General features: G+C 70.2%; 45 protein-coding genes and 1 pseudogene (1 of these 46 running past the window's edge). 22 read left to right on the forward strand and 24 right to left on the reverse strand.

Features of this window, described 5'->3' with window-relative positions:
- Positions 1 to 752 precede the first annotated feature (752 nt).
- Positions 753 to 1,625 carry a DUF429 domain-containing protein gene (locus BCD48_RS40655; protein WP_241842372.1) on the forward strand — a complete coding sequence of 291 codons (873 nt, stop codon included), beginning with the start codon at positions 753 to 755 and terminating at the stop codon, positions 1,623 to 1,625.
- Positions 1,626 to 1,832: 207 nt separating this feature from the next.
- Positions 1,833 to 2,282, forward strand: a complete 450-nt coding sequence (locus BCD48_RS40660) for a YcxB family protein (RefSeq protein WP_131804214.1) — start codon at positions 1,833 to 1,835, stop codon at positions 2,280 to 2,282.
- Here the strand turns inward: BCD48_RS40660 and BCD48_RS40665 are convergent.
- The 4 genes from BCD48_RS40665 to BCD48_RS40680 form a co-directional block, all read right to left on the reverse strand.
- Positions 2,274 to 3,413 carry a GDSL-type esterase/lipase family protein gene (locus tag BCD48_RS40665; protein WP_071053738.1) on the reverse strand — a complete coding sequence of 380 codons (1,140 nt, stop codon included), beginning with the start codon at positions 3,411 to 3,413 and terminating at the stop codon, positions 2,274 to 2,276. The genes BCD48_RS40660 and BCD48_RS40665 overlap by 9 nt on opposite strands.
- Positions 3,414 to 3,664: 251 nt before the next feature.
- Positions 3,665 to 4,135 carry a DUF456 domain-containing protein gene (locus BCD48_RS40670; protein WP_083419965.1) on the reverse strand — a complete coding sequence of 157 codons (471 nt, stop codon included), beginning with the start codon at positions 4,133 to 4,135 and terminating at the stop codon, positions 3,665 to 3,667.
- 526 nt (positions 4,136 to 4,661) lie between these two features.
- Positions 4,662 to 5,906, reverse strand: coding sequence for an ammonium transporter (locus BCD48_RS40675; protein WP_071053739.1), 1,245 nt, complete (start codon positions 5,904 to 5,906; stop codon positions 4,662 to 4,664).
- Positions 5,907 to 6,335: 429 nt separating this feature from the next.
- Positions 6,336 to 7,688 carry an ABC transporter substrate-binding protein gene (locus BCD48_RS40680; protein ID WP_241842373.1) on the reverse strand — a complete coding sequence of 451 codons (1,353 nt, stop codon included), beginning with the start codon at positions 7,686 to 7,688 and terminating at the stop codon, positions 6,336 to 6,338.
- A gap of 494 nt (positions 7,689 to 8,182) precedes the next feature.
- Between BCD48_RS40680 and dnaN the strand changes: the two genes are divergently transcribed.
- Positions 8,183 to 9,373 carry a DNA polymerase III subunit beta gene (gene dnaN / locus BCD48_RS40685; RefSeq protein WP_071053740.1) on the forward strand — a complete coding sequence of 397 codons (1,191 nt, stop codon included), beginning with the start codon at positions 8,183 to 8,185 and terminating at the stop codon, positions 9,371 to 9,373.
- On the opposite strand, the gene BCD48_RS40690 is transcribed toward dnaN, so the two are convergent.
- Complete coding sequence (locus BCD48_RS40690; protein ID WP_198543593.1) at positions 9,322 to 10,347, reverse strand: LysR family transcriptional regulator; 1,026 nt, start codon at positions 10,345 to 10,347, stop codon at positions 9,322 to 9,324. The genes dnaN and BCD48_RS40690 overlap by 52 nt on opposite strands.
- A gap of 86 nt (positions 10,348 to 10,433) precedes the next feature.
- Here BCD48_RS40690 and BCD48_RS40695 point away from each other — a divergent pair, with 86 nt between their 5' ends.
- From BCD48_RS40695 to BCD48_RS40710, 4 genes are all read left to right on the forward strand, one after another.
- The gene (locus BCD48_RS40695) at positions 10,434 to 11,105 is read left to right on the forward strand and encodes a succinate dehydrogenase cytochrome b subunit (RefSeq protein WP_274536632.1); all 672 of its coding nucleotides are present in this window, start codon (positions 10,434 to 10,436) and stop codon (positions 11,103 to 11,105) included.
- Positions 11,106 to 11,107: 2 nt separating this feature from the next.
- Positions 11,108 to 13,054 (forward strand): fumarate reductase/succinate dehydrogenase flavoprotein subunit, encoded by a 1,947-nt coding sequence (locus tag BCD48_RS40700; RefSeq protein ID WP_071053743.1) that lies wholly within the window; start codon positions 11,108 to 11,110, stop codon positions 13,052 to 13,054.
- Positions 13,051 to 13,800 (forward strand): succinate dehydrogenase/fumarate reductase iron-sulfur subunit, encoded by a 750-nt coding sequence (locus tag BCD48_RS40705; protein WP_071053744.1) that lies wholly within the window; start codon positions 13,051 to 13,053, stop codon positions 13,798 to 13,800. The genes BCD48_RS40700 and BCD48_RS40705 overlap by 4 nt, the downstream gene beginning before the upstream one ends.
- Before the next feature lie 579 nt (positions 13,801 to 14,379).
- Entirely contained in the window at positions 14,380 to 16,305 is a 1,926-nt protein-coding gene (locus BCD48_RS40710) for an LCP family protein (RefSeq protein ID WP_071053745.1), read from the forward strand.
- A 274-nt stretch (positions 16,306 to 16,579) separates the two neighbouring features.
- On the opposite strand, the gene BCD48_RS40715 is transcribed toward BCD48_RS40710, so the two are convergent.
- From BCD48_RS40715 to BCD48_RS40730, 4 genes are all read right to left on the reverse strand, one after another.
- A complete protein-coding gene (locus BCD48_RS40715; protein ID WP_131804215.1) occupies positions 16,580 to 17,029 on the reverse strand; it encodes a hypothetical protein in 450 nt (149 codons plus the stop codon).
- A gap of 614 nt (positions 17,030 to 17,643) precedes the next feature.
- On the reverse strand, positions 17,644 to 18,093 hold the full coding sequence (locus BCD48_RS40720) for a nuclear transport factor 2 family protein (protein WP_071053747.1): 450 nt from the start codon (positions 18,091 to 18,093) through the stop codon (positions 17,644 to 17,646).
- On the reverse strand, positions 18,090 to 19,721 hold the full coding sequence (locus BCD48_RS40725; RefSeq protein WP_071053748.1) for an AMP-binding protein: 1,632 nt from the start codon (positions 19,719 to 19,721) through the stop codon (positions 18,090 to 18,092). The genes BCD48_RS40720 and BCD48_RS40725 overlap by 4 nt, the downstream gene beginning before the upstream one ends.
- A 67-nt stretch (positions 19,722 to 19,788) precedes the next feature.
- Positions 19,789 to 20,064, reverse strand: a complete 276-nt coding sequence (locus BCD48_RS40730; protein ID WP_071053749.1) for an acyl carrier protein — start codon at positions 20,062 to 20,064, stop codon at positions 19,789 to 19,791.
- 953 nt (positions 20,065 to 21,017) lie between these two features.
- On the opposite strand from BCD48_RS40730, the gene BCD48_RS40735 reads away from it, so the two are divergent.
- The 3 genes from BCD48_RS40735 to BCD48_RS40745 all read left to right on the forward strand — a co-directional run bounded on the left by BCD48_RS40735 (position 21,018) and on the right by BCD48_RS40745 (position 23,114).
- Positions 21,018 to 21,896 (forward strand): GNAT family N-acetyltransferase, encoded by an 879-nt coding sequence (locus tag BCD48_RS40735; RefSeq protein WP_071053750.1) that lies wholly within the window; start codon positions 21,018 to 21,020, stop codon positions 21,894 to 21,896.
- 235 nt (positions 21,897 to 22,131) lie between these two features.
- The gene (locus BCD48_RS40740) at positions 22,132 to 22,572 is read left to right on the forward strand and encodes a hypothetical protein (RefSeq protein ID WP_131804216.1); all 441 of its coding nucleotides are present in this window, start codon (positions 22,132 to 22,134) and stop codon (positions 22,570 to 22,572) included.
- Between the two features lie 95 nt (positions 22,573 to 22,667).
- On the forward strand, positions 22,668 to 23,114 hold the full coding sequence (locus BCD48_RS40745; RefSeq protein WP_071053752.1) for a hypothetical protein: 447 nt from the start codon (positions 22,668 to 22,670) through the stop codon (positions 23,112 to 23,114).
- Between the two features lie 1,294 nt (positions 23,115 to 24,408).
- Here BCD48_RS40745 and BCD48_RS50215 read toward each other — a convergent pair.
- Positions 24,409 to 24,635: pseudogene (locus BCD48_RS50215) on the reverse strand (IS1380 family transposase); the annotation flags it as partial.
- A gap of 151 nt (positions 24,636 to 24,786) precedes the next feature.
- Here BCD48_RS50215 and BCD48_RS40750 point away from each other — a divergent pair.
- The 5 genes from BCD48_RS40750 (at position 24,787) to BCD48_RS40770 (ending at position 31,296) form a co-directional block, all read left to right on the forward strand.
- On the forward strand, positions 24,787 to 26,346 hold the full coding sequence (locus tag BCD48_RS40750; RefSeq protein ID WP_071053807.1) for an LCP family protein: 1,560 nt from the start codon (positions 24,787 to 24,789) through the stop codon (positions 26,344 to 26,346).
- 287 nt (positions 26,347 to 26,633) lie between these two features.
- Complete coding sequence (locus BCD48_RS40755; protein WP_071053808.1) at positions 26,634 to 26,954, forward strand: 4a-hydroxytetrahydrobiopterin dehydratase; 321 nt, start codon at positions 26,634 to 26,636, stop codon at positions 26,952 to 26,954.
- A gap of 461 nt (positions 26,955 to 27,415) precedes the next feature.
- Positions 27,416 to 29,200: an acyltransferase family protein gene (locus BCD48_RS40760; RefSeq protein ID WP_071053753.1), complete on the forward strand. Its 1,785-nt coding sequence runs from the start codon at positions 27,416 to 27,418 to the stop codon at positions 29,198 to 29,200.
- 92 nt (positions 29,201 to 29,292) lie between these two features.
- A complete protein-coding gene (locus tag BCD48_RS40765; protein ID WP_071053754.1) occupies positions 29,293 to 30,201 on the forward strand; it encodes an AEC family transporter in 909 nt (302 codons plus the stop codon).
- A gap of 225 nt (positions 30,202 to 30,426) precedes the next feature.
- Entirely contained in the window at positions 30,427 to 31,296 is an 870-nt protein-coding gene (locus tag BCD48_RS40770; RefSeq protein ID WP_083419969.1) for a 5'/3'-nucleotidase SurE, read from the forward strand.
- Positions 31,297 to 31,301: 5 nt separating this feature from the next.
- Here BCD48_RS40770 and BCD48_RS40775 read toward each other — a convergent pair whose 3' ends face one another.
- On the reverse strand, positions 31,302 to 32,258 hold the full coding sequence (locus BCD48_RS40775) for an alpha/beta hydrolase (protein ID WP_071053755.1): 957 nt from the start codon (positions 32,256 to 32,258) through the stop codon (positions 31,302 to 31,304).
- A gap of 253 nt (positions 32,259 to 32,511) precedes the next feature.
- Here BCD48_RS40775 and BCD48_RS40780 point away from each other — a divergent pair, with 253 nt between their 5' ends.
- From BCD48_RS40780 to BCD48_RS40790, 3 genes are all read left to right on the forward strand, one after another.
- Positions 32,512 to 32,958 carry a winged helix-turn-helix transcriptional regulator gene (locus BCD48_RS40780; RefSeq protein WP_071053756.1) on the forward strand — a complete coding sequence of 149 codons (447 nt, stop codon included), beginning with the start codon at positions 32,512 to 32,514 and terminating at the stop codon, positions 32,956 to 32,958.
- A gap of 259 nt (positions 32,959 to 33,217) precedes the next feature.
- A complete protein-coding gene (locus BCD48_RS40785; RefSeq protein ID WP_241842379.1) occupies positions 33,218 to 34,039 on the forward strand; it encodes a 3-hydroxybutyryl-CoA dehydrogenase in 822 nt (273 codons plus the stop codon).
- 102 nt (positions 34,040 to 34,141) lie between these two features.
- Positions 34,142 to 35,305, forward strand: a complete 1,164-nt coding sequence (locus tag BCD48_RS40790) for an acyl-CoA dehydrogenase family protein (RefSeq protein WP_071053757.1) — start codon at positions 34,142 to 34,144, stop codon at positions 35,303 to 35,305.
- Positions 35,306 to 35,790: 485 nt separating this feature from the next.
- On the opposite strand, the gene BCD48_RS40795 is transcribed toward BCD48_RS40790, so the two are convergent.
- The 4 genes from BCD48_RS40795 to BCD48_RS40810 form a co-directional block, all read right to left on the reverse strand.
- Positions 35,791 to 36,750 carry a hypothetical protein gene (locus BCD48_RS40795; RefSeq protein ID WP_071053758.1) on the reverse strand — a complete coding sequence of 320 codons (960 nt, stop codon included), beginning with the start codon at positions 36,748 to 36,750 and terminating at the stop codon, positions 35,791 to 35,793.
- A complete protein-coding gene (locus BCD48_RS40800; protein ID WP_071053759.1) occupies positions 36,747 to 39,377 on the reverse strand; it encodes a hypothetical protein in 2,631 nt (876 codons plus the stop codon). Before BCD48_RS40800 ends, BCD48_RS40795 begins: the two co-directional genes overlap by 4 nt.
- Positions 39,374 to 40,387 (reverse strand): hypothetical protein, encoded by a 1,014-nt coding sequence (locus BCD48_RS40805; protein WP_131804217.1) that lies wholly within the window; start codon positions 40,385 to 40,387, stop codon positions 39,374 to 39,376. Before BCD48_RS40805 ends, BCD48_RS40800 begins: the two co-directional genes overlap by 4 nt.
- A gap of 303 nt (positions 40,388 to 40,690) precedes the next feature.
- Positions 40,691 to 41,527 carry a Crp/Fnr family transcriptional regulator gene (locus BCD48_RS40810; RefSeq protein ID WP_083419970.1) on the reverse strand — a complete coding sequence of 279 codons (837 nt, stop codon included), beginning with the start codon at positions 41,525 to 41,527 and terminating at the stop codon, positions 40,691 to 40,693.
- A 449-nt stretch (positions 41,528 to 41,976) separates the two neighbouring features.
- Between BCD48_RS40810 and BCD48_RS40815 the strand changes: the two genes are divergently transcribed.
- Both BCD48_RS40815 and BCD48_RS40820 read left to right on the forward strand, forming a co-directional pair.
- Positions 41,977 to 43,008 carry a helix-turn-helix domain-containing protein gene (locus tag BCD48_RS40815; protein WP_071053762.1) on the forward strand — a complete coding sequence of 344 codons (1,032 nt, stop codon included), beginning with the start codon at positions 41,977 to 41,979 and terminating at the stop codon, positions 43,006 to 43,008.
- The gene (locus BCD48_RS40820; RefSeq protein ID WP_198543594.1) at positions 42,998 to 43,753 is read left to right on the forward strand and encodes a nucleotidyl transferase AbiEii/AbiGii toxin family protein; all 756 of its coding nucleotides are present in this window, start codon (positions 42,998 to 43,000) and stop codon (positions 43,751 to 43,753) included. Before BCD48_RS40815 ends, BCD48_RS40820 begins: the two co-directional genes overlap by 11 nt.
- A 348-nt stretch (positions 43,754 to 44,101) precedes the next feature.
- On the opposite strand, the gene BCD48_RS40825 is transcribed toward BCD48_RS40820, so the two are convergent.
- The 7 genes from BCD48_RS40825 to BCD48_RS40855 all read right to left on the reverse strand — a co-directional run bounded on the left by BCD48_RS40825 (position 44,102) and on the right by BCD48_RS40855 (position 54,960).
- The gene (locus BCD48_RS40825; RefSeq protein ID WP_083419971.1) at positions 44,102 to 44,764 is read right to left on the reverse strand and encodes a restriction endonuclease; all 663 of its coding nucleotides are present in this window, start codon (positions 44,762 to 44,764) and stop codon (positions 44,102 to 44,104) included.
- A gap of 510 nt (positions 44,765 to 45,274) precedes the next feature.
- Positions 45,275 to 46,648 carry a TIGR02679 family protein gene (locus tag BCD48_RS40830; RefSeq protein ID WP_083419972.1) on the reverse strand — a complete coding sequence of 458 codons (1,374 nt, stop codon included), beginning with the start codon at positions 46,646 to 46,648 and terminating at the stop codon, positions 45,275 to 45,277.
- The gene (locus BCD48_RS40835) at positions 46,648 to 50,322 is read right to left on the reverse strand and encodes a TIGR02680 family protein (RefSeq protein ID WP_241842374.1); all 3,675 of its coding nucleotides are present in this window, start codon (positions 50,320 to 50,322) and stop codon (positions 46,648 to 46,650) included. Before BCD48_RS40835 ends, BCD48_RS40830 begins: the two co-directional genes overlap by 1 nt.
- 513 nt (positions 50,323 to 50,835) lie before the next feature.
- Positions 50,836 to 52,110: a TIGR02678 family protein gene (locus BCD48_RS40840; protein ID WP_071053764.1), complete on the reverse strand. Its 1,275-nt coding sequence runs from the start codon at positions 52,108 to 52,110 to the stop codon at positions 50,836 to 50,838.
- On the reverse strand, positions 52,101 to 53,810 hold the full coding sequence (locus BCD48_RS40845) for a TIGR02677 family protein (RefSeq protein ID WP_241842375.1): 1,710 nt from the start codon (positions 53,808 to 53,810) through the stop codon (positions 52,101 to 52,103). Before BCD48_RS40845 ends, BCD48_RS40840 begins: the two co-directional genes overlap by 10 nt.
- Positions 53,811 to 54,310: 500 nt before the next feature.
- Positions 54,311 to 54,718 (reverse strand): type II toxin-antitoxin system VapC family toxin, encoded by a 408-nt coding sequence (locus tag BCD48_RS40850; RefSeq protein WP_071053765.1) that lies wholly within the window; start codon positions 54,716 to 54,718, stop codon positions 54,311 to 54,313.
- A complete protein-coding gene (locus BCD48_RS40855) occupies positions 54,715 to 54,960 on the reverse strand; it encodes an AbrB/MazE/SpoVT family DNA-binding domain-containing protein (RefSeq protein ID WP_071053766.1) in 246 nt (81 codons plus the stop codon). Before BCD48_RS40855 ends, BCD48_RS40850 begins: the two co-directional genes overlap by 4 nt.
- Positions 54,961 to 55,181: 221 nt before the next feature.
- Between BCD48_RS40855 and BCD48_RS40860 the strand changes: the two genes are divergently transcribed.
- Positions 55,182 to 55,907, forward strand: coding sequence for a site-specific integrase (locus BCD48_RS40860; RefSeq protein ID WP_071053767.1), 726 nt, complete (start codon positions 55,182 to 55,184; stop codon positions 55,905 to 55,907).
- 181 nt (positions 55,908 to 56,088) lie between these two features.
- On the forward strand, positions 56,089 to 56,556 hold the full coding sequence (locus BCD48_RS40865) for a hypothetical protein (RefSeq protein ID WP_071053768.1): 468 nt from the start codon (positions 56,089 to 56,091) through the stop codon (positions 56,554 to 56,556).
- A 235-nt stretch (positions 56,557 to 56,791) separates the two neighbouring features.
- On the opposite strand, the gene BCD48_RS40870 is transcribed toward BCD48_RS40865, so the two are convergent.
- On the reverse strand, positions 56,792 to 57,373 hold the full coding sequence (locus BCD48_RS40870) for a dihydrofolate reductase family protein (protein WP_071053769.1): 582 nt from the start codon (positions 57,371 to 57,373) through the stop codon (positions 56,792 to 56,794).
- 65 nt (positions 57,374 to 57,438) lie between these two features.
- Positions 57,439 to 57,671: the final stretch of a helix-turn-helix domain-containing protein gene (locus BCD48_RS40875; protein ID WP_071053812.1), read on the reverse strand. 589 nt of this gene lie beyond the right edge of the window; the window shows 233 of its 822 coding nt (coding positions 590-822); the start codon falls outside the window, past its right edge; it ends in the stop codon at positions 57,439 to 57,441.

Here is a 57,671-nt window from a genome sequence, read left to right on the forward strand (position 1 = left end):
GCGGCCGTTGTCCCCAGGATCACTAGAGGGCCAAAGGGTGTGCGAAAATGATCTTCCTTCGCACGCCCGGCGGCCGTTGTCCCCAGGATCACTGACGGCGGGGTTCGATCCCGCGGCGCGCTTCCAACGCGGGACCGGGCCAGCGCAGCGCCCGGCGAGCCCGGCACCTCCGGCGGGCGGCTGTCGCACCCGGGATACGCCCGCCGGGGACCTTGATGCCAACCGTTATAACGACAGGGCCGTTATAACGACGGGGCCTCGCCGCCGACGGCCCGAAGGTGAAGCGGTTCGTCGTCCGCCGCGACAGCGGCGTCATGCCGCGCCCTGGCGACAGGAATACCGTCGGATTCCACCCGGGCGTGAGCGCGTCTTCGACGGGCCGTCGGAAATCGGACCCGTCGGCGGTGGCCGATGTTACCCCCGCTCCCGACCGGGATTTCCCGGATCCTGGTCGGGAGCGGGGCGTCAGAAATACCAGGTCGGCGCGGGTGCCGCCGTCCGGCACGCCCAGTGTAGGAGGTCAGATCGGCGTGCAGAGCCGTCTGCTCGCCCGCGGCGCCATGGCGCTCGCGGATATGGCGTTTCGCCCGTATTGAGGACCGCTGCTCCACGCCGACGAGCGCCACCAGCTCGGCCGAGCCGGCGGCCTGACGAGCCGGCCGGGACCTGGCGCCGGTCGTCTGGCCCGGTGCCCGGGCCGGCTGGCGGATTTCGGCCCACCCGAGGAGCGGTTGTCTGGCAGGGTGAACGGCATGTCGTCGGCAGCGGGCGAGCGGATGCGGGCGGGCCGGCCGGCCGGTCCGGTCAGGGTGCTCGGCGTGGACGCGTGCCCCGGCGGGTGGGTGGCCGTCGAGCTGGCCGGCGGCGCGTTCAGCGGCGCTCGCTTCGCCGGCGAGCTGCGCGCGCTCGTCGACACGACGACGGTCGCGGTGATCGGCGTCGACATGCCCCTCGGCCTGCTCGATGAGGGCTGGCGGGCCGCCGACCACGCCGCCCGAGCGGTGCTCGGGCCGCGCCGGGCGAGCGTTTTCCTGGTCCCGCCGCGCCCGGTGTGGGGGTACGCCGACTTCGGCGCCGCGAACGCGCGCTGCCGGGCGCTGACCGGCGCCGGCCTCACGCAGCAGACCTGGGGCCTACGGCACAAGCTCCTCGAGGCCGACGTGCTGCGCGAACGGATGCCCGGCCGGCTTTACGAGGTGCATCCGGAGGTGGCGTTCGCCGCGATGGCCGCCCGCCCGCGTACCGATCCCGCCGAGGCCTGGATGGCGATGGTCGCGGCGGGCCGGGAGACCGGCGACCTGATCCCCGGCGACATCCTGGGCAGTGACGTGCGCGCGGTCGTCGCTCGCGGCGGGGTTCCGGCCATGCCCGCGCACGCCCCGCTCGCCCACGCCAAGACGACCTGGGCGGGCGCGGCGCGGCGGCGGGCTCTGCTGCGCGCCGCCGGCGTCGTGCTGCCCGACGACCTCGGCGGCGCGAACCTCGTCCCGCCGGTCGACGTCCTCGACGCCGCGGCCGTCGCCTGGAGCGCGCACCGGATCGCCACCGGCCAGGCCGGCCGGCTTCCCGCCACCGAGCCCGCCCAACTCGACGACCGCGCGGAGCCGATCGTCATCTGGTACTGACCTCGTCACCTGTTGGCCGGGGCCGGATGGCCGGCGAGGCATGTGAGTACCGCCTGGACGGGTCCTATACTTTGCTCGATGTCCGATATAAGTGATATCAGAGCGGCGCTCGGATTTATTCGTTTAATGTTCGTCCTGAGTCCCGACGACATCGCGGCCGCGGCGGCGGCCCGGATCCGTGGACCGGTCGCCCGGCAACGGATCGTGATGACAGTGGTGATCGTCTTCTCGCTGCTGGTCGTGTATGCCAGTGAGGGCGGGCCGACCGTGTTTGCCGTCGTGTTCACGGTGATCCTGCTGGTGCCGCTGTGCCTCCTGCTGTTTGCGTGGCTTTCGCCGCGGCGGCTGGCCAGCTCGGCCGTGGGCAACCAGGTGCGCGACAACCCGTGGCTCGCGAGCCCCATTACCGTCGAACTCTGGCCGACGGGGGTGCGCACCCAGACGGTGACGGCGACCGCGTCGATGAGCTGGCAGCAGTACCCCTTCCGGATCGAGACCGACAGGTTCGTGCTGCTGCTCACCGGACCCGGCCGTTACGCCCAGGTGCAGATCCTTCCGCTCAAAGCGGTGGATGAGGCCGGCAGGCCCGCCCTCATGGCGCTGCTTGCCCAGCACACCCAGCTCATTCCTGATGGCCGTGCGGGGCGGTCACTGTAATGCGCCGATGGTGAAGGTGGTGGCGGGGCCGGGGGCTCCGGGCATGCGGCCCTTCATCGGGACGATGCGGTAGGCCACGGTGATGCCGGCGAGCAAAGGGTCGCTGGTCCAGCTGTAGCCGGTGACCGGCGCCGGCGCTCGGATGAAGTCCGGCTCGTGCCAGGAGACGACCTGGCGCTCGACGACGTACTCGGTTGCGCCTGGTGTGGCGGCCCAGGAGACGGTGGCGCGGCTCTCGCCGGGCCTGGTCAGGACCACGGTGGGTTTGCGGCCAGTCCCCGGCCACGGGATGTGGCCGGGGAGCGGGCCGTAGGGCGCGCCGATGCCCAGACCCGCGAGAGCGTCGGCGAAGCCGCGGGCGATGATCACCTCTCCGTCCGGAGTCGGGTGCGAGCCGTCCCAGGCGTCGCGCAGCGGATCCCAGTCGATGTCCGTGCGGGCGACGACCACCTTGGACGTCGGCGTCGACCAGCCGGGCGCCTGCGCGTCGAGGATCGCGTTGAACGGCGGCGCGCCCGGCAGGTTCATGCTGTTGTCGCGGAAGTCGGCCCTGGTGAGCACATGACCGACGACGAAGTTCATATTCGGGTTCACCCGGCGCGCGTTGTCGATGAGCTGCTTCATCAGCACGGCGGTGTCGGGTGGCTGAGTCCAGTAGGTCAGGTCGTTGGCGCCGATCGCGATAAGCATGACGTCGGCAGGGTGTGCGCGGACCGCGGCCTCGATCTGCGGCACCTCACTGCGCAGCGAGGTCCCCCAGCGGGCGTGGTGCTCGCTGTCGAAGGCGGGGTCGGCGTAGTCGTGCGAGCCGCCCTTGTCGGCGACATTGTCCCAGATGTCGTCGCGGTCGCCGACGAAGTCCACCCGCCCGGTCGCCGTACGGGTCAGGTGCTCGGCGAGCCGGTAGCGCCAGGTGTAGTCGCCGGCGGACTCGTGGGTGATCGAGTCCCCGACGATCATGACGCGCAGCTGGGGCGGGGGAGAAGTGGCCGTCGCGCGGCCTCCGGCCGCCGCGTCGCCGGAACAGCCGGCGACCAGCACGGCGGCGACGAGCGCGATGAGCGCGGCGAGCTGGACGCGGCGCGCGGCGCGGTGGCGCGTGGGGCGGCACCGCCCGGCTGTCCTGCGCAAGCACGTCTCCTCATGCCGACGTCGATATCCGCCTGAATCGGATGGATCGGACGATCGGTCGGCGCTGGCGCCGGAGGTCGCATGACGGCCGAAGGCCACATGACAATGGCGAAGCCAGCGCGGCCGAACGTCCGCCAACAGTCTCAGACCGGGCGACGACCGGCCCGGCAGGCTCATTCTGCCGTCTGACCGCCGCGGCGCCAGCGAGGGTGGCCAACCGCGTGCCGAGAGTGACCGGGGTCTCAGGCGCCCTAGAGGACGAGGGCGGCGATGAGCCAGGTGAGGGCCGCGAGGACGCCGGCGGCCAGCTCGAGGACGAGGCCGATGCCGATCGCGACAAGGGCGGCCCAGGTCGAGCCGAGGGCCGCCCGCCAGTCCTTGAGCCGGACCGCCTCCGCCAGGTAGATGCCGAGCAGACCGCCGATCAGCAGGCCGAGCACCGGGATCGCGAAGAAACCGATGATGGCGCCGACGACACCGAGAAGCAGCGTCGTCGGCGGCGCGCCCCGGCCCGCGGTGGCCTTGGCCGGCAGCACGTACTTGGCCCCCGTGCCAAGGGCGGCCAGCACCACCATCACCGCGAAGACCGCCCAGCGCGCTCCGCCGCCGTCGGCGATGGTCCACCACAGCCCAGCACCGAGGATGATCAGCAGTCCGGGCAGCACCGGCAGGACGACCCCGATCAGGCCGACGGCCATGAGCACGCCGACGACCACCTGCATGCCGACACTCAACGTGCGACCTCCGGGGCCAGGGACAGCCAGCGCATCGTCGGGCCGTCGTCCGCGGAACCTACCCATCCCAGCACGGATATCCCAGAACGGGTGGCGGCACTCAGACCGACGGGTAACCAGCCAAACTCCGCCCACCGCCGCCGTGCGGCCCACGATCCGTAACCGACGTGGGCGCGAGTTCGTCCTGGCGAGCTGTTCGCCCAACCCGGCCACCCGGTCTCATCTTTGTTCGCCCAACCCGGCCACCCGGTCTCAATTGTCCATGAGCCGACGTGGGCCGACATCATCCTGGCGAGTCACCCGCCCAACTCCGCCACACTGGGTGACGGCGCTTTGGCGCAGCGCCAAAGCAACCACGTCCCTGGGCTGGATCCAGACCGGCCACCGCCATATGCCTCGGCCCCGAACCACGTGGGGAGCAGGGTTCCTGCCGGATCGACGGAGCTTGCGGAGTCGATCTGGGAGGTTAGGCTCAGCGCCCGAAACGAGGCGAGCGCGTTCAGCGCCTCGCTCGCTAGAAGTCGTAGGCCCGCTCGCCGTGCAGGGCGATGTCCATGCCCTCGCGCTCCTCGTCGACGGACAGCCGTATCCGGACGAACATGCGGATCACATAGCCGATGATGAGGGTGGCGACGAACGAGTAGCTGACGACCGCGGCGACCGCGAGCCCCTGCTTTCCGAGCAGGTCGAACCCGCCTCCGTAGAAGGCGCCGTCTTCGCCGCCGGTGTCGGACGAGCCCCAGAAGCCGATCAGCAGCGCGCCGAGGCTGCCGCCGACGAGGTGGACCGCGCCGACGTCGAGTGCGTCGTCGATACCGACCTTGCCCTTGATCCCGGTGACCGACGCGCACACGATGCCGGCGATGAAGCCGATGAAGATCGAGCCGACAGGCGTCACGTAGCCGGCCGCCGGCGTGATCGCGACCAGGCCGGCGACCGCGCCGGAGGCGGCGCCCAGGGTGGTCGCGCGTCCGTCACGCAGCTTCTCGGTGAGGATCCAGCCGAGCAGCGCGCAGGCGGTGGCGGTGTTGGTGTTCATGAACGCGAAGCCGGCGAGGGTGTTCGCCTTCAGCGCGGAACCGGCGTTGAAGCCGAACCAGCCGAACCACAGCAGACCTGCGCCGAGCAGGACGAACGGCACGTTGTGCGGCCGGAAGTTGCCGTCCGGCCAGCCGCGCCGTTTGCCGATCACGATGGCGATGGCGATGGCCGCGGCGCCGGCGTTGGCGTGCACCACCGTCCCACCGGCGAAGTCCTCGGCACCGTGCTCGAACAGCCAGCCGGTCGGGGAGAAGACCCAGTGCGCGACCGGCGCGTACACCAGGGCGGACCACAGGACGATGAAGGTCGCGAACGGGCCGAAGCGGAACCGGTCCGCCGGTCCGCCGGTGATCAGCGCCGGGGTGACGATGGCGAACATCAGCTGGAACGCGGCGAAGACGATCGGCGGGATGCTCTGTGCGAGCGGGCCCGCGTACCCGGGTACCTGCTCGTTCATGTGCTGCAGCCCGGCGAAGTGCAGCCCGCCGAAGTAGGCGTTCTGGCCGCCGAAGGCGATGCTGTAGGTACAGGTCACCCACAGCAGGCTGACGATCCCCATACAGAAGAAGTTCTGCATCAGCATGCCGAGGACGTTCTCCACGCGGACCATTCCGCCGTAGAAGAACGCCAGACCGGGCGTCATCACGAGTACGAGCGCGGAGCTGGCCAGCAGCCACGCGGTATCTCCGGTGTCGAGCGCGCCGACGTCGAACGGCATGTCCCGCCTGTCCTGAGGCTTGAGGGGATTCGGTGGCGACCGGCCTCCTGGACGGCGCGGTACCGGATCATCACACCGGCAGGAGACCCAAGGGGGCAGGTTGCGCACCAGCCGTTCCGATGTGGTGTCGTATCTATTTCCGTGGTGTTACGACAGAGATTTGGGCTGGGTTTGTCTTGACCGTCGGTGGGTGGTGTGCATTGCGGGTGGCGTGGTTGCTCGTCCGGCCGTCTGGCGGTGAGGGGCGGTCACTGTCTGTGGTGCGTCGGGTGGGTGACCCACGTCACCGGGTGGGCGCCGCGGACGGCCCGTGGCTGGCTGGCGGCGCCGGTCGTGCCGGGCCGCGCACCCGCCACGCAGTGTCAGTGACGTACATATCGACGTACATATCACTGAGTATGTCTCAAGGGTGCCGTCGTTCCGGCCGGGTCAGCGCGCGACCGGCTGACCACAGCGCGGGAGCGGGTCGACCGGGGTGAACTGCGTCCCGTCCGGGTTGACCTGGACGAAGGCGAGGCAACGAGTGAGCTTGCCGAAATCGGCCCGGAAGTCGATCGGCTGCGTGAGCAGCCCGTCGGCGGTGTAGCCGCGTACCGCCCGCAGCGCAGCGATGAAGCCGGCACGAGTCGGGCAGTCGCCTGACACCTGCAGGCCGCGCAGCATGATGTCGGCCGAGATCCAACCGGACAGGGCCGCCTGCTGGGTGGCCGGCTGCGTCTCAGGGGCATAGCGCGACATCGCCTCCAGGAACTCGCGGTGTGCCGGACGGGCCGCCTCGAACGGCAGGAAGTCGGCGACGAAGTACGCCCCCGCGATGGTCGCCTTGAACACGTTGAGCATTCGCTGGTCGTAGCCCGCCGGCGAGAGGATCACCTGGAGGTTCGCCTGGGCGCCGCGGGCGGCCAGCACCGACTGCCCGAAAGATGTGCCGGTGACCGTGCCGACGAGGACGTCCGCGCCACTGTCCTTGATCTTGCGGCCGAGGCCCTCGAAGTTGATCGGCGCGGTCGCGTCCACCGTCGCGACCACCTCGATACCGGCCGCCTTCAGGCTGGCGGTGAGTTCCGCGGCGACGTCCAGCGATGTCTCGGTGTACTGGGAGACGACCATGACCGCGCTGTGCCCGCCATGGGCGGCGACGAAGTCGCCATAGGTGGACACCGATCCCGATTCCGACAGCAGGTTCGAGTAGCTGAACATGTTGTCGTAGATCGTCCAGGGCTCTTCCAGCGACGTCCCCGTCACCGGTATGCCCTTGCTGTGTAGGAACTCGGCAGATCCGCTGGAGGCCGAGGTGGACTCGAGGATGGCGAAGGCTCCTCGGTCGACCAGCGCCGTCGCGCCGGCGAGGTTTGTCCTCGGGTCGGACGCGTCATCCTCCCAGTCGTAGATCACCTGACGGCCGTGGACGCCGCCGGCGGCGTTGGCGACGCCCAGCCGGGCGTCCACCCCGGCGCGGAACGACCCGAACAGCGACTGGGCGCTGCCGGAATCCGGGAAGAGCAGGCCGAGCCGAACATTGCCGGCGGTGACGCCGGGTGACCCGCACGCGCCGCCGACCTGCGCGGAGCCGGTCTCGCCGGACGTCCCGCAGCCGACGAGGGCGCCCGCGGCGGCGAGAAGCAGGGCGGCGAGCGCGCAAGCCCGGAGCCGGCGGGTGGGCCGGCGGGCCGCGGCTGGGCGGCCCGGATGTCGATGGTCGGGAGGTCGACGGCCCGTGGGCTGGCGGTTCGAGGGCTGGCGGGTCAGGGATCGGGACGGGTGGTCCAGGCTCGTCCTCACATCCCTCACAATGGCCCGAATCGTGCCGCCGTGGTGCGGATCTGTAGGGATCGTGATGTCAGAGCGCCGTCAAGTGTGCCTCTGGTGGTAGTCCTTTGGCTTCTGTCAGCTTTCACGCTGTGGTTGAGGAGTGGAACTGGTCGACTAGGGGAGCCGCGATCGGAGCTTTCGATGGCGACCGTTCGCGGTCGCCGGCCCGCGGCCGTCGCGCCGCACTTGCCCGCCTTCGGCCGGCGAGCGGCGGCGGTCGCCGTGAGCGCCGCCCGCGCTCGTGCGGCCGCCATGGGTGGACCGGGCGCGTATGGTGGCGCAGCGTGGTCACGGGATGCTGCCGGCGACACGGGCGATATACCGGGAAATCGGCTCGTGACACGGCAGGATCCCAGCATGACAGTCGGCTTGGCGAAGGCCGCCCCGAGGATCGCTCCGTGAGGACAGCCCGGTGAGGATGGCATCGTGAGGACGGCACCATACGGCGCCATGAGGACGGGGTCGTGAGGGTAACGGTGCCGCGCGCGGAGTTCGCGGAGGCCGCCGGATGGGTGGCGCGCCACCTGCCGGCGCGGACGGTGCCAGGGCCGGCGGTGGGCGGCGGAGTGCTGATGGACGCCGCGGACAGGTTGACGCTGTCCGCGTTCGACTACCAGGCGGCCGTGACCGCGACCGTGGACGTGACGGCGACGGTGCCCGGCAGGGCGCTGCTGCCCGGTCGGCTGGTCGCCGAGATCATGCGTAGCCTGCCCGACGAGTCCGTGCGGTTCAGCGTCGACGAGGGCTGGCTGCTGGTGCGTGCCGCCGGCGCCCACTACCGGGTGCCGACCCTGCCGCTGGACGACTACCCGGCGCTGCCCGCGTTCCCGCCGCCGGTCGGCCAGGTGGACACGCTCGGCTTCGCCGCGGCCGTCAGCCAGGTCGTCCCGGCGGCGGCCAAGGACGAGACGTTTCCGGTGCTCACGGCGCTACGGCTCGAGTTCACCGGCCGCGGCCTCACACTGGTCGCCACCGACCGCTACCGCCTCGCGGTGCGCACGATCCCGTGGCAGCCCTCGGTGCGGGCACCGGAGGCGGTGGCGCACGTGCCAGCCCGCATGCTTTCGGATCTCGCCCGGATCCCGACCGCCGCCTCCCGGCTCGCGCTCGGCCTCGGCGCGGACGACGACGGCGGCCCGCGGTTCGGGTTGTCGACCGGGTCGCGCCGGGTGGTGGTCCGGCTTGTCGACGGGACGTTCCCGCACTACCGGCGGCTGTTTCCCGAATCGGTGCCGCTGTTCGCGAGCGCCCAGGTCGCTCCGCTCGCGGCGGCGATCCGACGGGTGTCGGTGGTCGCGCCGCGCACAGGCCCTGTCGTGCGGGTCACGCTCGCGGCGGGCACCCTGACCGCGGACGTCGGCCCGGACACGGGCACCACGGCCGCGAGCGAGTCCGACCCGCTGGGTATCGCCTCGGCCACCGACTCGGTGCCGATCGACTACAACGGGCCCGACCTGGTCGCCTGGTACAACCCCAACTACCTGCTGGACGGGCTGGGCGCGGTCGACGGCGACGAGGTGACGATCGGCTTCGCCTCGACAGACCCGGACGAGGCCGCCAGCTCACCGGCCATCCTCACCGGCAAGGACGACCACGGCTACCGCTACGTCCTCATGCCGGTCGTGCGATCGGGTGGTTCCGCGGGACCGGAGTAGATGTTGGGGGCGGGGTGGACGCCAGGGGGGAGCATGTCGGCCGCCGCCGCGTTGGCGACGAAGTCGACGAGGGTGGCGCGCAGCTCGCGGGCCGCCCTAGGCGGCTCGACGTCGCGCCGGTGGGCCAGGCCGATCGTTCGGTGCAAGCCGGGAGGGGCGAACGGCGTCGTCCGCAGCGGCTGCCGGAAGGCCACCATGCTCGGGATCACGGCGATCCCGAGGCCCGCCATCACGAAGCCGCAGACGGCGTCCATCTCGCCGCCCTCGACGGCGAACGTCGGATCGAACCCGGCGGCCCGGCACGCGCCCACCGTGAACTCGCGCAGGTCGTAGCCCCGGCGGAACATCACCAGCGGGCGGTCGCGCAGGTCGCTCACCGCCATGCGGGTGGCGCGCACCGGCGGCGGGCCGTCGGGGGAGGAGATGACAACGAGGTCCTCGCGCAGTAGCGGCGTGGTGGCCAGCGCCGGGTCGCTGCCCTGCAGCGGCAGGATGATCAGCGCCAGGTCGAGCGCGCCGACGGCGAGCTCGCCGACGAGGTCGCGCGAGCCGCCCTCCTCGACGAGCAGCCGGATGCCCGGGTAGCGCTGGCGGAACAGCCGCAGCACCTCGGGCAGCATCCCGGTGCACAGGCTCGGGGTGGCGCCGACACGGACCTTCCCGCGGCGCAGGTCCGTCAGCTCCTGGACCTCGCGGCGGGCGGTGTCGGTGTCCGCGAGGATCCGCCTGGCCAGCGGCAACAGCGCCTCACCGGCCGCGGTGAGTGTGATATTCCCCCTAGCCCGGTTGAACAGCGGGCTACCGAGCTCGGTCTCCAGCGCCCGGATCTGCGCGGACAGTGACGGCTGGGCTACGTGAACGCGTGTAGCGGCCCTGGTGAAGTGCTTTGTCTCGGCCACAGCGACGAAGTAGGCCAGCTGATGCAACTGCACACCCAGACGATAGTCCTGGGCTATTGACACGAGCACTTTCATGTCTTGGACCGGGGGCTTGACGGTCCGTACGTTGCTCACTCGTGGCAGTAGCGACCCCGGCGACCCGGGTAGGGCGCACCTCGGCCGTGGCGACCCTATGGCGATCGAACATCGGCAAGAAGGCAGTGATGGCCGTCACAGGCATCCTCATGCTGCTCTTCCTCATCCTCCATATGGCGGGCAATCTCAAGATTTTCTTTGGCAGGGATGACTTCGACTCGTATGCCCACTGGCTGCGCACGATCGGCAGCCCGGTTCTGCACAACGCCTGGTTCCTCTGGATCCAGCGGTTCGTGCTCCTGGTCGCCATCGCGCTGCACGCCGTCAGCGCCTACCAGCTGAGCAGGCGGGACCTGAAGGCACGCCCGGAGAAGTACGCCCACCGGCTGCGCCCGACCGCGAGCTACGCCACCAACACGATGCGCTTCGGCGGCATCATCATCGGCCTGTTCGTGATCTACCACATCCTTGACCTGACCGCGCTGGTCGCGAACCCGAACGGGGTCGAGGGCGCCGCCTACGACAACGTCGTCGCGGACTTCTCGCACTGGTACATCGCGCTCGCCTACATCGTCGCGATGCTCGCGCTGTGCCTGCACATCGCGCACGGCTTCTGGAGCGCGGCGCGCACCCTCGGGGCCGTCACCAGCGCCACCCGCGCGACCGCGTACAAGGCGACCGCCGGCGTGCTCGCCGCCGTGATCACGCTCGGCTTCCTGGCTGTCCCGATCGCCGTCATGGCCGGTTTGGTGGATTGAGCATGTCTGACACGTTTGGATACACGGTAGGCACGGACCTCGCCGACAAGGCCGCCCCGGACGGCCCGATCGAGACCCGCTGGAGCCGGCGCAAGTTCGAGGCGAAGCTGGTCAACCCGGCCAACCGCCGCAAGCACCGCGTCATCGTCGTCGGCACCGGCCTCGCCGGCGGCTCCGCCGGCGCGACGCTGGCCGAGCAGGGCTACCACGTCATCCAGTTCTGCTTCCAGGACTCGCCGCGCCGGGCCCACTCGATCGCGGCGCAGGGCGGCATCAACGCGGCCAAGAACTACCGCAACGACGGCGACTCGGTCCGCCGGCTGTTCTACGACACGATCAAGGGCGGCGACTTCCGCGCCCGCGAGTCGAACGTGCACCGGCTCGCCGAGGCCTCGGTCCAGATCATCGACCAGTGTGTCGCCCAGGGCGTCCCGTTCGCCCGCGAGTACTCGGGCCTGCTCGACACCCGCTCGTTCGGTGGGGTCCAGGTACAGCGCACGTTCTACGCCCGGGGCCAGACGGGCCAGCAGCTGCTGCTCGGTGCCTACCAGGCGCTGTCGCGGCAGATCGACGCCGGCAACGTCGAGATGCACGCCCGCACCGAGATGCTCGACCTGGTCGTCATCGACGGCCGGGCCCGCGGCATCGTCGCCCGTGATCTGGTCACCGGCGAGGTCTCGACCTACATGGCCGACGCGGTCGTGCTCGCCACCGGTGGCTACGGCAACGTCTTCTACCTGTCGACGAACGCCAAGAACTCCAACGCGAGCGCGATCTGGCGGGCGCACAAGCGCGGCGCGTACCTCGCGAACCCGTGCTACACCCAGATCCACCCGACCTGCATCCCGCGCTCCGGCGACTACCAGTCGAAGCTCACCCTGATGAGCGAGTCGCTGCGCAACGACGGCCGGATCTGGGTGCCGAAGAACCCGGGCGACACCCGCAGCCCCGACGTGATCCCCGAGGACGAGCGCGACTACTACCTCGAGCGGATCTACCCGGCGTTCGGCAACCTGGTCCCGCGCGACATCGCGTCGCGCGCGGCCAAGAACGTCTGCGACGAGGGCCGCGGCGTCGGCCCCGGCGGCCTCGGTGTGTACCTGGACTTCGGCGACGCGATCCGGCGCCTCGGCGAGGCCAGCGTCCGCGAGAAGTACGGCAACCTGTTCGACATGTACCAGCGGATCACCGGCGAGAACCCGTACAAGGTCCCGATGCGGATCTACCCGGCGATCCACTACACGATGGGCGGGCTGTGGGTCGACTACGACCTGCAGTCGACGATCCCCGGCATGTTCGTGATCGGCGAGGCGAACTTCTCCGACCACGGCGCGAACCGCCTCGGCGCCTCGGCGCTCATGCAGGGCCTCGCGGACGGCTACTTCGTGCTGCCCCCCATGCTGGGCAACTACCTGGCGTCCAACAAGCTGGCCCCCGTCGACGCGTCCGCCCCGGAGGCGGTCGCGGCGCACACCGAGAGCACCGAGCGGCTCGCGAAGCTGCTCGCGGCGGACGGCGACCGGACCCCGGACTCCTTCCACAAGGAGCTCGGCGAGCTGCTCTGGGACAACTGCGGCATGGCCCGCAGCGACGCCGGCCTGCGCAAGGCGCTGGGCCGGCTGACCGAGCTGCGCGAGGAGTTCTGGTCGCGGGTCAAGGTCCCGGGTACCGGCGCCGAGCTCAACCAGTCGCTGGAGAAGGCGAACCGGATCGCGGACTTCATCGAGTTCGGCGAGCTGATGTGCCTGGACGCGCTGCACCGCGCCGAGTCCTGCGGCGGGCACTTCCGGGAGGAGAGCCAGACCCCGGACGGTGAGGCGCTGCGCGACGACGACAACTTCGCCTACGCGGCCGCCTGGGAGTTCACCGGCGTCGGCAGCCCGCCCGTGCTGCACAAGGAAAACCTCGAGTTCGACGAAGTGCACCTCGCCCAGCGGAGCTACGCATGAAACTCACCCTGCGCATCTGGCGGCAGAGCGGTCCGAACGCCCAGGGCACGCTCGTCGACTACGTGCTGGACGACGTCAGCCCGGAGATGTCGTTCCTGGAGATGCTCGACGTCCTCAACGAGAAGCTCATCCTCGATGGGGACATCCCGGTCACCTTCGACCACGACTGCCGCGAGGGCATCTGCGGCGCCTGCGGCATGGTGGTCAACGGCGCGCCGCACGGCCCGCAGACCCTGACCACCACCTGCCAGCTGCACATGCGGACGTTCTCCGACGGCGACACCATCGTCATCGAGCCGTGGCGGTCGGCGGCGTTCCCGGTGGTCAAGGACCTGATGGTGGACCGGTCGGCGTTCGACCGGATCATCCAGGCCGGCGGCTACGTCAGCGTCACCACCGGCAGCGCGCCGGAGGCGAACACCCAGCTGGTGCCGAAGCCGGACGCGGACCTCGCGTTCGAGAACGCCGAGTGCATCGGCTGCGGCGCCTGCGTCGCGGCCTGCCCGAACGGCTCGTCGATGCTGTTCGTCTCGGCCAAGGTCTCGCACCTCAACGTGCTGCCGCAGGGCCAGCCGGAGCGCGAGTCCCGGGTGGTGGGCATGGTCGAGCAGATGGACGCCGAGGGCTTCGGCGGCTGCACCAACACCGGCGAGTGCACCAACGCCTGCCCGAAGGGCATCCCGCAGGCGAGCATCGCCCGGCTCAACAAGGAGTACCTGCGCGCGTCGCTGACGCACCGCCGGTAGTGCCCGCGCGAGGTCGCGCGGGCGGTCACCAGCCGTGCGACCCCGCCCGGCGGAATGGCCCGGTCATCCTCCGTGGAGCGGGCGGGCTGGCCTACGGGGCCAGCCCGCCCGCCGCTTCAGGAACCGAGGTGTGACCGGGCCGTTCCTGTTGGGGGCGTTTCGCTGGCGGCTACTGTCGGTACAGTCGCGTTGTACCGGTGTTGAGCGACTTATGAATGTTGAGCGACTTCTTCCGTCGCCGACGGCCACGCGGGCCGCCCCCACGGCCACGCGCCCGGCGGCCCCCTGCGGTTCGGAGGCTGGATCCCGCCCGTGGCGACTGCTCGGTTTGATGGGTCGCCCGCGCCCGGCGACAGGCGTGTCTCGCCTGCCGCCGCGACGGCGGACCCGGTCGACGGCGCCGAGGCGGCTGGGGACGGGGCTGCCGACATGACTCGAGCTGGCGACGCGGCCCGCGGGCCCGACGCGGCCGGTGGGTCCAGGCCGGCTGGTGGGCCCCCCGTGGCTGGTGGTGCCGGGTCGGCTGGCGAGCGGGAGCCGGCTGGTGACGCGCCTTTCTCAGCGTCAGCGCGGCTGGTCGTGGGTGAACGGCTCTCGCCGCGGGCGCGGCTCGCCCGCCTGGCCGGAGGCCCCGAAGGCGAGCCGGCGCCGGCCGCGGAGACAGGCCCCGGCGGCGACGGCGAGGAACGCCCCGCCGACGCGCCGGCCACGACCGCCCTCCCACGCCCACGCCGCAGCCTCGCCCAGGGTGGCGCCAGGGCGGCGCGCGTTGCGGCTGCCCTACCAGGCCCGGTCACCGAGCCGAGCCAGCTCGCTGTGCCAGCCCAGTCCGCGGAGCCGGCCCGGCCCGCGGAGCCGGGCTCGGCCGCGGCGAACGACGCCGCGGGCGTCGATCCGGCCGGCGGGCCAGCCCTTGCCGGCGGCGCCGCCGGGGAGTCCGAGCCCGATGACGCGGCCGCCGAGCTGGACGACGGGGACGGCTCGGACCTTCCACCAGAACTGAGCCCACGCGGGGAGAACGATGAGCGCCGGCGGCGCGGACTGGCGAGGGCGCTGCTCCTCGGGCTCGCGGGGATCGTGTCCTGCGCGCTGTTCCTCGTCATCGGCCTCGGCTACGGCGCGACGAAGTACTACGACTCGCGGGTCGACCGGACCGATCTGAGCGACGGCGACGTCGAGGGCACCCGCCCGCCGCAGATCCCGCATGGCCGGGAGGTCTGGCTGCTGGTCGGCTCCGACGTGCGGACCGGTTCCGATGCGGCCGACGTGGGCGGCGCCCGCTCGGACACGATGATGATCGCGTATCTCGGTGCCGACGAGAAGACGACCCTCGTGTCGATCCCACGGGACCTGAAAGTCAGAATTCCGGCCTATACGGATTCCAAGGGCAAGCGGCACGCCGCGCGTACCAACCGGGTCAACGCGGCGTTCAACGACGGCGGTCCCGCCCTGCTGCTGCGCACTCTGGAAGACGTCACGAATCTGCGTATCGATCATTTCGCCGAGATCGACTTCAACGGCTTCAGGACGATGAGCAGCGTCCTCGGCGGCGTCGAGGTCTGCATGGTGAAGGACCCCTACCGGGACCCGTTCAAGGATGACCAAGGGCGGAGGCGGGTCTCCACTAACCTCGACGACTCGATGTCGGGCTTCCACGGTAAGGAGGGCGTCAACCTCCTGTCGGGCGACAACGCGCTCGCCTTCGTCCGCCAGCGGCATGGCTTTCCGAACGGCGACTACACCAGGGTCCAGCGGCAGCAGGCTTTCCTCGCGGCAGTCTTCCGCAAGGTCAAGAGCGGCGACCTGCTCACCAACCCGGGGAAGCTCACCGGGTTCCTCAACGCCGTCACCGAGTCCGTGACGGTCGACTCGGGCACCGACCTGAACGACCTGAAGGTGCTTGCCGAGCGGATGCAGGCGATGAGCGCCGGCCAGGTCACCTTCACCACGATCCCGCTCTCGGGGGCCACCAGCGGCAGCGGGCAGGCCTACTACGCGCTCTACGACCCGGCTACGGTACGCGCTTTCTTCGCGTCGATCGTCTCCGAGACCGGTGGCCAGGGCTCCGCTGGAACGGGCCCAACGGCGCCGACGGCGGCTCCGACCCCGATCGTCGCGCCGAGCCAGGTCAGGGTACGGGTGCTCAACGGCACGACGACCGGCGGCATCGCCAAGACCGTGGCGAGCAAGCTGCGGAACGCCGGCTACGACGTGGTCGGCTATGGCGTCGCCGACGACCGGAACCAAGCCCAGACCGAGGTGCGCTTCGCCCCGGGGGACGCCGCGGCCGCGAACCGGCTGGTCGCCGATGTCTCCGGCGCCCGTGCCCTGTCCGGCGCGGGCTCCGGGGCGGCCGGCGAGATCGTCCTCGTCGTCGGCAACGACCTCGTCGACGGTGACACCGCCGTCATCGCCTCGCCGGCGGCCAGGGCGTCCGCGGGCACCGCCGCCACGCCGTTCTACACCCAGGCACCGGTCTCCGCCGACAACCGCTGCGTGAAGTAGGGCCCTGACCGCGAATGGAGGCGGTGAGGCGTCTCCCGGTCGCGGGCTGTTCGAAGCGCCGCTGACGTCGCCGCGCAGCGAGTTGGCCGTAGGTTCGATGAGACGGGGTCTCGGACGGGGTCTCGGTGGGCCCTGTCCGCATGACCCCGCGATGGGTGAGGAGCCGAATCCTCGACGAGACGTCGGCTCCCCACCCACTCCGCGAATCTTCAGCGTCCGGCCCGCCGGGCCAGCCGCCGGACAACCGACGGATCTGGGATTTTGCGCTGTCTACCTACCAGGACGAGGTCGTAACGATCTTGCCGCTTGGGCCCCAGCCCATCGCATGTGACAGTGTGCCCCTGTCCCAGAAGGCGGGCGTCTTGCAGTTGCCACCGTTCGAGGGGTCGTCGGGCCAGCCCGAGCCCTCCGCATTGGTGGTGTCGTTGTGAATGTTGCAGCCGAGCTCGTCCCCCAGATTCTGACCCGGGTTGTCGCGAACGGTCTTGCCCCAGACCGACTGACAGGTCGCGCTGTACCAGAGCTCGACCCGGAAGCCGATCCCACTGTCGGTCGCGTGCGTGTAGTAGATCAGGTCGCCGTCGTTGCCGTACCCGCCGTTGATGCCGCAGGGCGGCGAGGGCGGCGCGACGGCCTGGGCGGCGGGCATCGCGGCCCACGAGACGACGGCCGCCGGGATCGCCATGGCCGTCGTCGCGGCCGCGGCGCGTGTTACGCTGCGCAAATTCTTCTCCTTTGAGTTTCGTTTCCACGGCCCGCCGTGGCTGTGGCGGACTCGTGGAATAACGGGATTGCCGTCCCGCCAATATTGGCGGGCCGATTGAGGTCGCCGACGGCATGGCCGACGGGACGTTTCTGGTGAGTCTCCGCATCACGACGTGGACGATGACGGTCGGTGCCGGCCGTGAAAATGAGGCGCCGTTCTACCGCTTTTCGGCGGGCGGGTGCCGGCTCCCGTCGGATTCGTCGCGCGGGACCGTCTCGAAAGGCGACGCCCTGTGTGAGCGTGTCAAGGCGGAGAATCTATCGAAGCCTGGAACGACGGTGTCCCAGCCATGCGTAACGAGGCGACAGAGGAAGCGTAACAGGACCTACCGCGGTTCGCATCGAGTTCGGCGGAGAAAGTAGGCAAGGAGTGCACCGCGAATTCGCTGGTGCTGGTTGTTCGTCACCGGTTGCCGGGGGAGGATTTGGGCTCGGGGCTGGCACCGATCCGAAAAGATTTAGGGGTAGTCGGCGGGCTTGGCCATGGCATACGGGTTGGTAGGATCCGAGATGATCACCATCGTCCGCCACGGCGGCTGGGGCGTCCGCGACTCCGACACGTCAGACGTTGCCTCAGCCAGTACTGCCATAGACGTAACGGATAGGCGGAGTGGGCCCGTAGAAGGCGGTGACCGAGGCGATCCGTGATTGTTCGGTAAAGGTCAGCACGTCGAGTCCGGTGAGGCTCGTCCGGCCGGCGTGGTCCTGGAAGGCCCATTCCAGCCGGGCGTACCTGTGGTGGAGGTCGACGGCACTGGTACGGACGGGGCGGAAGCCGGGGTAGGCCCGGTGAACCTCCCCGATGAGATCGGTGTACTCGTCGAGGCCGACGGCGGTGCCCAGCGGGCTGGCGTACTCGACGTCCGACGCGCAGCAGGCCGCGAGCAGGTCGCGCCGTCGGGTGGGGTCGGGCTCTGTCCAGGCGGACATCCCCTGCGCGAGCAGGCTCGCGATCGTGTCGGTGACGGCGGGGTCGACGCCTATGCCGGAGACGATGTCGTGGCGGGCGACGCTGCTGGTCATGAGGCGCCGAACCGGCGGGCCGCCTCGGCGCGCTGCAGCTTGCCGGATGGTGTCTTCGGGATCGAGCCCGGCGGGAGAACGCGGGTCGTGACCGGCCACAGCCCGATGGTGGCCAGGAGATGGTCGGCGACGGCGCGCTCCACGGACGTCGGATCCGGCGCTCGTGACTCCACGGCTATGCCGAGGCCTTCGCCGAAACCACCCGTCCGCTGGACGGAGAACGCGATGGCGTTGCCGGCGCGAACACCGGGCACCTGCTCGGCGGTCCGTTCGACCTCTTCCGGGTAGATGTTGCGGCCTCCGACGATGATCAGATCCTTCTGCCGGCCGCAGATCACCAGCTCGCCGTCGACGAGGTAGCCGAGGTCTCCCGTGCGCAGCCAACCGTCGACGACCGGGCCGGGCGCGGAGGTGGCGCCGCGGTAGCCGCTGGTGACGGCGGGTCCGCGGACCTCGACCTCACCGACCGTGCGGTCGGGTAGCACGTGGCGGGTGGCCGGGTCGGTGACCCGGATGGTGGTCTCGGCGATGGGCGGCCCCAGCAGGGGCAGGCGCCGGGTCGGCCGCCCGGCGCGCGGCGGCCGGGCGGCGCCGGCCGCCGTCAGGTCGTCGGCGTCGATCTCGTCGACGCGGAGCCCCCCGAGCGGGGCGGGGATCGTCACCGCGAGCGTGGCCTCCGCGAGACCGTAGCCGGGCAGGAACACACGCGGGTCGAGGCCGTGCGGCCGCGCGGCTGCGAGGAACTTCTCGATGACGTCTGGGTCGATCGGTTCCCCACCCGACATCGCCTGCGTGACGCGGGAGAGGTCGAGGCGGGGGCCGAGGGGAAGGAGCCGCGCGGCTACGGCGTACGCGGAGGCCGGGCCGATGATGGTCTGGACGCGGTGGCGCGCCGCCTGCCGCAGCCAGCTGGCCGGGTCGGCCAGATATTCGGTGGGTGAGGTCAGGAAGAGGTCGCACTGACCACAGGTGAGCGTGGCGGCGAGGACCCCGACGAGGCCCATGTCGTGGGAGAGCGGCAGCCAGGACAGCATCCCGCCATGCCGCTGCCCGTGGCCGATCGCGGCCGCGGTGCCCCGCAGGTTGGCCGCGAGGTTGGCGTGGCTGACCAGCACGATCCTGGGCTCGTCCGTCGTGCCGCTCGTCAGCTGCAGGATCACCGTGTCGCCGTCGGCCACCTCGGGGCGCCGCCAGTCGGACACCGGGCCCGGCTCCAGCACCCGGTCGAGCGGAGTCACCGCACGGCCGGTGGCGGCCAGCGGCGCGGCCAGATCCTCGAAGGGCGGGCCGACCAGGACCAGCGACGCTTCCAGCCGATCCAGATGCCGCGCGGTCGCGGACAGGAATGCGTCGACGTCCATCGTCCGCGCCGGGGTCGGCAGCACGGCGACGCCCGCGCCGGCGAGCCAGACCGCCGCGATGGCCGTGACCGCGGCCCGGGAGGTCAGCCCGAGGACGGCGACCGTCCGGCCCGGGCCGATGCCGTCCTCCTGCAGACGGGCGGCCTGACGCAGCGCTACCTGATAGAGCTCGCCCCAGCTCACACGGTCGTCGCCTTCGGGGGAAAGAAAGGTGACCGAGCCGTCCTCTCTACTGGCCCGTTCCATGGCGTCCAGCAGGTAGACCATTTGTGTGTCAGCCTCTCGTGAGGGGTGATCTTCAGGCCCTTGACGGCTGTGCGAGACGGGAAGGACGTCAACCAGCCGGGTGGGACGCGCTGGGCATCGGCGCCGTGATGAGCCGCTCGAGCAGGCGGCTCATCGACACGCAGGTCTCGAAGTTCGCGTTCGCCAGATCGGCGCCTTTGATCAAAATTCCGAACTCGTCGTTCAGCCTCCCGATGAGGCGGATCAGCTCCATGGAGTCCAGGAGCCCCGACGACAGCAGGGGCTCGTCTTCCGGGAGATCCTCCTCGACGTCGACGAACCCCTCCGAGACCAGCATCGCGCTCAACTGCGCCGCATACCGCATTCTGTTGTCTCCACGTGGCGTCATGAGTATGTCCGCGGGCATGGGAATATCGACCCAGGCGCGGCGGGTCGTGTAAGGTTAAATTGTGGTGAAATGTGTCCGCGCGATCGGTGGCCGTCTTTGGTGCGGGCCTTGGCCGCCCTCGGCACCTGAGGCGCGCGGGCGTTTTGTTGTTGTGTGGTGTGCCGAGCCGGTGGTACTGCGCGTCAGTGGTTCCCGGCGCGAGTCACTCCCGTTCGTCCATATCGTCTCGTGCTCCGTCCGCGACGCCGCGGGCGCAAGCGGGTCGGGCGAGCCTGAATCCCGGTTCGGAGCCGTGCCGAAAACGGTGCCCGGCCTTTCGCCAGATCTGAGCGTGCGGGCGGGTCAAATGCTTTGACTTGCCTTGGTGGATGGCGCTCCATTGCTGGCGCCACGGACTGAACCGCTGGCGGACCACCGACGGGGGCCGGGCCGGCGCCATGCCGTCGGCCCGGCCACATCTATACCACGCAGCGGCGCCGCGATGTAGCTGAAGTCGTGCGGCCCTGCCTGTGGGGCATCCATCGGATACCGTCGGTCGTCGCGAGCGAGCATGGCACGAACGCAGTTTCGTGCGCGCGGTGGCTTCGGGAACGCCTGTCACTGATGGTAGCCGTGGGCGATGCCGGATTCAGGGCTCTATCCGCTGGTCAGCCCCTCGGGCGTCCAGCTGGTCCGAAGATCAAATCACGACTCCTCGGCGTGACACATCACGGTGTGTATCTATTAACGGGTCGAGGTGGGCCCATTTTTTGCCAGTGCTACCTACTGGACACGAATCGTCCGCATGTGCCATCCTGTTGACGCAGCGCAGATCATCGCTTAGGCGCAAAGATCATTCGCCCACCGGACGGTATGCAGGGCTTGCGCTCGCTATGGCGCTGGCGTGTGGCAGGTACATGCAGTCGGACAACTGTTTGAGGACCGCGACCATGCAGATGACCCAGGCGGACTTCGAGGGCCTCCTTGCCGCGAGGCTCGGCTGTGAGCCGCCACAGGTTTCGTCCACGGCGGTGCTGGAGGATTCATTCGGGCTGGACTCGTTCAGACGCCTGGAACTCATAACCATCCTCGCCGAGGCGGGGATTGAGCTGACGGAAAAAGAGATCACCTCACTGAGAACCGTCGGGGATCTCTACGATGCCTACAGCAGGGCCCAGGTGCGGCCGGACGACGTGGGTTCGCTTCGTGCCTCGACTCCCGTCGCCCCCGACGCGGACGTCACTGGTTCGGTCATGCCGGCGCCGCGGGCGACGAAGCGTTTCAGGTTCGAGCCGATCTCGCCCGAGCTGATGCCGTTCATGTATCGGATGGCGATCGATCCCGATGTCGGCCACCGGTGGAAGTTCCGTGGGTTCGTTCCGGACTTCGAGAATTTCTGCGCCGGCTTCAAGGCCGGCGCCCTGGTGCAGTTCGCGGTGATCTCGAACGAGACTCGGCAGCCCGTTGGGCAGGTTGTCTGCTACAACTGCGATCATGTGCAGCGTTTTGCGTTCTTCGCGGCGCTGTTCGTGCCCGAGCTCGTCGGCACAGGTATTCCCGTCGAGGCGTCGGACGTGTTCGTTCGGTATCTGTTCGCGACCTGGGACCTCAGGAAGATCTACATGGAGGTCCCAGCCTTCAACTTCGGCTCGTTCAGCAGCGGGGAGGGCCGCCAGTTCGAGGTCGAGGGTATTCTCAAAAATCACAGCTACTATGCGGGCAGGCACTGGGACCAGTACGTCCTGGCCATCTATCCTCCGCCTGAGCACGGTCGGCCGAACGATGGCGGCGGTCGTGTGTTCACCGGAGGTTCCTCGGGGGTCCGCTGACGCGGATTCCTCGCGGGCCTAGGCTGTCGAGGACCTGCCGCAATAGCCATGGGTGGGCAGTTGTCGGGATAGGCACGAGTGTGCGCGGGCGTCGAATTCTGTCGGGGCACCGCCGCGGCGAGGCTGGAAACTCTTTCGTGCTCCGGGTCGGCATGCGGTGCTGATTCGGTGTCGGTCCGACCAGGTTCTGTTCGGACGGTTCGTTCGGCGGACCGTGCTACGAGAAGGAGTTGACGTGCGCGTCTGGCGTGGTGGGTTGATGCTTGCCGGGACGGTGGTGCCGGCCGTCGTTGGGTCGTGGGTGGCTGGTCCGGCGGCCGAGGCGGCCTCGTCCTGGAACTCGGTGTCCGAGTCGCAGAGCGCGCAGCTGGCGTGCAGCGAAAGCGACGGCGTCAAGGTCGGCAGCGCCGACTACCAGGGCACCGAGGTCGGGCAGCTCTGGTATAGCTCCAGCTGTCGTACCGTCTGGGGCAAGTGGCTCGGCGATGACGAGGCGTCGCTGGGCTCGCCTACGGGGTGGCTTGTCCGGTCGGACAACTACAACACCTCGCACGACATCGGCTGCGGATTCGACGGCTGGTGCGTGACGGATCACATCAATGACGCCGGTTACACGACCAAGCTGCAGGTGCAGCTGTTTTGGCACGGCCCGATTGTCTCGACCCCGGCCTATTGACGGTTCGGCCCGACGGGTCCAGCGGCCGGCGCACCGTACATCAATGGGCCGCTGGCTGGCGACAGGTGTCCAAATGTACGAGGAGAGGAGCCGAGATGCGTGTCTGGCGTGGTGGGTTGGTGCTTGCCGGGACGGTGGTGCCGGCGGTCGCGGGGTCGTGGGTGGTTGGGCCGGCGGCCCAGGCGGCCTCGCCCTGGAACTCGACGTCCGAGTCGCAGAGCGCCCAGCTGGCGTGCAGCGAAAGCGACGGAGTGAAGGTCGGCAGCGCGAACGACTCCGTCAGCGGCATGGAACTCGGGCAGCTCTGGTACAGCCCGAGCTGTCGTACCGTCTGGGGTAAGTGGCTCGGCAACGCCGACCATCCCATCGGTCCCCCCAAGGGCTGGCTTATCAGGTCGGACGGCTATTCGACGCCGCATGAAATGTGCTGGGACGAAAATCAGTGGTGCAGCACCATCCACATCAATGATGCCGGCTACACGACCAAACTCCAGGTCGAGGTGTACCCCGGGGGCCCCATCCGTTCGACCCCGCAGTACTGACCGCTGGGTTCCTTCGCGGTACGAGTCGCGGCGGCCACCGCGGGGTTCTTCGGATGCGGTAGGCCGTCTGGGCCGGATCCCCGTTGCCCGGACACAGCCCAATGGAGTTTTCCTGTCGACAACATCGGCTTGGGGCGGAGCCGTTGTAGCACGCGAAACCCGTTCCTTCCGCCGCTCCGTCGACGACAACAGCCAAGATTGCTATTCTTTACTCTGAAGGGTATTCGAGAGTGTCTCCTCGGAATTACGCTGGGTGGACAGCCGTCGCGGCACTGGGCCTGTCCACTTCTTCCCTGCTGGGTGCATCCGTCGCACAGGCAGCCACTTCGTCGGCAAACACTCCGGAGGGAGTCGCCGGTGGGGCGGCGGCCCTTGCTTGCGATGAGACCGACGGCTACAGGGTCTACAGCGCGAACTACAGCAACGCTACGGCGGAGCTTTGGTACAGCCCGAACTGCCGTACCGTGTGGGCGAAGATGCAGGCTTCGGGATCCAGCTATCCTGGATGGGGCCTTCGTGCTCAGGTTATCAGAAGTGACGGCGTCTCTTCTGAATGCCGCCTGGACGGTCCGCCGCCGTGCGCGACCGGCCATCTGAATGACGCCGGATACACGTCTTACGCGAAGGGCCTTTTCGACGTTACACCGGGCGGACAAACAATTTATTGGACCACTCCGTCCTACTGAATCCTCGGGATTCCAGGGCGTAGTTTCGCGTTTTGCGAATCAGGCGGCCAGGATGGTCCGCCCGGGTTCGCCGAATTGATCAGGCTGTTCCACAGCCTGGCAAGGGCACGTTCGGAGAGGTTTTCCCGGTTGCGGCCTGGGAGGTTACGGATCTTTCACCCGGGGTCGCTGTCGAGTCCGCGCCGGACTCCCAGCAAGGTCGTGGCGCGGCGGACCTCGCCAGCGCCGGCACTGCCGGGAATGACTCGGTGAACGACCGCCTTCCGAACAGCGGCTCCTGGCAGTATTACCGGCGCTTTGACCTCCGGCTATTGGGGAAGGAGAGTGGGGACTCGGCCCGCGAGGCCTTTCGCGGAGCGTGACATCGCTGACCCTTTGTCACTGGTCGTCGAGCGAAGGTTGGCCCAGGTCTTTCGTGCCCTGGCCGGATGTGATCGTGGCTGACCTTCCACTCTTGTTGATGTTGAGTTGTACCGTTCGGCCGGGGGTGGCCGCGGCGGGATGCCCTTGCTGTCGCGCGGGGTGGGAGCCCGGCTCACGTCCGAGGCGGCGTTTCTTCCGATCGGCGGGGTGGTCGGCGGGGTGGGACGTCGGTGGGTCGGGTCATCCGGAGCGGGCAGGGCGCGCGAGGTGGTGATCGCCCGGACGGCGAGTGGTGTCCAGGGCGGTGGGCGGTCAGGTGCGGCACGGTCTGGCGGGCGTGGCGGCCGGCGAGCCAGAACAGCCGACGGCGTAGTCATCTCGGTTCCCAGCGCCGCGCTGGCTGGTTGGGCGGGGAGAGCATCTGGGGCCTGGGCGACGAGTCGAGGGCGAGCGCGGCGAGGGCGCACCGGACCTCGCGCCCGCCATCTCGGCGGGCCCACGGGCGACGCCCGCGAGCACCGCCAGGTCAAGATCGACAAATGGTGAAGATGGTGCGTACCGGATGAAACGCCTCGTTTACCATTATCGTCGGGGTACCTGAGGCGAACCGAGGAGACGTGGTCGTGCCAGGAGAAGTGCCGCTTCCCTCCCACCTGAGCCCGCGAGGTGGCAGGCGCGGCCGGCCGCGACGCGGGCGGGTTCCCGGTGGTCGGCTCGGCTCCGGGCTGCTGGCGCTGATCTCCGCCGCCATACTGCTGGTCTGCGCCGGAGGATGGGCGCAGTACACCTACGCCAACGGAAACGTGGGCCACGTCCGGCTCGACCTGGGAGGCGATCGACCGCCCACCGAACGCGGTGTGGCGAACTATCTGCTCGTTGGTACGGACAGCCGCGCGGGCACCGGCGACGAGTACGGCGGCTCATCGGTCGTCGGCCAGCGGTCGGACAGCACGATCCTGATCCACATGGCCAAGAACGGGGAAACGACGATGGTCTCGTTCCCACGGGACACCCTCGTCATCATTCCCGAGTACACCGACGCGGCCGGCAAGACTCACAAGTTGCACAAGGGCAGGTTCAACTCGGCCATTTCCGACGGCGGGCCCTCGCTGCTGGTAAAGATGATCGAAAGCCTTACCGGAATGCGGGTCGACCACTACATCTCCGTCGACCTCGCGGGGTTCAAGAAGATCACCGATGCGATCGGCGGTGTCGACGTCTGTGTGCTGCCGTCGGACTTCAAGGACCACTTCAAGGATGACTTTGGTGTGTGGCGGCTGAGCACCAACACCAAGGACTCGATGAGCGGCTGGTCCGGGGGCCCGGGCATCGTGCATGTCAACGGCGAGCAGGCACTGGCGTTCGTCCGCCAGCGGCACGGTTTCCTCGCGGGCGACATCGCCCGGATCAACCGCCAGCAGCAGTTCCTCGGTGCCGTGTTCCGCAAGGCCACCAGCAGCGACGTGCTGACAAATCCGATCAAGTCGACGGCACTGATCAAGGCCGCGACCGATGCGCTCGCCCTCGACGAGAACACCTCGCTCGATGACCTCAAAGACCTCGGCCTGTCGATGAAAGGCATGGCGGCGGGGACGATGCACGTCGAGACGCTGCCGACGCGCTCGCCAGGACTCGCGGACGGCGGAAATCCGGCGAATGGAACGTTGCCTGGCTACGGCGCGGTACTGCTCTACGACCCGGTCGACCTCGCGAAGATCGTCGTCCCGCTGGGCGGGCATGTCGACGGTGTCACTCCCGCTGGCACCACTGCGCCGGCCACGCCGGATCCCGGGGCGACTCCAGGTCCTGTCACGGTTCCGCCCGCGCAGATCAGTCTCGATGTCTACAACGGTTCCACGAGGTCCGGGCTGGCTTCGACGGCGGCGACCGCTCTGACGCGCGAAGGCTTCCGCGTGGGAAGCACCCTCAACGCCGACCCCCGGAACTACACGACGTCGCGGGTGCTCTATGGACCCGGCCAGCAGCAGGCCGCGTGGACCGTGCAGGCGGCGGTCCCCGGCGCGATCACCCGGGCTGACCCGACCATCACCGGGATCCACCTCATTCTCGGCGCCGAGTACACGACGGTCGTCTCCCCGATGACCGCGGGCGCCACGCCTGCCGCCGGCCCGGCACCTGCCGCCCCACAGGGCCCACCGCCACCCCCCAGCTGCACCCTGTAGACCTCGGCGGCGGACGGGCCCGGCCGGGTGGGGAGAGTCTCGCCGACGGCCCCATCCCGGGGCTTGCCGCCGCCGCCCGACCGCACCATCCGGATTCCGATGTGGCGGATGGTGATCTTCCGCAAAGGTGCTGGGTGGCGACCTGTGTCGTGACGCGGCCATGATTCCGCCTCGTCTGCTGGTCGCGACGACGGTTCAACCGCGTTACGGTGTGGTCCCTACCGGCGGTGGACCCTGGCGTGACTCAGACGTGCATGCCGGACTGGGGCGAGCGGAAGGAGTCCGCCATGGCCGACGTTCCCGACGCGCTGTCCGCGGAGCAGATCGCCGACGGGCTGCGCGGGCTGCCCGCGTGGTCGTTCGCGGACGGGACGATCCGCCGCACGGTGACGGCGCCGACTTTCCTGGCCGGCGTCGAGCTGGTCCGGCAGGTCGCCGAGGTGGCCGAGGGCATGAACCACCACCCGGACATCGACATCCGTTGGCGGCGGGTGACGTTCGCGCTCGCGACCCACGACGCCGGTGGCGTCACGTTCCTCGACCTGGAGCAGGCCCGGATCATCGACGGTCTCGCCGCCGAAATCACCGCGGCTGACGGCGCTCGCTGACGGCGCTCGCTGACGACGCCGGCCAGCGGCGCCGGCGGGCGACGCCCGCTGACGGCTGGCACCTCGACGCCCGCCCCGGGAGGGCGAGGACCCGAGAGACGGTGCGCCCGCCGGCCGAGGGGCGTCGTGGACGGGCGGCGACGGTCGCCGGCGATGACCAGCGTCGAACCCTCCATCGCCACTGTATGTGCGCGATCTTCTTCGGCCAGGTGGGCCACCAGTGGGCGGCGTCGTCGGGCAATAACTCGCCGTGCGCGGTCATGGATGGTGTTGTCCCGCTGCTGCTAATGCCAGATGACGTTCCTGAATCGCCGCCGACCGCATCGGTGCATCCACTGCATGTGCGACTACTGTGAACCGTCTGTGCGGAATCTCTTCGCACGGAATCAACTCACGGAATCAACTCGTGGAAACCGGTCGGCCGGACAACGGCCGAGGGGGCCGGCAGCTAGGGGGACGGCATGGGCGCGAGTCCGCGCGAACCGGGGGAGGAGCCCGCCGGGCGGGATTCGGCGCAAGGCCGAATCTACACGGATGTAGAATACAACCGCTACTCCGTTGTAGACAACGGTCTGCGGGATCTCGACCGTACTTATAGTTCCTCCGGGGCCGGCTCGTCGTCGTCATTCGTCGACAGCGGTCTCGAGGATCTCGGTGACTCCGGCGGTTCTTCGGAGCCTTGGCCGCGCACGTCATCGTCCTCGAGCCCGCCGTCATGGCCCGAGCCTGCCGGGCACCCGCGGCGCCGGCGTGCCGCGGCGGCCGGCGGGACGACCCGGCGGCGTGGCTGGACGGGCGGGCGGCTCGACCGGCGGGACACCGCGGCCGGCCGGAGCGGCAAGGGCGGCCAGAGTGACCAGGGCGCCCCGGTCCGCGAGGCCGACCGGGGCGGCGAGGCCCGTGGTGGCATGCGGCCCGGCGGCTACAACCCGGCGCTCGACGGTCTGCGCGCCATCGCGGTTCTGTGCGTGCTCGGCTACCACATGGCGGCGCTGGGCGGCGGCTACCTCGGGGTGGACGTCTTCCTCGTACTGAGCGGCTTCCTGATCACCGGCCTGCTGCTCGCCGAGCGGGACCGGACCGGCGGGATCTCGCTGAAGGCGTTCTACGTCCGGCGCGCCTTCCGCCTGATGCCGGCGTACTACGCGTTCGTCGTGATCGGCGCTGTCCTGGTCGTGCTGCTCAAGACGCGCGCCGACCAGCTCGACTTCCTCGACAACGCCCTCACCTCCCTGCTGTACGTCAACGACTACTTCAGGGTGCTGCGGCCCGACTCCGGCGGTGCCTGGTTCGGGCATGTGTGGTCGCTGTCGCTGGAGGAGCAGTTCTACCTCCTCTGGCCGGTCGCGCTGGTCGCGATCTGCCGCCGCGAGGCACTCGCCCGCCGGCTGCCCGCGATCCTGTTCGGCGGTGCCGTCGTGGTCGCCGTCTGGCGGGCCACGCTCGCCGACCTCGGCGTCTCCGGTAACCGGACCTACTTCGCGCTGGACACCAGGTCGGACAGTCTGCTGATCGGCTGCGCGCTCGCGGCCTGGCTGCGCGCGTCGAGGCTGGAGGCACGGGAGGGCGAACCACACGCGGGTGGCGCCGCCGGTGCTGGTGCCGGCACCAGCGCCGGCGGGCGGGTGCTCGCGCGCATTCTGGCGGCGCTGCCGGTCGCCGGGCCGCTCGCGCTGGCCGCGCTCGCCGTGGCCGTGCTGACCGTGCCCGAGAACGGCGCGCGCACGACGGTCATGGACCGGGGCGGCTTCACCGGCGTCGCGCTGCTCGCCGCGGCGCTGATCCTCGCGCTGGACCAGGGCAGGCCCACGTGGCTCTTCCGGGTGATCGGGTGCCGCCCGCTTGCCTGGCTCGGCCGGATCTCCTACGGCTTCTACCTGTGGCACTTCCCCGTCACCGGGTTCGCGGGCGACAAGCTGGTCGCGCGGCTCGGCCGAGGCCCGGCGACGGTGGTCGCCGGGCTCCTGGCGATCGGCCTCGCCGCGGCGTCGTACTACCTGCTCGAGGGTCCCATCCAGCGCCGGCGACCGAAGTGGGCCTCCGGCCGGTCCGCTCCCGTCCAGACGGCGGGGACAGCGGGGACAGGGGTGCCGGGGGTTCCAGTGGCCCGCCCGGCGTCCGTGGCCATGCCCGTCGGCGAGACGACCGTGCGCCTGTCGAGGCCTGTCGGGCCCGTCCCTGTCTTCAGCGAGACCACCATGCGCCTGCGCCTCCCACGGCGTGGAAACGACGGCCAGGAGCGGTAGGTGACGGTGCGGGCACGGATGCCGGGTGAGCCCACCCACATCCGTGCCTACACACGTTCCGATGCCACCCCGCGTCGGGAGCATGGTCGTCCGTGTCCGCCCTTGTCGTCCTGCTGGTGGGCCTGGCGGCGGGGGTCGCCTTCCGGCGCACCGGTAAGGCCGGCGCGGACACGCAGCACGCGGTCACGTTCTGGGTGCTCAACATCGCGCTCCCCGCGCTCGCGCTGCGGGTGATGCACGAGGTCCGCTTCCCCGGCAGCATCGTCGCCGTCGTCGCGATGCCCTACCTGCTGTTCGCCGTCACGGTCGGCCTCTACCTGGTCATCGCCCGGCCGTTGCGGCTCGGCCGGGAGGCGGTCTACGCGCTCGTCGCCACGACGGCCGTGGCGAACACGTCCTTCGTCGGCATCCCGATGGTGACCGCGTTCTTCGGCGCTGGCGACGTGCCGATCGCCGTCATCGTCGACCAGCTCGGCTCGTTCGTCCTGCTCAGCACCGCCGTGACCACGCTGGTGGCGATCGCGGCGTCCGACAGGACCCGGGTGGCGCCGCGTGAGATCGCCCGCCGGATCCTGATCGCGCCACCGCTGCTCGCTCTGGTCGCCGGGCTCGCGCTGCGGCCCGTCGGCTACCCGGGCTGGCTGACCGAGGTGCTCACCCGGCTGGGCGACACGCTCACCCCGCTGGCGCTGTTCGCGATCGGTCTGCAGGTGGAGGTGAGCGCGGCCCGGCGGTGGTGGCGCGAGCTGGTCATCGGCCTCACGGTGAAGCTGCTGGTCGCGCCGGCGCTCGTGATCGCCGGTTACGCGCTGTTCGGCGCGCTGGGTGACCGGGCGCTGCAGGTCGCGCTGTTCGAGGCGACCATGCCGCCGATGGTCGCCGGCGCCCTGATGGCCTCCCGGCACGACCTGGCGACGCCGCTGCCGAGCATGCTCGTCGGCGTCGGCGTCCCCGTCTCGATCCTCACCTGCGCCGGCTGGTCGTTCCTCCTGCACCTGTAGGCCCACGCCGCTGCCTCGTGTCACAGGCGGCGGGAACCGGCCTGAACAGTGGACGAGCGGAAGGTGACATCTTTGTCCCCCCTGTCCACTGATGCCGCGGGGTGGCGACAATGGCGCCCGCTGCTCCGCGTACGGCGCTTCGAGCTATGGCATCTCGGGCCGGGCGGTGACGGTGCGTCCGGCCGGTCACAGCGCCGCCGGACCCCAGGTGAGGAGGATGCGACGATGGTCGGTGTGTGGCGGGCTCCGGCGCGCATGGCGTTGGCGGCCGGGGCGGCGGGCGTGCTGTTCGTCGGCGCCGCGGCCTGCGGCGGAGGCGACGACGACGGCGCGCCGGCCGCGACGACGAGCGCCCCCGTGGCGGCGACCAGCGCCGCGCCAGCGCCCGCGCCGCTGACCATCCTGGTGACCAACGACGACGGTGTCGGCGGCCCCGGCATCGACGCGGTCGCCAAGGCCCTCGCCGCCCTGCCCGCGGTGACGGTGCAGGTCGTCGCGCCTACCACCAACCAGAGCGGGACGGGCGGCAAGACGTCGCCGCAGCCACCGGCCCACCACGACGCGACCACGGCGAGCGGCACCGCCGCGACCGCCGTCGACGGCTTCCCGGCGGACAGCGTCAACGTCGCCCTCGACACCCTCGGGGTGAAGCCGAACCTGGTCGTGTCCGGCATCAACCAGGGCCAGAACCTGGGCCCGGTCGTCGACCTGTCCGGCACCGTCGGCGCCGCCCGGGCCGCCGCCACCCGCGGGATCCCGTCGATCGCCACGAGCATGGGCCTCGGGTCGACCTACGACTTCACACAGGGCGCCGACCTCGTCGTCGCCTGGGTGACGAAGCACCGCGGCGAGTTCACCGGCACCGGCTCCGGCACGGCGCTGGCCAGCATCCCGAACCTGAACATCCCGAACTGCGGCACCGCCAAGATCCGCGGCGAGCGCGAGCTGCCCACCGAGCCGACGTTGACGGACATGTCCAAGGCCCTCACGAACGGCCAGGACTGCTCGTCGACCGAGACCCCGGCCGACGAGGTCGCCGCCTTCAACGTCGGCTTCGCGACTCTCACCTCCATCCCCGTCAAGCCCGCGTCCTGACCCGCTCAGCAGGAGCGGCGTAGGAAGGTGATGGTGGCCGCGGCCGCCTCGCTGACGTAGGGCTCCGCGTCGTAGAGGTCGATGTGCGACGTCGTGTCGAGCCAGACGATCTCGGCGGTGCCCGGGGTGCCGGCGGTGCCGGCGGGGCCGGCGGCGGTGGTTCGCCTGTGCATCTCGGCGGCGAGCTCGGGGGAGCAGTAGTCGTCGACCCGCCCGTGCACGATGAGCAGCGGCACGCCGGCCAGCAGCGGGGCCGCGCTGAGAGCGTCCAGCGTCATCAGCGAGTGCAGCGAGCCGCGGGTGACCTCGTTGCGCCAGTGCGGTGACGTCGAGCGCGCGGTTCCGTAGTAGGCGTACGGCTCCGGGCCACCCATCGCCGCCTCGCCGCCATCTGGTGCGACCGCCGGGATCGGCTCGTCATAGCCGGCCAGGAACGACGTGAGCGCCGACCGGTAGACGGGCAGCCCCATGCGCTCGGCAAACCACGCCGGGCTGTTGTAGGCGCCGGCGATCCCGGCCACGGCCCGCAGCCGCGGATCGGTCGCCGCCGCGCGGACGGCATAGCCGCCGCCCAGGCACACCCCGACCACCGCCAGCCGCTCCGCGTCGACCTCGGGGCGGGCGGCGAGGAGGTCCACGGCGGCCCGCAGGTCGGCGAGCTTGCCCTGGCTGTCCTCGTGGCCACGGCGCCCGCCGCTCTCGCCGAATCCCCGGTGATCGAACGCGAGCGTCGCGAAACCGGCGGCGGCGAGCCGCTCGGCGTACCGGCCGACGACCTGCTCCTTCACCCCGGTGAACGGACCGGTCAGCACGACGCCGATGGCGCGGGCGCCGGCGGGGTCGGCGTCGTCAGCGGGGAGGCGGAGCTCGCCGACGAGGGGCACGCCCTCGGCGGCGAACTCGACCCGCTCGACGTCGACGCGGGCGGTGTCGGTGGTCTGCACGCTCGGGGTGGAACTCATCGGCGTCCTCGTCTGCGCGGCCGAAGGAATCGGCACGAATAGCAGGGAATCGGCGGACGGGAGCCGCCGCGCCGTCACCGTAGGACGCACCGGGGCGCACGGACCAGACGGAACTTTCAGGTGCCCATGGGCCGGCGCGGGTGGGACCAGGAGCAGTCGGACGTCGACGCCCGCCCACGCCGCCTTTTCCCAGGGTGGTGACCGCGAGATGCTGGGGACCGTTGAGCCCCGGACCCAAGGCGGAGGAGCGGCAATGGCCCTCGTGATCCCGGACGTGCTGGAGGAGTCCTGCGCGACCCGGCAGGCGCTGGAACGGCTCGCGGCGAAGTGGCGGGTGCTGGTTGTCTACGCATTGCTCGCCGGGCCGCAGCGGCACGCCGAGCTACGCCGCCGGCTGCCGGGCATCACCCAGAAGGTGCTGACCGAGACGCTGCGCGGGATGGAGTCGGACGGGCTGGTCGCGCGCACCGTGGTCCGCCAGGCCGCGCCCCAGCACGTCGAGTACGCCCTCACCGACCTCGGTCTGACTCTGCGTGATCCTTTGGCCGCGATCTGCGCGTGGGCGCTGGAACACCCGGCATCGGCTCCAGCTCTGGTTCCGGCCTCGGAGACGGAGCCGGAGACGGGCGTGGCGGCGGCGCGGAGCGGGGAGTCTCGGGTGCTCGCGCACGCGGCTGACGGTCCTGTCGGCCGGGGCTAGGGTGGGTTGGATGCCACGTCTCCGGGGGTTTCGGGCCAGGCGGGTGGCGTCGGATGGTCATCCGGGGGGTGACGTTCGGCCCATTTAGCTGGACGTCCGAAAGTCGGCCTTCCTAAAAAGGAAAATGGACGGCCGGGCCGAGGCCGGCATGAACGAGGGAACCCGGACAGGGCGCGCGAGCGGAGGAGGACTCCTGGTGGACGGCGAGCGGGTCGAGCTGTCGGCGGTCGAACGTTTGGGTGTCGTCGGCTGTGGCCTGATGGGGTCCGGCATCGTCGAGATCGCCGCGCGGGCCGGCGTGGACGTGCTGGTACGCGAGATCGACGCCGGTGCGGTGGAGGCCGGGCGGGCGCGGGTCACCGCGTCGCTGGACCGGGCGGTCAAGCGGGGGAAGCTGTCCGCCGAGGACCGGGACGCGACCTGGGGGCGGGTGGCCTTCACGACCGACCTGGGCGACTTCGGTGACCGGCAGCTGGTCATCGAGGCGATCGCCGAGAACGAGCAGCTCAAGACCGAGATCTTCTCGACTCTCGACAAGGTCATCGCGGCCCCCGAGGCGATCTTCGCGTCGAACACGTCGTCTATCCCGATCATGAAGCTGGGCATGGCGACGAGCCGGCCGGAGCGGGTCATCGGGATCCACTTCTTCAACCCGGTGCCGGTGATGCCGCTCGTCGAGCTGGTCCCGTCGCTGCTGACCGCCGACGCCACCAAGGACAGCGCGCGGGCCTTCGTCACGGGCCCGCTCGGCAAGCAGGTGATCTCGTCGCAGGACCGCGCCGGCTTCGTCGTGAACGCGCTGCTCATCCCGTACCTGCTGTCGGCGATCCGGATGTTCGAGTCCGGCTTCGCCTCGGCCGACGACATCGACAACGGCATGGTGCTCGGCTGTAGCCACCCGATGGGCCCGCTGCGGCTGTCTGACCTGATCGGCCTGGACACCGTCAAGGCTGTCGCCGAGTCGATGTACGACGAGTTCAAGGAGCCGCTGTACTCGTCGCCGCCGCTGCTCGCGCGGATGGTGGACGCTGGCCTGCTCGGCAAGAAGAGTGGCCGCGGTTTCCACGACTACCGCGGCTGACGCGCCGCGCGGCTGGGACCCGGCCGCGGTGGGGAACGCCGTGGCCGGCCTGGGTAGCAGCAGGGTGAAGGCTTCACGAGCGAAGCAGGAAGAAGGCCGAAGGTGGACTCCGGGTTCGATCTGTACCGGCTACCGGACGAGCACATCGCGCTGCGTGAGGCGGTGCGTGACCTCGTCGACAAGGAGATCGTTCCGCACGCGGCGGACGTCGACGAGCACGAGCGCTTCCCTCAGGAGGCGCTCGACGCGCTGAACCGGGCCGGGTTCTCGGCCGTGCACGTCCCGGCCGAGTACGGCGGCGAGGGCGCGGACTCGGTCGCGACCTGCATCGTGATCGAGGAGGTCGCCCGCGGCTGCGCGTCGAGCTCGCTGATCCCGGCGGTGAACAAGCTCGGCACGATGCCGATCCTGCTCGCCGGGTCGGAGGAGCTGAAGAAGCGGGTGCTGCCGTCGGTCGCGGCCGGCGAAGCGATGGTCTCCTACGCCCTGTCCGAGCGGGAGGCCGGCTCGGACACGGCGTCGATGCGGGCCCGGGCCAGCCGGGACGGGTCGGACTGGGTCCTGAGCGGCACCAAGTGCTGGATCACCAACGCCGGCATCTCCACCTGGTACACCGTCATGGTGGTGACCGACCCGGACGCGGCCCGCAAGGTCGACGGGATCTCGGCGTTCGTCGTGCACAAGGACGACCCGGGTTTCGAGGTCGGCTCCAAAGAGCGCAAGCTCGGAATCAAGGGCTCGCCGACCCGGGAGATCCACTTCACCGACTGCCGGATCCCCGGTGACCGGATCATCGGCGCCCCCGGCACCGGCCTGCGCACCGCGCTGGCCACCCTCGACCACACCCGGCCGACGATCGGCGCGCAGGCAGTCGGTATCGCCCAGGGAGCGCTGGACGCCTCGATCGCCTACACCAAGGACCGTAAGCAGTTCGGCCGGCCGATCGCCGACAACCAGGCCGTCGGGTTCATGCTCGCCGACATGGCGATGCGCATCGAGGCGGCGAGGCACATGGTCTACGTCGCCGCCGCCCGGGCTGAGCGCGGCGAGCCGAATCTCGGCTTCATCACCGCCGCCGCGAAGTGCTTCGCCTCCGACACGGCGATGTCCGTGACGACGGATGCCGTCCAGCTGTTCGGCGGCGCCGGTTACACCCGCGACTTCCCCGTCGAGCGCATGATGCGCGACGCCAAGATCACCCAGATCTACGAGGGTACGAACCAGATACAGCGCGTAGTGATGTCGAGGCAGATCCTCAAGGGCTGATCTTCCTGCTGTTTTCGCTGGTCAGAGGCCCCAGGAGTCATCTGGGAGGTCGGCGGCCGGGCTGGGCTCGCTGACTCTGGGTGTCCGGTTTGGTCCGGCTGCCTCCGGTGGTATCCGAGTGTCTGTGGATTTTCCGTGGATTTCTGCGGGACTCGCGCCCTGCATGGTCGCCGGTGCGCCTKGGGACCCGTCGGGTTCCTGCTCGGCGGCGAAGGAGGCGTCGATGAGCCGGAGCGCGCGCTGTTCTTCGCCGACGACGCACTTCGCGTAGACCGTGAGCAGCACGCGAACGCTGTGCCCGGCCCATTCGGCGACCTGGGAGGGTGGCACGCCGGCGTTCAGCCAGCGCGATACGAGGGAGCTCAGTTGACGGAATCCTGATCTGATCGTCCGCGGCCGGACGTGCGGCCGAATCCCTGTGTTGGAGCCGGCCACAGGCCCGCGCGACTTAGCCCATCCGCCAACCGTCGGGTGGATCTACCTTCCTATTCTGATCCATCACCTCCCGGTGACAGGAATCGGTCCTGGATCTCCTTCGCCAGGGCAGGTCGATCGCTTCGTTCAAGAATATGGGCGAATTTCGTCGCGAACACGTTTCTCGCGCCGATCTCATCCGGGAACGCGTGCTCGACTAGCTGTACGGTGAGGGGAATACTCGGACGTGTGCGCGGCTGCCCGTCGCCCGCGCCGCACGATTCATCGGGCCCGTCAGTTTCATCGAGCGCACGCAGCAGTCGGCGAACCGGTTCGATCGTACCGACCGCTTTGCCGAGGTCAGGCTGTTGCGCGAGTTGCCACAGCAGAGCGTCCCGAGGGTTCGTCCACACCCGCTTGCCGAGGTGATCGAGCTTGGCATCTGCCAGATCGACCTCCACTCTCCAGGCGGATAGGCTGCGCCACCGCTCGGTGGTGTCCTTCTCGACCCGCATCTGCACGTCCTCTACTCGCACGTCCGACACCCTGCCGCCGGGGTGGGTCGGGATGGTCCCGCGCAACCTCATCGTGACCAGTTCAGCCACCAGGGCGGGATCTCCAACGGTCACCACCTTCGCGGCCTCACGGGCTCGATCGAGTACCAGGTCACGGACGAGAAGTTCGTCCGACCCAAAGCGTGGGCCAGGAGGTGCCTGCCATCGCGCGGTGTACGAGAGCACGAACGAGAAACCCGGCGTCGCGCTGGATACCGCGTCGACGAACCGCTCGTTCTGGTCAGACCGTTCGGCGGGGATCACGGCTGGTGGTGGTAGGACCGGAGGGATCGCTGCCGGCTGCGTCGCGGTCACTCGGGACCAGCCGTACAGCGTGGCCGCGAGAGCCGCGCCCGCGAAGAGCAGCATCCAGCGGGGCATACCGATGAGCACGGTGATCACGAGGCACAGGGAGACAGTCACGCCGGCGACAGGCAACCAGCGCCCGTACCGGTGTCGCTCCATCAAGAAGATCATTCCTCCGCCCTTCCGACGGTCGAAGTTCCGCCTTGGTGCGCGGGCACGGATCCGGTTAGCAGTTCGTCGGACTGCGCAATCCGTTCCAGCAGCTGGAAATGGGCGCGGTTACGGGCCAGCGAATTCCCGGTCACGGAGCCGCGTGTGGCGGCCAGCGCGAGGGCCGACAGCCGATTCTGCAGGTCGACGCGCCGCCCACACGCGGCCGCCAGGATATCGAGGATTTGACTCGAAGAGGATGTACTCGCTGAGGTGAGCCAGTCTGCCAGCCGTGCGGTCAGCGCACCGCTGTCCGTCCTCTGTTCGAGAGCCACCCGCCAAGCCCCGGCCAGACCGTCAAACGTCGTGATCGCTGGTCGTGGTTCGTTAGTGTCGAGCCCCGGGCCGAGATTCGAGGCTCCGCTGAAGATCTCCGGATATGCGCTGGTAAGCCGGTCGACGCTGGCCAGCTCGAGGAAAACTCTGATGGCATTCCGGCAACGCCGCTCGCGCCGGCCGATCGGCGACGGCTCCTCGCCGTCGGTAGGATCGTCCACCGATGGTCTGTCCGCAAGAAGCCGCAGCACGCGGGTCAGCACGAGGCGGTGGCGATCCTCCTTTGCCGCGAGGTCTAGGAGAGCCTTCACAGCGACGTCCCCGACCGCTTGCTGCTCATGGCCGAGGAAATGCATCAGGCGGGTGGTCGCCAACTCCGGGCGGGACAGCCCCAGCGGATCTAGACAGAGCGCGATGACCGTCCTTGCGCCGTCGAACGTCAGACGTGAGCCCTGCGACCATTCATAGAACGCACTGCGGACTTGCGAGCCGATCGCCTCGTCATCGAGACCGAGTCGAAGTATCCAAGCTGCGGCGGCGATATGTGCCGGGTTGGAGACCTTCATCCAGCGCATGCTCAACCGCAGCAGGTCGTCGACGGCTGCGCTGGCGAGCATCTGTTCGGCGATTCGATTCGCCAGTAGTGTCGCCGCCGCCCGGCCGTCTCGCTGCCTCCGGGCGAGCCCGTGGGCCAGACCGTCGAACCACGTGAGATAGACGTCGACTAGGTGGGGGTGCTGGGTCCAGAAGTAGCGTCGGGCGGCGACGCCGTACATAGGCTGCGCGAATCGCACCTGGCTTGTCCGGGCTACCGAGGCGTTACTCGCGACAGCGCCGACGGAACTCAGCCACGAGTCCAGATCCTCCCGCTCAAACGGATGTGGCTCCCTGCTTGGTGAGTCGGCGGGGCCACAGATCCGGATCAGCTCCCATTCGGCGAGGGCGATCACCGGGGCGGTGGATCCCTCCAGCATCGCGACACTGGCCAGGCGGATCCGCCATGCCGTCTCGTTTTCTTGAGTAGGGCGCATCTGCTCCGCGAAGCTGTGGAAAATGGCGACCTCGTTCCCGGTCACCGCGTCGAGGGCCAACGGCAGCCACTTCGACGGACTTGAGCTCTCCCCGCGCGTTACACCGAGCGGGCGAGGTGCGCCCTGTGCGAGACGGCTGACCATCTCAGTGGGGAGTCCCTCGAGGCGGCCTTCCTGATCGGCACTCCGCAGATCCGACTCCGACAGATCGACACCATCGGCTCGTAGATGACGTGCCAGCACCGCTACCGGGTCCGGCCGGCCGATCCTGACATGGCAGATGCCGAGCTCCATGGGGAGGACTTGCAGGATGCGTTTTGACACCACGATGGCGAGCCACGCGGGCCGGGCAGCGACGGCGACGGCGAGATCGAGCAGCCGTTCCGTGTCTTTGCGCCGCAGAGCCCCAGCCGTTCGCGACAGGTCGAGCCGTAGCCGCTCGCCCGGCTCGATCTCATCGGAGCTCGGCCATGAGCCGCCGCCATCCCGGAGGTCCTCGGGAGTCGCCAAGTCCCGAATGATCTCCGTGGATGAGGCGGCAGGGTGCCGCAGTGGCAGGTCGCCGTCATCAACGTCACCCTGGACGTGAGCCTTTCCGCCCACGTCCGTGTGGTCCGCATTCGTTCTGTCGGCCGCCGTGACGGACCATAGCGCCATCGTTGCGGCCGCGAGCCGTCCGCTCCCGGCCTCGCCGGTCAGTAGAACCACGCGATGTTTCCTGAGTGTCGCGACCGCCTCCTCGTACCTGTCTGGAGGCGCGAACCGCAGCGACAACCAGCGTATGTCCCGCGTCCGGGAAACTTGCTGGCGGTTACCCAGCCTCTGGAGGAAACCGTCCCGTGCCTCCGACATGAGGATAGCGAAGGTCGGCTGATTGATGAGACTTCCGATATTTCCGCCGTTGACGGTAGTGTTATTCTGTGTGCCCTGTTCTTGAACGACCCCCCGATTGTCGCCGCCGAAGACGGGTCCCGCCTGGCCGACGTCGCCGACGCCGGCCATTCTGATTGACGCGCGTTCGCCCAGGTCGGCATCGATGGCGTCGCTGTCGGCATCATCGAGGGAACCATCGCTATCTGAGGCACCGCGGTCACCTCCGTCGTATGATTGCTCGCCGACAAACCCATCGCCACCTCGCGAGTAGTCGCCGCCGAACGCGCCAGGGTCGCCATCGCCGTACAGCAAGGCCCCGACGTCATCTTGGTCATCCTGCGCACTGGGTCTTTCGCGGTGGTCGGTTTCTTGGGGCGCTGGGTCGTCGGATTCGGCCGGGCTCGTCATTGGCTGTTCTCTTCGTGACCGTTGGCACCGCGAGTCGTGTCCTGGCTTTCAGCGGCATGGGCCCCGCCCACGTCGCGTGCTTCGCGGGCAGGCTGGGTGTCACCCTCATAGATGCTGCCGGCCACGGTGTTACCGGAGGTGACGTCACGGACGGTGCTGCCAGCGACGTAGGCGCCCACCGGGCCGGCGAGATGAGGACCGGAGGTGAGGGAGCCGTGATTGTCACCGCCGAACACGGTCGAGGCGCTGCCGACGTTGCCGACCCCTCCGACACGGACATCCCGAGGCGCGCCTGTTCGACCAGCTCGACTACTCCCTGCCGTCGGCCCACCCGGGCTGCCGTCGCCGCGATCGGGTCGGGGGAAGGCCTGCGGGTTCGCGGGTTCGTACGGCGCACTGCCAAAGCCCTCCGCGAGCAGCCGGCCGGAGGTCCGGGGCACGTGCAGGTAAGCGATGTCCCGGTACGTCTTGACCTCGACCGGCACCCGATGGAACAGGCTGTCGGGCATTGCCGCATAGCCCGTCAGGACCGCGTCCTCGTACACACGGGCCGAAATAATGGCCGCGACGTGGGTCGCCGACGGGTCGGAGCGCTCCAGCAGCGCACGTACGGGTGCGGCGTCAAGCAGCCGATGGGTGGCGACCCGCGCGGCGCCGCTGCCGTCCGAAGCCTGGTTGCGACCGGAGTCCGTGACAGGCCCGAGGTTGACGCTCACCCGCATCCGCAACGGTTGCCCGGCCCCCGAACGGTGGGCGCCCCGATGGTTACGGTCGGTAAGTTCGTTTTCCAACGCCATAAGAAAGGGGTTGAGGAGAAACGGCGTGAGGGTCGGATCATAGCCACGAAGCCAGCCGTCACCGCTGGCCTGGTCGAACCGGTCCGCGTCGACGAGGTGACCGAGGTCGCCGCGGCAGAGCGCGTCGTTGAGAATGTCGGGAATTGCTGCGGTCAGCGCCTCGTGGTCGACGCCACGCCGACCACCGAAGTCTTTGATGTCGACCGCCAGCATGACCGCATAGGGCGGCAGGGCGCGCGGGCGGCCCGGGGTTGGTGAGCTGAGATCCGGAAGCAGTGTCACGCCGTTCCTCCACGTCGAGGCGAACCGTTGTAGGCAGCCTCGACGTCGGCTTCCTCGCGAATTGTCCAACCGTGGACAATCCGGCTGTGTCCTGAATCACCGATCGAATCGCTGGCCAGGGTCGGATTCGAGCCATCGGGCGACGCTCTGCCTGCTACGCGAGGTGTGGTCGGCGGCGAATGACCATCGTCAGCCTGTCTGCCATGCACCCGGAGGATTCAGGGTGCGTCCGCCCTATCCATCCAGCCTGTCCGCTTGATCGGAGGCGACACGGCGTAGGGCGACCGGATCCGTGACCAGGATGCGGGGGCCGGACCCCAGCGCACCGGCCGTTCGCAGCCGCCGCAGATTCTCGGCGACGGTGCTGCGAGCGAGTCCGAGCGCGGCCGCGATACCCGCCTGAGAGAACGGGATGCGCCGCGGGTCGGCGAGCTCCAGACCGGCGAGTTCGAATGTCTCCACCAGGAGCCATGCGATCCGTTGCCCGGCCGGCTGCAGAGTCACGCGTGCCTGGTCCTGCACAGACTGAGCGATGCGGTCGAGCAGGTACTCGGTGAACACCCCGAGCGCGTCGTGCTCATCGAGAAATCGCGTGAACGTCGCCGTCTCGATCCGGTGCGCGACGCACCGGTCGAGTGCCTCCACCGACGCCGTCCGTCGACGGCCGGCACGCCACGCTCCGCTGCCTCTGGTCCGATCGGAGAACATCGTGTCGCGGGCGGCCTGCGTCCGCTGTGCCGGTGGCCGCTGCGCGGTCGCCCGCTCCGCCGGTACGTCACCCCTCTGCCCAACTCGGCGATTCCGTTCGGGTGACCAGGCGGCGACCTCGCCGACGACGTCCCCGTCGCCACGGATGGCGACCAGGACCTCCGAACCGTCCGGGCTTCCATGGAGGACCTTCACTCGACCTTGCGTGAGGACGAGCAGATGCGTTCCCAAATCCCCTTGACGAAGGAGCAGGCTCCTCGGCGTGTACGCACGTCGGACGCCCCGTTCCAGTAACGCCGACCATCGGTTGGCGCCAAGAAGGGCACACAACCCGCGCGGTTCCAGAGCACGCGCCTGACTCATCTGGCGGGTGTATCAAGCAGACGCCTTCTGGCCACGATTCCATCGTCCTCCCGATTTGTTCACGCGATGACCGGATCCACTATGCCGCATACGAGCAGATTTTCCCCGGAAATGGCCTTTCGCCCGAATGGCGACTAACATCGGACAGGGAACACCTGGGCGGGGCGATCGGGCTGGCGATTTCGACCTCGCCACCCTCCGCGGCACCCGTCGCTGGACGATCGAGTCTCTGCGCGTGCCCGACGCCTCGCTCGGTGCGAGGCCCTCGGCCCGTACCCCGCTCGGCCAGGTCGGATCCGTGCGACGCCCTGTTCGTAGTCAAGATCGGCCGCTGGCGTGGGCGATCTGCTGAACAGGCCTTCTCGCGTGGGCGTCGGTTGCGGTGCTCGGTTGCTACTGTTCGGTGTTCGGTATTGACCGAACACCGAACGAGGTGAACGCTGGTACCTATGGACACGGAGGCCCTGGTGGTCGACGCCCTTCTTCAACTCGGGGTCGAGGCCCGGCCACCGGGCACCGGCGCTGATGGTGGGGTCGATCTCGTGGTCGATCCGGCCGGTGTCGCGGTTCCGGTCGAGCTCAAGCGCCTGTCGCTGGTCTCCGAAGGCATCGCCACGCAGCTGCTCGCGGCCAGCCGCACACCCAGTGGTTCGGGTGGCCCTGTCCTGATGGTCGTTGCCGACCGGGTGACCGAGGCGGCGCGGAAGCTGCTGATCGAGCAGCGGGCTGGTTACTACGACCTCCGCGGCCGGATCGCGCTTCGTTCCATCAGCCTCGTGATCGACGCCGAGGTCTCTCCGATGGTGACAAACGGCGAGCGGTCGCAGGGCCTGAGCGGCAAAGCCGGGCTGGAGGTCGGGGTCGAGTTGCTGATGGAGCCGCGCGCGGGCGTCGTCGTCCGGGAGTTGGCACGCCGGCTCGGCCGGTCCGCCAGCACCGTGTCGCAGGTGCTCGCGGCGCTCCGACGTGATCATCTTGTCGACGCCACGAACACGGTGACGGACTCGCGGCTGTTCTGGCAACTGGCCGAGCGCTGGCCGACAGGACGCACCTACCTCGCCAGCCCTCCCGATCCTGGTGACACGACAGGCGTCGGCAAAGCCCTGCGGTTTGGGCTCCACAACGGGGAGGACGAGACGGGGTGGGCGTTGACCGACACGGCCGCCGCTGTCGCGTACGGCGCTCCCGTCGCTGTTCGCGCCGACCAGATGCCCGACTTCTTCATCCCGGATCACGCGGTATTGCGGCGCGCGACCACGCTCCTTGGTAGCGCCACGACCCCAGCCCAGGCGCAGGCCGCGGTGCGGGTCGCTCCCGTGGCGGCTGCCTGCGCTCGTCGCGTCGAGCTGCTGCCCGATCGGTGGCGGTGGCCGCTCGCGCACCCGCTGTTCGTCGCCCTCGACCTGGCACAGGATGAGGGTCGTGGGCGCGAGATCCTTGACGCCTGGCTGCCAGACCCGAGGTGGGCGCGTGTCTGGTAGCCGGGTCGCTTTCCTGGGTGACGCCATGGCCGGGGTCGTCCAGGCCGTCGAGGAAGTGCGCACGCTCATCGGCCAGCCACCGGTCGTCGTCGGCGGACTGGCGGTGCTGTGCCGGCTCTCGACCACGCACCGAGCGACGGTCGACCTCGACGTCGTGGACCGGCTCTGTGGGACGGCCCCGCATCTGGAGGTGCTCCGCGCGGTCGCGGGCGCGAAGGCGGTAGAGCCCGCTGGCGTGCTGCTGCCCACTCCGTATGGCCAGGTCAAGGTGGACGTGCTGGAGGTACGGCAGGTCGAGCTCGACCAGCCGAGCGACGATCCCGGAGACCGCCTGCACGCCGCCGCGCACGCCTGGGCGAACGACACCGCCACCGAGATCGCCATCGAAGTGATCCGGTCGACCGGTGATCGCGTCGAGGTAACCACGCTTGTCGCCGAGCCCGGTCCGATCATCGCGATGAAGCTCCAGGCGGTGATGAACCGCCCCGCGAAGAAGCAAGGCACCGACCTGCTGGACATCCTCCGACTCGCGCTCGACGACACGGCGCGCGCGGTCGCTCTGGCCCAGCTCGCCACCTGTGACGCGTCAACCGCCGCTGACATCGCTCTTCACGTCGATCTTTGGCTCGTCCGCCGCCGGGACCAGGCCATCCAACGGATCCACGGCGCGGGCGGCCGAGACCTCACGATCGACGACATCGATCTCGTCGCCGAACTCCTTCTCGACGCCTGCGAACGCCCTTAGCGCAGCCGGAGTGTCAAGTCAACTTGACACTCCCGCGCGAGACGGCTCGCGCGCTGTTCGTCCGGGACCGGCGATCGACTGGCTACGGCGGGCTCCTCACAGGCCCTTCTCGTGCGGGCGCCCCCGTTGTGGTGCCCCGTGATGGCCGCCGTTCGCTGTTCGGTATTGACCGAACAGCGAACGGGGTAGGGCCTCCGCGAGGACCGATTTGCGGCGATGTCATCTGTGATGGCATTCGTGATGACCTCTGTGATGACTGGCGCGTCCACGTGGTCGGTGCCTCGGTGCCTCGGTGGCGAGGGCTGGTTGAACTCGGCCCGATCGCGACCTACCTCGACGCGCGGTACCTCATGGAGACTCCGGTGCCGTCGGGCGGGACGAGCGCCTTGTGGGGATCAACGGCCGGCCGGCCATCCAGGCGGCCAGTGCCTCCCGGTCGACCAAGCGCAGGCCGTTCCTGCGGCCGAAGTCGGCCGCCGCGTCGCTGAACCATCCCGACGTCACGAGGACCGCGTGGTCGGCGTGATGCTCGGACCAGGCGCAGCCGTTGAACTCACGTACCTCCCGCGGCGCGACCGTCCGGCTCCGGTAGCGCTTGCACTGCACGACAACCCGCTCGCCGCGCAATGTCCGACCGACCACGTCGGCGCCACGGTCGTTCGCGCCGCCGACCACCCGCACCGCCACCAGGCCGTCGCGAACCAGCAGGTCCGCGACGTGCTGCTCGAACTCGGAGGGACTCATCCCGTCGACCGCGGCGACATCTTTGAGCTGCCGGGTGCGCCACACCCGCAGCCAGCGGGCCGCGGCAAGGCCGGCGAGAACGAGAAGCAGTACGGCGAGCAGCCACCAGCCCAGCGCCCTTGCCCCCGCGCCGATCAGGAGAAACCCGACGACCCCGAGCGCGATCCCACCCCAGGTCTGTTGGCCGCGGGTCCGGCGCCGGCTCCGCCGGCGTCGCCTGGCTCGGACGTATGCCGGGCGGCGGGAAGGGCTACGTCGTCCTGACACGACAGCCAGGATGAGACAATTTGCTTCACAGCTGTGCGCCTTTTGCGATAAGTCGGTCCCATTCACCCCCGTCCGATCCGACCGCTGGGGAAGATCAGCGCCCTCGCGTGTCGCGGTGGGCTCCGCAACGGCATCGACGATGGCCTGCCAGCCGCAAGGGAGGGTCTCGACTTCGAGATCACCAGAAGCTGAGCAGACAGCTCGATGCGGCGCGATGGAACGCCGGCCAGAGGGGGGTCGTAGCGGCAATCCGCCGGAGTCGTGCGTAAGTCCTGGTAGAGGGCCTGTGGTGGATCGGCGAGGACGCCGCGTACATCCGGCGTCGCTCGGAGCGTTACGCCGGCGCGACGGATATCGAGCCTTGACCATCGAGGCGGCCAAGGACCCGCGTCGCGTCGTACGTGACCCCCGATCCCAAGAGCGAGCTCGGCGCGGTCCGGCTGATCGGCTACTCGCCGAGCGCCGGCTTCGTCCTGACGGTGATCGTCGACCCGGTTGACCATGCCGGCGTCACAGCCTGGAAGACCCGCGGCGCGGACCTCCGGGCCCACCGTGGGTGGGAGGCCTGTGATGGATGTCCGACATCCTGCCGGGGGCCTGGCGCGTGGTCGCGGCGGCGAGGTCGGCGAGAAGGTCGGGGAGCACGAGTTCCTCGTCGATGCGGATGGCGTGCTGCTCGAGGGCGGATCGCAGTTCGGGATCCCAGGCCGCGTCGACGGGCCGGCCGGTGAGCTCGCCGCCGCCGACGGCGAGTGCGGTCCGGTAGGCCTCGGTATCGAAACGCCAGGGCTGCCAGGTGATCCGTTCCAGCAGGCCGTTGGCGATCCGCAGGCCGCCCCAGTCGAAGTCGCCGTGGTAGACGAACCGGGCGCCGTCGCGGGTGAGTGTGTCGAGCAGGCTGAGGACCGCGGCCGACGGTTGGCCCGACACGCAGACGAGGGGCGGGGCGGTGGCGCCCAGCTCGTCTGCCGCGCTGGCAAGCACGATGGGGTTCTCGCAGAGGAAGACGGTGCGTGCGCCGACGCCTAGATCTGGCTGGTGTTGGCTGTGGCTGAGCTGGCGCAGCGTGAGCACGCAGGGCTCCCCGGCCTCGGTCGCGGCGGCGAGGATCCGCCCAGTCGAGGTCGCGGAGCCGCCCGGTATGCCCAGGCACAGCACGGTCGACGACAGATCGTCGCGGTGGACCCCGACGGCGGCCCAGGCAGCTCGGCGGCCCACGGCGGAGCCGTCGCCGGTCGGGCTGGAGCCGCCCAACACCCGGACCGCCGGCAGCGCGAGTGTCGTCAGCGGCCGGCCGTCGTCCAGGGCGTGGGCGTCGCCGACGCAGGCCGCGGCCAGCCGGCCGAGCGCGATTCCGGGCGAAGGCAAAGCGTCGAGCACCGCTACGAGCCCGCGGACCAGGGTGACGGCCGTCTCCGGGGTTCCCGTCAGTCGACCCAACGTGCCAGTGCCGTCCAGCCAGCTCAGCCAGGACATGAGGATCGGTCGCGCGGCGACGAGCTGGTCCAGCGGCGCCCGCGCCGCCGACCAGGCCGACGCCTCGGCGGCGGCCTGCGCGGCCAGATTTTCGACGGGCCCGGTCAGCAGGTGGATGGCGTCGGCGAGCCCACCGGGCGCCGCGCCGCTGGCGCGCAGCAGGGCGTCGACGTCGTCCAGGGACACCGACAGCGACGTGCCGGCACCAGCGCGGCGGCCGAGCAGCAGTTCGGCGGCCCGCCGCTGGTCCGGACTGGCGTTGCCGAGGGTGGCGACGCCGGTGAGCGGTCGGCCCTGCTCGAGGCGGCGCCGCGCCCGACTGACCAGCCAGCTGGTGTGCTCGCCGCCCAGCAGCCGCCGCAGCCGCTCGCTGTCGCCGGTTGGCGGACCCGAGGCGTCGGCGCCCATCAGCCGAACGGAAGCAGGGCGTCGGCGGCAGGCGGGGCGTCCTGCGCGGTGCGCGGCGGCTCAGGGATGTGTGGCACCGGCCGCTCCAGGCGGGTTCGGGCGCTGCCGTCCCAGCGCCAGGGAGTGACGAGCACGGCGTCGACGCCGTCGCGGCGGGAGAGCTGGGCGATCGCCAGGCCGGGTACCTCCGGGTAGCAGCCCCACTCGCGTTCGCTCGTCATGACGACGTCCAGGTCGAACGCGGCGAGCAGGCCGAGGCATTTGGCACGGGAGTCGTCGTCGACGCCCGCGAAGGCCTCGTCCAGCGCGATGAGGCGCGGCGCCCGCTGGCCCCCGGCGGAGTCGTAGAACGAGGAAGCGGCGGCGAACAGGGGCACCGAGGCCGCGAGCACCCGCTCGCCGCCGGACGCCGGGCCGGTCGCCGGGCGCCACACCCCGTCCTGGAAACGCTGGACGGCGAACTCGTGCCAGTGCCGGTAGTCGAGGGCGCGGGTCAGCTGCTCGGCCCAGCCGCCGGTGGCATCGGCGCTGTGCTCCCTGCTGATCTCCTCCTGGAGGAAGGCACCGACCGCGGCCCGGTCGGCCGCGCTCCACGCGTCGGTGGTCTGGCGCAGCAGCCGGTCGCGGACCGGGCCCAGCCCGTCGGGCGCGGTGCGGGCGGTCCGCCACTGCAGCCGCAGCCGCATCCCGGTCGAGGTCGGCCGGGTCTCCAGCGCGGCGTTGATCTGGCGGACCTGCTCTTCGGCGGCGCTGATCAGCTCCTGCAGCGCGCCGGCCACCTCGTTGACCAGGTGGTTCTCCAGGATCTCCCGTTCCTTCGCCGAGAGCAGCAAGGCTCGCTGCTCGGTCTCGGTGACGAGCGCCGCGACCAGCGCGGGGACGTCCTGGCGACGGCCCTGGAACAGCACGTCGACGACGATCACGCCGTCGGTGACGACCATCCCGACCGTGTGGCCATGGCGGGACAGCGCGTCGGTGAGGACCTTGTGCTCGGCCGACACCCGCTGCTGTACCAGCTCCCAACGGCGGTCGGCCTCGTCGACGCCGTCGAGCGCGGCGTTGACGGCCCGGGCGAGTGCGATCGCCGGGTTGGGAGCCCAGGACACCGCCGGATCGGGGATCTCCAGGCCAGGGACCGCGACCGCGAGCAGCCCGGTCGCGGCGAACGCCCGCAGCCGGTCGACGGCGGCCTCCCGGTCGGCCGCGGCCTGTGCGATGGAAGCGGCCAGGGCCTCACGGCGGCCCTCGGCCCTGCCCCGCTCGTCGAGTGCCGCGCGCTCGGCCGTCCGGGCCGCCTTCTCTTCTTTGCGGCAGGTGCCAAGGTCCGCGTCCACGGCGGCGAGCTTGCGGAACAGCTCTTCGACGGCGGCGCCGGAGTTCTCGACCAGCACGCGGTGCCGTTCGGTCGCCGTCTCGGCCTGCGCCGCGGCTTCTGCCTGGTCCTCGAGAGCCTCGGTGTGCCGCCTGCCCGCGTCGTCGAGCTCGGCGATCGCCTTGGCCTGCGTCTGACGGGACCGGGCGAGAGCCTGCGCCGCCGGCCACAGACCGGCGAGCGCCGCCCGGTAGTCGCCGAGAGCCGCGCGCACGGCGGCGAGCGCGGCCTCGTCGGTGGGCAGCCCGACGTCGCCCGCGAACTCGGCCGCCGCGGCGTGCGCCTCGTCCGCCTCGGCTCGGCGCAGGCCGAGGACGGTTACCGCCTGCTCATGTTCGAGATCGACGCGTCGGCGCGCCGCATGCTCGTGGGCGAGCGCTGCGTGCGCGTCCCGCAGCGCCGTGTCGGCCGGCAACTGGCCGTGCTCGTCGGCGAGCGCGCGCTGCTGGTCGGCGAGCCCGGCCGCGGCCGCGGCAAGCGTGGCCAGGCGCTCGCGCAGGCCGTCCGCCTCGGTACGCAGACGGGCTAGCCGTTCCCGCCGGGCCGCCTCCCGCGCGCCCTCGCCAAGGTAGGTGGCGGCCGGTTTGTGCCACGACCCGGCCAGCACCCCGTTGCGGAAGCGGCCGTCGACACTGACCCAGGTGCCGCCGGTGTCCTCCTCCAGGCCGACCGCTGCGAGAACCCGCGTCAGGACAGCGTCGTCGAGCGCCGCGGCGGACTGGTCGGCGCGGTCGACCGCCGGCACGAGCACCGCCGCGAGGGTGCGGCCCGCCGCCGGCCGGTCGGCCGCGACGAGCACGTCGTCGGTGACCGCGTCGCGCAGTTGGCCGTCGGGGCTGACCCAGGCGTCGAGGATGCCGGCCGCCTCCAGCGCGGCCTCGATACCGGCCCGATGTCCCGCCGGTACGTCTTCCGTGAAGTCCACCGCCTTCCACAGCGGCGCCCCGGGGCGGCCGGTGCGAGCCGGCGCCGAGCGGGTGTACGAGGTGGGCGGTGCGTCGTGACCACCGGCGACGAGGCGTTCGATGTTCTCGTTCAGCGCGGCGAGCTCGGTCCGCGCGGTCTCGGTCTCGGCCTCGACCGCGGCCTGCCTGCGGCCGAGCGCCGCGGTCGCGTCGCGTGCCGCCTCGTCGACGGCCGTCACCATCGGGCTGCGGCCGTCGGGAGTGTCCACCCACTCGGCGAGGGCGGCCAGCGTCAGGTCCTGGTCCGGCAGCCGCAGGCGCACGCAGCGGCGCAGATAGGAGGCGGCCGCCTCCAGGAGCTGGTCGCCGCGCTGGGTGACCTGGTCGTCGGCGGCCGCGATACGGGTGGCGACTGCCTGCTGCTCGCCGATGATCCGGTCCAGTTCGACGCCGGCGGCCACGGCCGCGGCCGCGGCCACCGCCGCCGTGCCGAGCAGCCCCTCCAAGCTGGAGACGGCCCGCCGCTGGTCGGCGAGGATCGCGTCGGCCGCGCGGCGCGCCGCCGGATACGGCGGCTCCTCCCGTTCCAGCTCGCCGAGCACGCGGGCGTGCCGGTCGCCGGCCAGGGCTGCGTCGGCGGACCGGGCGGCGTCGTCGGCAACGGCGGCGAACGATGCCGCGTCGCTGTGGACGGCGCTCTGGGCGTCGGCGAGTTGGGCTCGCCAGCTCTCGACGGCCCCGGCGGCCTGCTGGCTGTCCCGCGCTCGCTGCGCGGCGAATCGGGTGAGTCGGCTGGCCTCCTGCTCGGCGAAGCCCAGCGCCTTGGCGTCGCGCATCTCCGGGCTGTCGCTCAGGGCCTCGCGCCGGGCCGCGAGCTGTTCGGCTTCCCGCGTGAGGGCTTCCAGCCGCGTGACCGCGGCGTCGAGCGCCTGCTGGGCGCGCTCGCGGGCGGTCTCCGCCTCGGCCAGCTCGCGGCCGTGCTGCTCGTAGCGGCTGTGCGCCTGGCGCGGCGGCGCGGCGAAGCGCCTCGCCGCGACCTGGGCGTAGCGGCCGTAGTGGGTGAGGAACGCCTGCGTCGCGGCCTGTGCCTCGGTGAGCGCGCGCAGTACCTCCCGCTCCTCGTCCAGCCCGCGGAACGCCTCGGCGACAGTGGTCACGAGCGTAGGGTCCAGCGGTGCGAGCGCCTCGGTCAGCGCCCGGGAGAGCAGCTTCTCGTCCGGCTTCTTGGACAGCTGCGGCTGGCGGAGCTGGATGAGCAGGTTGACCAGCGTCTCGTAGCGATGGGGCCCGAGGCCGAACAGCGCCTCGTCGACGGCTCGTCGGTAGTCGGACGCCGTGTCGTACACCTGCCCATGGCCCTCGACGACCTCCTTGAGCTTGTCCCTCGTCAGGGCCACCCGGGGTCGGGCCGACGAGGGTGAAGTCGGCGCCGACCCGCTGGCTCGTGACGAAGAACCAGTGACGGGCGATCCCACGGCCGGCGACCGCCTTCAGCCCGGCCCCGATCGTGCGGTACTCGGGCGTGCCGTCCTCGCCGAGCCGGCCGAACTCGAGCCAGCTGTAGCCGAGGCGTTCTGGATGCGGGTGACGGCCGCCGAGGAGGAGGTTCCACTCCATCCGCTTGTTGCGGTCGCCGTCGGGTTCGACCCGGTGCGGGGCAAGCTCCCCGTCGAGCAGGAACGGCAGCGTCAGCGCGAGCACCTTCGACTTGCCGGTGCCGTTGTTGCCGCGCAGCAGCAGCCGCCCGTCGTGGAAGTGAAACTCCTCGACGTCGTAGTAGAAGAGGTCCACCAGCCCGGCGCGCAGCGGCTGCCACCGGTCCCGGCGCGGCACCGCTGGTGGCGCCGAGATCCCGCCAGCGTTCAGCCCTCGGCTGGCGGCGGGACTGGTCAGGACCTGCGCCGTGCTGCTCACCGACGGTCTCCCTTGTTCTTCGGCGCAGTGGCCGGGCGGCCGGCACCGCCGGGCAACCGGTGGGTCTGCCGATCGCTGATGGTCGGCGCGTCGAGGGCGAAACGCGCGATCGCCGGCCGGGCGAGGACGGCGGACGGCTCGTCCAGCTCGCCGGGTGCGTCAGCGACGAGGCGCAGTGCGCGCAGCTTGTCGAGCGCGGTCGCGAGAAGCTCGGCGTCCGCGCCGGGCTCGCTGACGCCGCGCCGCCAGTACGAGGAGTGCTCGGCGGCCTGCTGGCGGACGTAGGCGCGCAGCCGGCCAAGCGGCACCGGCTGGCCGGCGCTGGCCCGCTCGGCCAGGTACTCGGCGACGAGAAGGGTGACATGGCCGTCGGTGCGCTGTTCGGGCATCCGCACGTCGGTGAGCTCGTCCTCGGGATCGACCATCGCGATCCCCTCGGCCCGCATCTCCGTGACCAGCCCGGTGGCATCCTCGATCCGCCGCGTGATCGCGTGACGCTGGCCGACCAGATAGGCGCGCTCGTCATCGGCGAGCTCGTCGTAGTAGACCACCGGCTCGTCCAGCAGCCGGCGGGTCAGCCGCTGTCGCAGCGCCCGGTTACGCAGGTCGTCGGTGTCGGGCACCGGTTCCGCTGTGAGCTCGGCCAGCCTGGCCTCGAACGCGGCGGCGTCGATGGTCGACGGCCCGCGGGTGCCGGTCAGCATCGACGCGAGCACCCGGCGGTGCACGTCGTACAGCGCGTCGCCGCTGTCGGACAGGTAGGCGTCCTCGTCGCCCGCGACCCGCTCGAGCACTCCGAGCGAGAGCAGCAGCCGCACGACCGCGACCAGATCCGAGCGTTCCTCGCGGCGGCCCAGGGTGAAAGTGATCCCCGCCGCGGTGAGCTCCGGGTCGCTCGCCGCGACCAGCACACCTTCGGCCAGCCGGCCGAGGGTGATCTGGGCGTCGGCCGCCTCCAGCACCGACAGCGCCAGGCACAGCAGCACGTAGCGGCGACGGCCGAACGGCGCCCTGCCTTTGCCGTCCCGGGCCGGATAGGTAGCTTCCGAGGTGGTCGCGACGGTCTTGAACAGACGGGCCGAGTCCGCGTCGACGACGAGGCGCCAACCGGTCTCGGACGCGAGCCACTCCCGCAGCTCGGCCGCGTGCCGCCGGATCAGCCGCAGCACCTCGTCGTCGGCGCCGGCGGTGCGCAGCGGGCCAGCCAGCAGCGCGCGCAGCGCCCGGCGTCGCGCGGCACGGTTCTCGGCCGCGAGCGGTTCTAGCTCCATGGTCGACTACCTGCTCCGACGGGTTCCTGCTCGGCCCGCGAGGGCGACGGCACGAGGTGGGCGAGCCCCATCCGCTGGGGCGGGACCGCGACGGCCGCCAGATCGACGATCTCCACGACGTGCTCCGGACCATGCAGCGTTCCGTCCTCGGTGTCGACCGTCACGACGCCGCCGTCCGGCACCACGGAAAGCCGGATGAGGATCGTGCCGTCGCTCGAGGTCGTCGTCACCTCATCGTCACCAGGAAGGCGCGCCGCGAGCGCATCGCCGAGCAGGCTGAGGAACAGGCGGAACACGTGCCGGTCCAGCGTACCGAGTTCGGAGAGCAGCACGGGCCGGTCGGTGGCCAGCCGGGCGCGGGCGGCCGCGGCCTGCTCGGCCTCCGCGGCCGCGTACTCCTCGAGCAGCCGGCGCTGCGCCGCCCGGTCAGCGACCCGGTTGGGGACCCCACGCCGCTCGTAGGAGCCGGTCCGGCGCAGCTGCGGGCTGATCCGCACCGGCGGTGCCTCCCGCCAAGGCGTGCTCGGCGCCGGTGTCTGCGCCTCCCAGGCGGCGACCGTCTCCTGCGTGACCGTAAGGTGCCGAGCCGGGGAGAGCCCGAACGCGGCCCGCCACAGCCGGTGCGCCGCCGCGTCGTCCGGCGCCTGGGCGAACCAGCGGGCGAGCGTACGAAAATCCGCCGACCTGTCGGATCGCCCGGAGCGCCGCTCGTTGAGCGCGGCCACCGTGTCGATGAGCTGGGTGATCGCGGTGACGGCCGCGCCCCGCAGCAGGCGGGCCTGAGAGGGATGACCGGCATCCGAGACAAACCAGTCCCGAAGGCCGCGCCACCGGTTGCGCCAGCCGGCCAGCGCCGCGTCGACGGCCGCGTCGTAGGCCGACCCGGGGACGGCCTGCCGGTCGGGGCCGCCCGGCTCGGTCGAGTCCTCCTCGCCAGGCAGCCGGTCCGGCAGGGCGTCGCTGGCCTCTCGGCGGGCGACGACGAGCAGCAGCCCGGTGACGTCGACCTGTTCCAGCTGGCCCAGCAGGGTGGCGATCTCCGCGCCGCGGTTCGCCAGGTCGGCGATGAACCGGTTGATGTAGTCGATGAGCCGCTGCTTGTAGGCGACGAACGCGTCGACGTCACCGTCCGAAAAGTCGATCACGCGACGTAGCGAAGCCATGAATGCCTGCGCGTTGTCGGCCAGACCGGTGAACCGCTCGGCGAGCCCGAGCACCAGCAGATGAACCTTGGCCGGGTCCAGTGCCGATCGGTCGAGCGACGCCAACTCCAGCAGCGCGCGCAACTGCGAGGCGATGTCCTCCAAGGCGACGGACTGCAGGGCACCGCGACGGCCGATCGCCTGCTCGTAGACCGCGATCGCCTCCTCGGCCGCCTGCCCGACCGGGGTCAGCTGGTAGAGGTAGCGCGCCCGGTGGAAGTCCGCCACGGTCGTGACCCGGCCCGTGTCCGGGTCACGACGCAGGTTGCCCCACTCGGCGAGCTGGTCGAGCACAGCCGGCATCGACTCGGCCGGCACGGCGCCGCCGACATCCGCGCTGACATCCTCGGGCCGGAGATGGACGATGAAGCGGTCCCGCGCACGGGCGAACGCGGTCAGCACGTCCCGGTACAACGCGGCGTTGGGCGCGCCGAGGTGCGCGAACGGCTGAGGACCGGCGGGCGGGCCCGGTGTGACACCGCCGCCGGTGGCCCGCACTCCAGCTTCCCCTTGGGCGACCATGAGACCAGTATCCCGACAAGGTCCGACAGCCCGGTGGGCAGACCAGTCATCAAGCGGCTACCGGCAGCGAGAGCGCGCGACTGCTCGGCCCGGCAGCGACCTGTCGAGGCCACGATGGAAGCCATGACCGGACGCTACATCGGTGAGCCCGTCGTCCGTCTCGCCGCGCGGGTCGTGCTCATGCATGCCAACGGCGCTGTGCTTCGTAGAGCTCGGACCGGTCGGCGGGCGGTGCGCAGGACGACGCGGTGCCGACCGCGAGTGCTCCCACAATCTGGCCATCGATCTCAGCGACACGGACGGCGTCCTCGTTGAGCCACGCGCGAAGCCGGTCCACGAAGCCGGGTCGGGCAGAGAACGGGGTCGCACCCCACTGGCCGTCACGCCCCCTGGATCACGAGCCATCGCACCGCGTCGTCGAACAGTGCGATCCATCCGTCCAGGTCCGCCGCTGCGCCCTTGCGGACCGTCACAGGTTATGGCGCAAGCAGATCGACGGTGGTTCCGATCGCTTCGTAGGTAGTGGCGGCGCGACGGTCGAGGCTGAGCAACGTCGCGTCGTGTTCGGCGGCGGTGAAGGCGATCAGCGCGTCGTAGGCCGGGCCGCCGAGGATCTGGTTCGCTGCGACCGTGGCAAGGAGTTCCTGGTAGCCGGTCTCCGACAGGGTGAGGAGCGGGTCGGTGAACCGTTCGGTGAGGAAAGCGTGCACGATCGAGGGCTGGGCGCGGTGCGGCGGGGGCAGTCGGATCAGGACGGAGTAGGTCTCGACCGCGGCGTGCGCGATCAGGCGTGGCTGGCTGGCCATCGCCTTGCGGGCGATGGCGTGATGTTCATGCCAGCTGGCAAAGGCTGCCACCACCACGCTGGTGTCGCACGCGTTCATCGCCGGGTCCGTTCCAGCGTCTCGCGGACCAGGTCGGCCGTCAGCACTGGCATCTCGGTGTCGGCGACGGCGACCAGCCCGTCTCCGTCGTCCACCAGCCGCATCGGCGTGGGAGCTGGGACGATCTCCAGGCGTCCGTTCCGTTCCGCGATCTCGAGGGGCTGGCCGGGCGAGAGCCCGAGAGAGTCGCGTAGCGCCTTGGGGACGACGACCCGGCCGGCGGCGTCGATGGCAGTCCGCATGCCAGAAAACTACCACTCGCCTCGCCAGCGATTCTGGCTCAGCCCCGCTCGAGCCCGCGTCGGAGCCGGCTCGCCGTCATGACGAAGGTCCGGTCCTTCTACCTCGACATCCAGGAATGGGCACTCGAAGACCCCTCCTGGGCGCCTTGGGCGGTCCCCTGCCCGGTCCGCCGCGGCGACACCGTCGGCATGGCGAAGGCCAACGCCAGACCACCGCCGCGATGCATCAACGGGTCCGTGACCGCCTCCCGCACCTGCCAGCTCTGGTTGACGCCGCCGAACGCGACCTCGCCGAGCAGACCGCGCTGCTCACCGCGGCGCGGGCGACGGCGGTGGGACAGACCCTCGAGCACCACGGACAGTCGTTCCGCCGGGTCGTGGCCAAGTCCTACGCCCGCGGCGGGGCGAACGCCGGTCCTCCAAGAGTCCTGATCGAGGACACCGCCGACGGCGAGCTGATCGACGTGACCCGCGGCGAGGACGAAGCGTTCTGGGCCTGGGCCATCATCGAGACCCTCCGACACAGCGGTGTCCGGATCGAGGAGCTGCTCGAGATCACACACCTCGCGTTGGTCTCCCACCGGCTGCCGAACACCGGCGAGATCGTCCCGCTCCTGCAGATCGTGCCGTCCAAGAGCAACGAGGAACGACTCCTGCTCGTCAGCCCGGAACTCGCCAGCGTCCTCGCGACGATCGTGACCCGGCTACGGGCCGACAGCGGCGGCACGATCCCGTTGACCATCCGCTACGACGCCAACGAGCGCACGGAAGGGCCGCCGTCGCCGCACCTGTTCCAACGGCGAGTCAGCTGGCGGTCCGAGGTGATCAGCCCCCGCACCGTCGAGAACCTGATCAACCGCGCGCTCGACCGGGCCGGCCTCGTCGACGCCGCCAACCGGCCCCTGCGCTACACCCTGCACGACTTCCGCCGCATTGTCTTTGCTTAGTTGTCGTGTTGCGATTACGCCCAGCAGCCAGCGAGAGCTGGGTGTTTGCGTTTTGCCAGAGGCCGTGTGGTGTTTCTATGGTCTCCGGTCATGATCTTGAGCTTCTTCGCGTCCCAAGGTTGGGATAGCTGGGACGTCGAGCGTCGGCCGCTGATTCCGGAGCGGATGCCGGTGCTGGTGGATGACGATCTGCGGTTCGAGGACGGTCCAGCGCACCGCCAACGAGAACCGGATCCGCGCTGCCATGGACCGGCTCCTGCGCGGCGAGATCCCGCCCGGTGGCCGCTGCGACATCACAACCCTGGCCGTCGAGTCCGGCGTCGACCGCACCGCCTTCTACGGCACCCGGCCCTACGCCGATCTCCGCGCTGAGTTCGAACGGCGCCTACGGACCCTCCAGCAGGCTGGCGATCAGCCCGACCCGCGCGACGCGCAGATCACCCGCCTCAAGACCGAGATCATCGGGCTGAAGAACCGTGTGGTCGAGTCAACCAGCACGATCAACGAACTCACCGAGTTCCAGACCCAGGCCCTCGCGCGACTCGCCGCTCAACACGACGAGATCATCCGTCTGCGGGCCGCCGCCACCTCCGCCAGCCGAGTCAGCCGACTTCCGCAACGGGCAGCGACCATCGGCTCTTGCAACTGACCGAGCGACCAGGCCGACAGCGAAGCGGCGTCGGTGTTCGGACAAGGCAAGGGGTCGGCCAAGATACGACGGAAACCGGCAACCAGTGATCTTGAGTTGAACTTGCCGCAGGTGAGGTGCTGGGGCGGATCGGCGTCGGCTGCCCGACCAGGGACAGCGATGCGCAAACGCAGCCGGAGGCCCGATCTTGTGTCACCGCTCGCAGTGGACTTCTTCGCGTACCCGCTCAGATCGGTCAACGGCGCACCTGATAGCGCAGGTGAAGCACCCGGTTGCCCTGAATCGTCACGTCAGGATCCTCCAACAGGTGCTGCGCGTCGACCGACCCGAAGTAGCGCTTGCCGGACCCGAACACGACGGGTACGACGTCCATGCGCACCTCGTCGACCAGGCCCGCGGCAAGCACCTGGCCACCGACCTCGCCAGCGGCGACCTCGACCACGCGGTCACCCGCAAGCTCCTGCGCCTTGGCCACGGCTGCCTCGACGCCGTCGACGAAGTGAAACGGCGCCTCGGGGTCCCAGCCCTCGGGCTGCGGCCGGTGCGTCACGACGACCACGTGGTCGATCCCGCTCGGAGGCTTCCCGTCCCAGCCGTCCGTCAGGTCGAAGACGTGGCGGCCGACGACTGTCGTCCCGATCTGGTCCCAGTACGGCCGGATGTAGTCGTAGGACGTCTGCGACACCTTCACCTCGCCGCTCTTGTCCAACGGGACGTCACCGCTGGACAACCAGTCGAACAGCGGTCCGGGCTGGTCATTCTCGTCCGCGATGAAGCCGTCCACCGACACCGAGCTGTACATGACCACCTTGCCCACGGGGCTCTCCTCTGCTCGGGGTGCCCCCAAACTAGCGAGTCGTGAGCTGTCGCTCTTGTAAGAAATCAATCGGCCGGCAGCGACCAGCCGTCCAGCACGCTGCCGGGATGCTCGCGCAGGAAGCGCCGCCGTACTTCGATGTACCGGGTTGGAGTGAGCCCGGTGAACGCCCGGAACTCGTGGCCGAAGTGGGCCTGGTCGAAGTAGCCTGCGCCAGCGGCGACGTCGCCCCAGTCGATCGGTTCGGCGGGGTCGATCGCAAGCACGGTCGCGGCAAAGCGTTGGGAGCGGGCCAGCC

The organism is Pseudofrankia coriaricola, assembly GCF_001854805.1.
Taxonomy (GTDB): domain Bacteria; phylum Actinomycetota; class Actinomycetes; order Frankiales; family Frankiaceae; genus Pseudofrankia.

Excerpts from the sequence above, each read along its gene's own strand:
- BCD48_RS40655 (WP_241842372.1), top strand. The coding sequence starts at position 753 with ATGTCGTCGGCAGCGGGCGAGCGGATGCGGGCGGGCCGGCCGGCCGGT.
- BCD48_RS40660 (WP_131804214.1), top strand. The coding sequence starts at position 1,833 with ATGACAGTGGTGATCGTCTTCTCGCTGCTGGTCGTGTATGCCAGTGAG.
- BCD48_RS40670 (WP_083419965.1), bottom strand. The coding sequence starts at position 4,135 with ATGCAGGTGGTCGTCGGCGTGCTCATGGCCGTCGGCCTGATCGGGGTC.
- BCD48_RS40675 (WP_071053739.1), bottom strand. The coding sequence starts at position 5,906 with ATGCCGTTCGACGTCGGCGCGCTCGACACCGGAGATACCGCGTGGCTG.
- BCD48_RS40690 (WP_198543593.1), bottom strand. The coding sequence starts at position 10,347 with ATGAAAGTGCTCGTGTCAATAGCCCAGGACTATCGTCTGGGTGTGCAG.
- BCD48_RS40700 (WP_071053743.1), top strand. The coding sequence starts at position 11,108 with ATGTCTGACACGTTTGGATACACGGTAGGCACGGACCTCGCCGACAAG.
- BCD48_RS40705 (WP_071053744.1), top strand. The coding sequence starts at position 13,051 with ATGAAACTCACCCTGCGCATCTGGCGGCAGAGCGGTCCGAACGCCCAG.
- BCD48_RS40720 (WP_071053747.1), bottom strand. The coding sequence starts at position 18,093 with ATGACCAGCAGCGTCGCCCGCCACGACATCGTCTCCGGCATAGGCGTC.
- BCD48_RS40725 (WP_071053748.1), bottom strand. The coding sequence starts at position 19,721 with ATGGTCTACCTGCTGGACGCCATGGAACGGGCCAGTAGAGAGGACGGC.
- BCD48_RS40730 (WP_071053749.1), bottom strand. The coding sequence starts at position 20,064 with ATGCGGTATGCGGCGCAGTTGAGCGCGATGCTGGTCTCGGAGGGGTTC.
- BCD48_RS40735 (WP_071053750.1), top strand. The coding sequence starts at position 21,018 with ATGCAGATGACCCAGGCGGACTTCGAGGGCCTCCTTGCCGCGAGGCTC.
- BCD48_RS40745 (WP_071053752.1), top strand. The coding sequence starts at position 22,668 with ATGCGTGTCTGGCGTGGTGGGTTGGTGCTTGCCGGGACGGTGGTGCCG.
- BCD48_RS40755 (WP_071053808.1), top strand. The coding sequence starts at position 26,634 with ATGGCCGACGTTCCCGACGCGCTGTCCGCGGAGCAGATCGCCGACGGG.
- BCD48_RS40760 (WP_071053753.1), top strand. The coding sequence starts at position 27,416 with ATGGGCGCGAGTCCGCGCGAACCGGGGGAGGAGCCCGCCGGGCGGGAT.
- BCD48_RS40770 (WP_083419969.1), top strand. The coding sequence starts at position 30,427 with ATGGTCGGTGTGTGGCGGGCTCCGGCGCGCATGGCGTTGGCGGCCGGG.
- BCD48_RS40775 (WP_071053755.1), bottom strand. The coding sequence starts at position 32,258 with ATGAGTTCCACCCCGAGCGTGCAGACCACCGACACCGCCCGCGTCGAC.
- BCD48_RS40780 (WP_071053756.1), top strand. The coding sequence starts at position 32,512 with ATGGCCCTCGTGATCCCGGACGTGCTGGAGGAGTCCTGCGCGACCCGG.
- BCD48_RS40785 (WP_241842379.1), top strand. The coding sequence starts at position 33,218 with ATGGGGTCCGGCATCGTCGAGATCGCCGCGCGGGCCGGCGTGGACGTG.
- BCD48_RS40795 (WP_071053758.1), bottom strand. The coding sequence starts at position 36,750 with ATGATCTTCTTGATGGAGCGACACCGGTACGGGCGCTGGTTGCCTGTC.
- BCD48_RS40800 (WP_071053759.1), bottom strand. The coding sequence starts at position 39,377 with ATGACGAGCCCGGCCGAATCCGACGACCCAGCGCCCCAAGAAACCGAC.
- BCD48_RS40805 (WP_131804217.1), bottom strand. The coding sequence starts at position 40,387 with ATGCTGGCGGTCGACATCAAAGACTTCGGTGGTCGGCGTGGCGTCGAC.
- BCD48_RS40810 (WP_083419970.1), bottom strand. The coding sequence starts at position 41,527 with ATGAGTCAGGCGCGTGCTCTGGAACCGCGCGGGTTGTGTGCCCTTCTT.
- BCD48_RS40815 (WP_071053762.1), top strand. The coding sequence starts at position 41,977 with ATGGACACGGAGGCCCTGGTGGTCGACGCCCTTCTTCAACTCGGGGTC.
- BCD48_RS40830 (WP_083419972.1), bottom strand. The coding sequence starts at position 46,648 with ATGGGCGCCGACGCCTCGGGTCCGCCAACCGGCGACAGCGAGCGGCTG.
- BCD48_RS40840 (WP_071053764.1), bottom strand. The coding sequence starts at position 52,110 with ATGGAGCTAGAACCGCTCGCGGCCGAGAACCGTGCCGCGCGACGCCGG.
- BCD48_RS40850 (WP_071053765.1), bottom strand. The coding sequence starts at position 54,718 with ATGAACGCGTGCGACACCAGCGTGGTGGTGGCAGCCTTTGCCAGCTGG.
- BCD48_RS40855 (WP_071053766.1), bottom strand. The coding sequence starts at position 54,960 with ATGCGGACTGCCATCGACGCCGCCGGCCGGGTCGTCGTCCCCAAGGCG.
- BCD48_RS40860 (WP_071053767.1), top strand. The coding sequence starts at position 55,182 with ATGCATCAACGGGTCCGTGACCGCCTCCCGCACCTGCCAGCTCTGGTT.
- BCD48_RS40865 (WP_071053768.1), top strand. The coding sequence starts at position 56,089 with ATGACGATCTGCGGTTCGAGGACGGTCCAGCGCACCGCCAACGAGAAC.